This is a genomic window from Phyllobacterium sp. CCNWLW109 (assembly GCF_037203905.1).
In the GTDB taxonomy this organism is placed as follows: domain Bacteria; phylum Pseudomonadota; class Alphaproteobacteria; order Rhizobiales; family Rhizobiaceae; genus Phyllobacterium; species Phyllobacterium ifriqiyense.
This window is the reverse complement of record NZ_JBBCBK010000003.1, coordinates 173,015-229,216: the sequence shown is the minus strand read 5'-3', so window position 1 is coordinate 229,216 and position 56,202 is coordinate 173,015. Positions and strand designations below refer to the sequence as shown.

At 53.2% G+C, this 56,202-nt stretch carries 59 protein-coding genes and 1 tRNA gene (2 of these 60 only partly in view); 45 read left to right on the top strand and 15 right to left on the bottom strand.

Features of this window, described 5'->3' with window-relative positions; translation table 11 throughout:
• The 12 genes from V9K92_RS11665 to V9K92_RS11610 form a co-directional block, all read left to right on the top strand.
• A protein-coding gene (locus tag V9K92_RS11665; protein ID WP_337354056.1) for a LacI family DNA-binding transcriptional regulator crosses the window boundary here: on the top strand, positions 1-894 show its 3' portion. Its footprint begins 144 nt before the window's first position; 894 of the gene's 1,038 nt are visible here — the last part of the coding sequence; its start codon lies beyond the left edge, outside the window; its stop codon occupies positions 892-894.
• On the top strand, positions 891-1,892 hold the full coding sequence (locus V9K92_RS11660) for a Gfo/Idh/MocA family protein (protein ID WP_337354055.1): 1,002 nt from the start codon (positions 891-893) through the stop codon (positions 1,890-1,892). Before V9K92_RS11665 ends, V9K92_RS11660 begins: the two co-directional genes overlap by 4 nt.
• 18 nt (positions 1,893-1,910) lie before the next feature.
• On the top strand, positions 1,911-3,512 hold the full coding sequence (locus V9K92_RS11655) for an acyl CoA:acetate/3-ketoacid CoA transferase (protein WP_115054669.1): 1,602 nt from the start codon (positions 1,911-1,913) through the stop codon (positions 3,510-3,512).
• Positions 3,505-4,284 carry an enoyl-CoA hydratase/isomerase family protein gene (locus V9K92_RS11650; protein WP_115054670.1) on the top strand — a complete coding sequence of 260 codons (780 nt, stop codon included), beginning with the start codon at positions 3,505-3,507 and terminating at the stop codon, positions 4,282-4,284. The genes V9K92_RS11655 and V9K92_RS11650 overlap by 8 nt, the downstream gene beginning before the upstream one ends.
• Positions 4,284-5,792, top strand: coding sequence for an aldehyde dehydrogenase family protein (locus tag V9K92_RS11645; RefSeq protein WP_337354054.1), 1,509 nt, complete (start codon positions 4,284-4,286; stop codon positions 5,790-5,792). The genes V9K92_RS11650 and V9K92_RS11645 overlap by 1 nt, the downstream gene beginning before the upstream one ends.
• 105 nt (positions 5,793-5,897) lie before the next feature.
• Positions 5,898-7,145 carry an ABC transporter substrate-binding protein gene (locus tag V9K92_RS11640; protein WP_337354053.1) on the top strand — a complete coding sequence of 416 codons (1,248 nt, stop codon included), beginning with the start codon at positions 5,898-5,900 and terminating at the stop codon, positions 7,143-7,145.
• 91 nt (positions 7,146-7,236) lie between these two features.
• Positions 7,237-8,115: an ABC transporter permease subunit gene (locus V9K92_RS11635; protein WP_115054673.1), complete on the top strand. Its 879-nt coding sequence runs from the start codon at positions 7,237-7,239 to the stop codon at positions 8,113-8,115.
• The gene (locus tag V9K92_RS11630; RefSeq protein ID WP_337354052.1) at positions 8,112-8,993 is read left to right on the top strand and encodes a carbohydrate ABC transporter permease; all 882 of its coding nucleotides are present in this window, start codon (positions 8,112-8,114) and stop codon (positions 8,991-8,993) included. Before V9K92_RS11635 ends, V9K92_RS11630 begins: the two co-directional genes overlap by 4 nt.
• 4 nt (positions 8,994-8,997) lie before the next feature.
• Positions 8,998-10,116 (top strand): ABC transporter ATP-binding protein, encoded by a 1,119-nt coding sequence (locus V9K92_RS11625; protein WP_337354051.1) that lies wholly within the window; start codon positions 8,998-9,000, stop codon positions 10,114-10,116.
• 25 nt (positions 10,117-10,141) lie between these two features.
• Positions 10,142-11,665, top strand: a complete 1,524-nt coding sequence (locus V9K92_RS11620; RefSeq protein WP_443094460.1) for a GMC oxidoreductase — start codon at positions 10,142-10,144, stop codon at positions 11,663-11,665.
• Positions 11,665-12,432: a 3-ketoacyl-ACP reductase gene (locus V9K92_RS11615; protein WP_337354049.1), complete on the top strand. Its 768-nt coding sequence runs from the start codon at positions 11,665-11,667 to the stop codon at positions 12,430-12,432. Before V9K92_RS11620 ends, V9K92_RS11615 begins: the two co-directional genes overlap by 1 nt.
• A gap of 1 nt (position 12,433) precedes the next feature.
• A complete protein-coding gene (locus V9K92_RS11610; protein ID WP_307281947.1) occupies positions 12,434-14,092 on the top strand; it encodes a GMC family oxidoreductase in 1,659 nt (552 codons plus the stop codon).
• A 49-nt stretch (positions 14,093-14,141) separates the two neighbouring features.
• Here the strand turns inward: V9K92_RS11610 and V9K92_RS11605 are convergent, their stop codons facing one another.
• Positions 14,142-14,399, bottom strand: coding sequence for a DUF982 domain-containing protein (locus V9K92_RS11605; RefSeq protein ID WP_115054679.1), 258 nt, complete (start codon positions 14,397-14,399; stop codon positions 14,142-14,144).
• 107 nt (positions 14,400-14,506) lie between these two features.
• Positions 14,507-15,415: a LysR substrate-binding domain-containing protein gene (locus V9K92_RS11600; RefSeq protein WP_307281952.1), complete on the bottom strand. Its 909-nt coding sequence runs from the start codon at positions 15,413-15,415 to the stop codon at positions 14,507-14,509.
• Between the two features lie 127 nt (positions 15,416-15,542).
• On the opposite strand from V9K92_RS11600, the gene argH reads away from it, so the two are divergent.
• The 5 genes from argH to V9K92_RS11575 all read left to right on the top strand — a co-directional run bounded on the left by argH (position 15,543) and on the right by V9K92_RS11575 (position 20,052).
• A complete protein-coding gene (gene argH, locus V9K92_RS11595) occupies positions 15,543-16,976 on the top strand; it encodes an argininosuccinate lyase (protein WP_337354048.1) in 1,434 nt (477 codons plus the stop codon).
• A 5-nt stretch (positions 16,977-16,981) separates the two neighbouring features.
• Entirely contained in the window at positions 16,982-17,881 is a 900-nt protein-coding gene (locus V9K92_RS11590) for an amino acid ABC transporter permease (protein WP_337354047.1), read from the top strand.
• 2 nt (positions 17,882-17,883) lie between these two features.
• Complete coding sequence (locus V9K92_RS11585; RefSeq protein ID WP_337354046.1) at positions 17,884-18,648, top strand: amino acid ABC transporter ATP-binding protein; 765 nt, start codon at positions 17,884-17,886, stop codon at positions 18,646-18,648.
• A gap of 32 nt (positions 18,649-18,680) precedes the next feature.
• Positions 18,681-19,511 (top strand): ABC transporter substrate-binding protein, encoded by an 831-nt coding sequence (locus tag V9K92_RS11580; protein WP_337354045.1) that lies wholly within the window; start codon positions 18,681-18,683, stop codon positions 19,509-19,511.
• A 79-nt stretch (positions 19,512-19,590) separates the two neighbouring features.
• Entirely contained in the window at positions 19,591-20,052 is a 462-nt protein-coding gene (locus tag V9K92_RS11575) for a GNAT family N-acetyltransferase (protein ID WP_370878849.1), read from the top strand.
• A gap of 8 nt (positions 20,053-20,060) precedes the next feature.
• Here V9K92_RS11575 and V9K92_RS11570 read toward each other — a convergent pair whose 3' ends face one another.
• The gene (locus V9K92_RS11570; RefSeq protein ID WP_307286319.1) at positions 20,061-21,275 is read right to left on the bottom strand and encodes an MFS transporter; all 1,215 of its coding nucleotides are present in this window, start codon (positions 21,273-21,275) and stop codon (positions 20,061-20,063) included.
• A gap of 221 nt (positions 21,276-21,496) precedes the next feature.
• On the opposite strand from V9K92_RS11570, the gene V9K92_RS11565 reads away from it, so the two are divergent.
• The 3 genes from V9K92_RS11565 (at position 21,497) to V9K92_RS11555 (ending at position 25,957) form a co-directional block, all read left to right on the top strand.
• The gene (locus V9K92_RS11565; RefSeq protein ID WP_337354044.1) at positions 21,497-22,561 is read left to right on the top strand and encodes a histone deacetylase family protein; all 1,065 of its coding nucleotides are present in this window, start codon (positions 21,497-21,499) and stop codon (positions 22,559-22,561) included.
• Between the two features lie 37 nt (positions 22,562-22,598).
• A complete protein-coding gene (locus V9K92_RS11560) occupies positions 22,599-23,942 on the top strand; it encodes an MFS transporter (protein ID WP_115054686.1) in 1,344 nt (447 codons plus the stop codon).
• Between the two features lie 62 nt (positions 23,943-24,004).
• Entirely contained in the window at positions 24,005-25,957 is a 1,953-nt protein-coding gene (locus V9K92_RS11555) for a DUF4139 domain-containing protein (protein ID WP_337354043.1), read from the top strand.
• 6 nt (positions 25,958-25,963) lie between these two features.
• Here V9K92_RS11555 and V9K92_RS11550 read toward each other — a convergent pair whose 3' ends face one another.
• Entirely contained in the window at positions 25,964-26,953 is a 990-nt protein-coding gene (locus tag V9K92_RS11550; protein ID WP_337354042.1) for a zinc-dependent alcohol dehydrogenase family protein, read from the bottom strand.
• A 103-nt stretch (positions 26,954-27,056) separates the two neighbouring features.
• On the opposite strand from V9K92_RS11550, the gene V9K92_RS11545 reads away from it, so the two are divergent.
• Positions 27,057-27,941, top strand: a complete 885-nt coding sequence (locus V9K92_RS11545; RefSeq protein ID WP_337354041.1) for a LysR family transcriptional regulator — start codon at positions 27,057-27,059, stop codon at positions 27,939-27,941.
• 70 nt (positions 27,942-28,011) lie between these two features.
• Here the strand turns inward: V9K92_RS11545 and V9K92_RS11540 are convergent, their stop codons facing one another.
• Positions 28,012-28,317, bottom strand: a complete 306-nt coding sequence (locus tag V9K92_RS11540; protein WP_115054819.1) for a hypothetical protein — start codon at positions 28,315-28,317, stop codon at positions 28,012-28,014.
• Positions 28,318-28,653: 336 nt separating this feature from the next.
• Between V9K92_RS11540 and V9K92_RS11535 the strand changes: the two genes are divergently transcribed.
• The 9 genes from V9K92_RS11535 to V9K92_RS11495 all read left to right on the top strand — a co-directional run bounded on the left by V9K92_RS11535 (position 28,654) and on the right by V9K92_RS11495 (position 36,874).
• Entirely contained in the window at positions 28,654-29,676 is a 1,023-nt protein-coding gene (locus tag V9K92_RS11535; RefSeq protein WP_115054690.1) for a substrate-binding domain-containing protein, read from the top strand.
• A gap of 38 nt (positions 29,677-29,714) precedes the next feature.
• Complete coding sequence (locus V9K92_RS11530; RefSeq protein ID WP_115054691.1) at positions 29,715-30,665, top strand: ABC transporter substrate-binding protein; 951 nt, start codon at positions 29,715-29,717, stop codon at positions 30,663-30,665.
• The gene (locus tag V9K92_RS11525) at positions 30,662-31,483 is read left to right on the top strand and encodes an ATP-binding cassette domain-containing protein (protein WP_337354040.1); all 822 of its coding nucleotides are present in this window, start codon (positions 30,662-30,664) and stop codon (positions 31,481-31,483) included. Before V9K92_RS11530 ends, V9K92_RS11525 begins: the two co-directional genes overlap by 4 nt.
• The gene (locus V9K92_RS11520; protein WP_337354039.1) at positions 31,480-32,478 is read left to right on the top strand and encodes an ABC transporter permease; all 999 of its coding nucleotides are present in this window, start codon (positions 31,480-31,482) and stop codon (positions 32,476-32,478) included. The genes V9K92_RS11525 and V9K92_RS11520 overlap by 4 nt, the downstream gene beginning before the upstream one ends.
• Before the next feature lie 5 nt (positions 32,479-32,483).
• Positions 32,484-33,551 (top strand): phosphotriesterase family protein, encoded by a 1,068-nt coding sequence (locus tag V9K92_RS11515; RefSeq protein WP_336440471.1) that lies wholly within the window; start codon positions 32,484-32,486, stop codon positions 33,549-33,551.
• Positions 33,552-33,614: 63 nt separating this feature from the next.
• On the top strand, positions 33,615-34,382 hold the full coding sequence (locus V9K92_RS11510) for a glutamine amidotransferase (protein ID WP_336440470.1): 768 nt from the start codon (positions 33,615-33,617) through the stop codon (positions 34,380-34,382).
• Positions 34,383-34,440: 58 nt separating this feature from the next.
• Entirely contained in the window at positions 34,441-35,283 is an 843-nt protein-coding gene (locus V9K92_RS11505) for a BtpA/SgcQ family protein (protein ID WP_337354038.1), read from the top strand.
• 4 nt (positions 35,284-35,287) lie between these two features.
• A complete protein-coding gene (locus V9K92_RS11500) occupies positions 35,288-35,938 on the top strand; it encodes a TenA family protein (RefSeq protein ID WP_337354037.1) in 651 nt (216 codons plus the stop codon).
• Between the two features lie 18 nt (positions 35,939-35,956).
• Positions 35,957-36,874 carry a ribokinase gene (locus V9K92_RS11495; RefSeq protein ID WP_337354036.1) on the top strand — a complete coding sequence of 306 codons (918 nt, stop codon included), beginning with the start codon at positions 35,957-35,959 and terminating at the stop codon, positions 36,872-36,874.
• 28 nt (positions 36,875-36,902) lie between these two features.
• On the opposite strand, the gene V9K92_RS11490 is transcribed toward V9K92_RS11495, so the two are convergent.
• A tRNA-Ser gene (locus tag V9K92_RS11490) sits at positions 36,903-36,993 on the bottom strand.
• 428 nt (positions 36,994-37,421) lie between these two features.
• Between V9K92_RS11490 and V9K92_RS11485 the strand changes: the two genes are divergently transcribed.
• The 3 genes from V9K92_RS11485 (at position 37,422) to V9K92_RS11475 (ending at position 39,629) form a co-directional block, all read left to right on the top strand.
• Entirely contained in the window at positions 37,422-37,745 is a 324-nt protein-coding gene (locus V9K92_RS11485; RefSeq protein WP_115054718.1) for a hypothetical protein, read from the top strand.
• A 35-nt stretch (positions 37,746-37,780) separates the two neighbouring features.
• Positions 37,781-38,446 (top strand): peptide-methionine (S)-S-oxide reductase MsrA, encoded by a 666-nt coding sequence (gene msrA / locus V9K92_RS11480; RefSeq protein ID WP_115054719.1) that lies wholly within the window; start codon positions 37,781-37,783, stop codon positions 38,444-38,446.
• Positions 38,447-38,621: 175 nt separating this feature from the next.
• Positions 38,622-39,629, top strand: coding sequence for a BMP family lipoprotein (locus tag V9K92_RS11475; protein WP_115054720.1), 1,008 nt, complete (start codon positions 38,622-38,624; stop codon positions 39,627-39,629).
• A gap of 32 nt (positions 39,630-39,661) precedes the next feature.
• On the opposite strand, the gene V9K92_RS11470 is transcribed toward V9K92_RS11475, so the two are convergent.
• A complete protein-coding gene (locus V9K92_RS11470; RefSeq protein ID WP_115054721.1) occupies positions 39,662-40,138 on the bottom strand; it encodes a GNAT family N-acetyltransferase in 477 nt (158 codons plus the stop codon).
• The gene (locus tag V9K92_RS11465; protein WP_115054722.1) at positions 40,139-40,351 is read right to left on the bottom strand and encodes a SlyX family protein; all 213 of its coding nucleotides are present in this window, start codon (positions 40,349-40,351) and stop codon (positions 40,139-40,141) included.
• Between the two features lie 190 nt (positions 40,352-40,541).
• On the opposite strand from V9K92_RS11465, the gene V9K92_RS11460 reads away from it, so the two are divergent.
• The 7 genes from V9K92_RS11460 to deoA are packed head-to-tail and all read left to right on the top strand — an operon-like array spanning position 40,542 to position 47,256.
• Positions 40,542-42,074: an ATP-binding cassette domain-containing protein gene (locus V9K92_RS11460; protein WP_115054723.1), complete on the top strand. Its 1,533-nt coding sequence runs from the start codon at positions 40,542-40,544 to the stop codon at positions 42,072-42,074.
• Entirely contained in the window at positions 42,071-42,622 is a 552-nt protein-coding gene (locus tag V9K92_RS11455; protein ID WP_115054724.1) for a cysteine hydrolase family protein, read from the top strand. Before V9K92_RS11460 ends, V9K92_RS11455 begins: the two co-directional genes overlap by 4 nt.
• The gene (locus tag V9K92_RS11450) at positions 42,619-43,761 is read left to right on the top strand and encodes an ABC transporter permease subunit (RefSeq protein WP_115054725.1); all 1,143 of its coding nucleotides are present in this window, start codon (positions 42,619-42,621) and stop codon (positions 43,759-43,761) included. Before V9K92_RS11455 ends, V9K92_RS11450 begins: the two co-directional genes overlap by 4 nt.
• Complete coding sequence (locus V9K92_RS11445) at positions 43,761-44,732, top strand: ABC transporter permease (RefSeq protein WP_115054726.1); 972 nt, start codon at positions 43,761-43,763, stop codon at positions 44,730-44,732. The genes V9K92_RS11450 and V9K92_RS11445 overlap by 1 nt, the downstream gene beginning before the upstream one ends.
• A gap of 2 nt (positions 44,733-44,734) precedes the next feature.
• Positions 44,735-45,139, top strand: a complete 405-nt coding sequence (locus tag V9K92_RS11440; protein ID WP_115054727.1) for a cytidine deaminase — start codon at positions 44,735-44,737, stop codon at positions 45,137-45,139.
• A complete protein-coding gene (locus tag V9K92_RS11435) occupies positions 45,136-45,936 on the top strand; it encodes a purine-nucleoside phosphorylase (protein WP_337354035.1) in 801 nt (266 codons plus the stop codon). Before V9K92_RS11440 ends, V9K92_RS11435 begins: the two co-directional genes overlap by 4 nt.
• A 3-nt stretch (positions 45,937-45,939) precedes the next feature.
• Positions 45,940-47,256 carry a thymidine phosphorylase gene (gene deoA / locus V9K92_RS11430; RefSeq protein WP_337354034.1) on the top strand — a complete coding sequence of 439 codons (1,317 nt, stop codon included), beginning with the start codon at positions 45,940-45,942 and terminating at the stop codon, positions 47,254-47,256.
• On the opposite strand, the gene upp is transcribed toward deoA, so the two are convergent.
• The gene (gene upp / locus V9K92_RS11425) at positions 47,257-47,883 is read right to left on the bottom strand and encodes a uracil phosphoribosyltransferase (protein WP_115054730.1); all 627 of its coding nucleotides are present in this window, start codon (positions 47,881-47,883) and stop codon (positions 47,257-47,259) included.
• A 159-nt stretch (positions 47,884-48,042) separates the two neighbouring features.
• Between upp and ubiE the strand changes: the two genes are divergently transcribed.
• The 5 genes from ubiE to V9K92_RS11400 all read left to right on the top strand — a co-directional run bounded on the left by ubiE (position 48,043) and on the right by V9K92_RS11400 (position 52,922).
• Positions 48,043-48,819, top strand: coding sequence for a bifunctional demethylmenaquinone methyltransferase/2-methoxy-6-polyprenyl-1,4-benzoquinol methylase UbiE (ubiE, locus tag V9K92_RS11420; protein ID WP_115054731.1), 777 nt, complete (start codon positions 48,043-48,045; stop codon positions 48,817-48,819).
• A gap of 7 nt (positions 48,820-48,826) precedes the next feature.
• A complete protein-coding gene (ubiB, locus tag V9K92_RS11415; RefSeq protein WP_307282035.1) occupies positions 48,827-50,404 on the top strand; it encodes a 2-polyprenylphenol 6-hydroxylase in 1,578 nt (525 codons plus the stop codon).
• A 68-nt stretch (positions 50,405-50,472) separates the two neighbouring features.
• Positions 50,473-51,861 carry a bifunctional phosphopantothenoylcysteine decarboxylase/phosphopantothenate--cysteine ligase CoaBC gene (gene coaBC, locus V9K92_RS11410; RefSeq protein ID WP_337354033.1) on the top strand — a complete coding sequence of 463 codons (1,389 nt, stop codon included), beginning with the start codon at positions 50,473-50,475 and terminating at the stop codon, positions 51,859-51,861.
• Positions 51,858-52,370: a GNAT family N-acetyltransferase gene (locus V9K92_RS11405; protein ID WP_307282040.1), complete on the top strand. Its 513-nt coding sequence runs from the start codon at positions 51,858-51,860 to the stop codon at positions 52,368-52,370. Before coaBC ends, V9K92_RS11405 begins: the two co-directional genes overlap by 4 nt.
• Before the next feature lie 15 nt (positions 52,371-52,385).
• Positions 52,386-52,922, top strand: coding sequence for a GNAT family N-acetyltransferase (locus tag V9K92_RS11400; RefSeq protein ID WP_115054735.1), 537 nt, complete (start codon positions 52,386-52,388; stop codon positions 52,920-52,922).
• 17 nt (positions 52,923-52,939) lie between these two features.
• On the opposite strand, the gene V9K92_RS11395 is transcribed toward V9K92_RS11400, so the two are convergent.
• The 6 genes in view from V9K92_RS11395 to V9K92_RS11370 are tightly spaced (at most 59 nt apart) and all read right to left on the bottom strand, a layout consistent with a single transcriptional unit that may run on beyond the window.
• Complete coding sequence (locus V9K92_RS11395) at positions 52,940-53,305, bottom strand: hypothetical protein (protein WP_115054736.1); 366 nt, start codon at positions 53,303-53,305, stop codon at positions 52,940-52,942.
• A gap of 26 nt (positions 53,306-53,331) precedes the next feature.
• Entirely contained in the window at positions 53,332-53,877 is a 546-nt protein-coding gene (locus tag V9K92_RS11390) for an SRPBCC domain-containing protein (RefSeq protein WP_115054737.1), read from the bottom strand.
• 1 nt (position 53,878) lies between these two features.
• On the bottom strand, positions 53,879-54,247 hold the full coding sequence (locus tag V9K92_RS11385; protein ID WP_115054738.1) for an ArsR/SmtB family transcription factor: 369 nt from the start codon (positions 54,245-54,247) through the stop codon (positions 53,879-53,881).
• 59 nt (positions 54,248-54,306) lie between these two features.
• On the bottom strand, positions 54,307-55,311 hold the full coding sequence (locus V9K92_RS11380) for a proline racemase family protein (RefSeq protein WP_337354032.1): 1,005 nt from the start codon (positions 55,309-55,311) through the stop codon (positions 54,307-54,309).
• A complete protein-coding gene (locus V9K92_RS11375) occupies positions 55,311-55,964 on the bottom strand; it encodes an HAD family hydrolase (protein ID WP_337354031.1) in 654 nt (217 codons plus the stop codon). Before V9K92_RS11375 ends, V9K92_RS11380 begins: the two co-directional genes overlap by 1 nt.
• A gap of 3 nt (positions 55,965-55,967) precedes the next feature.
• A protein-coding gene (locus tag V9K92_RS11370; RefSeq protein ID WP_115054741.1) for an isocitrate lyase/phosphoenolpyruvate mutase family protein crosses the window boundary here: on the bottom strand, positions 55,968-56,202 show its 3' portion. Its footprint extends 584 nt past the window's final position; 235 of the gene's 819 nt are visible here — the last part of the coding sequence; its start codon lies beyond the right edge, outside the window — the gene reads right to left on this strand; it ends in the stop codon at positions 55,968-55,970.

Sequence of the window (56,202 nt, the reverse complement as noted above, 5' to 3'; positions counted from 1 at the left end):
TATATTTATAATCGCGGCGCCGCCAATCTTCGTCAGTCCAAATCGAAAATCGTCGGCATTGTCGTCAATGATTTGACCAATAGTTTCTTCGCCGAACTGGCCGTCGGGATGGATATGGTGGTTCAATCGGCTGGTTATGTTCAGTTCCTTGCCCATAGCGGCGAGAGCGTCGACCGCCAACGCGAGGTCATCGCTTCCATGCGGGAGAACGGTATTGCAGGGTTGATCCTGTCACCGGCGCGGGGAACAGAAGCTAGTGATATCAAAGCATTAGTGGGCGGCGACATTCCGGTTGTGGTCGTTGTGCGTAATCTGCCCGGCGCAAAAGTATCGACACTTCTGTCCGATAATTATGCCGGTGCAAAAGCGGCTGTGCGCCATTTGATCTCGCTGGGACATTCCCGGGTCGCCTTCATGGGCGGCTTCCAGGATACAGCCGTGTTTGGCGAACGGCTTCGCGGATATCGCGATGCGTTGCAGGATGCGGGCATCGCCGCGGAAGAAAAATACACCATTCATTCGGCGCCTTCACGCGCTGGCGGAGTCGTCGCATTGGAGCGTCTAATGACTATTCCAGAGCGCCCAACAGCAGCACTATGCTTGAATGATGCTGTGGCTTTTGGTGTTTGCGATGGACTGCGAGCCCATGGCCTTGAGCCTGGAAAATCCTTTGCAATCATAGGCTTCGATGATGTGATCGAGGCAAAGACTGCGGTGCCGGCACTGACAACTGTATCTGTTGATCCTCAGGGAATGGGCCAGCGAGCAGCCCAGCTGCTGCTCAAGCAAATCAATTCGGGGCAACGGGATCAGGAGGCGATCACGACTTCGGTACGGCTCGTCGTTCGCCAGAGCTGCGGTGCACCTGTAAAGCAATTGGAGGAAATGGCGTGATACGTTGGGGATTGATCGGGGCCAGCACGATTGCGCATGAATGGGTGATCGATGCAATCCGCGCCAATGGCGGCGAGATCGTTTCAGTCATGAGCGCCAATGCCGAGCGCGGTGCAAAATATGCCGCCGATCATGGCATTGCTCATTCGGTTACGGCGCTGGACGAATTACTGAGCGGACAATCCATTGATGCCGTTTATATTTCCACTACCAACGAGCTGCACAAAGATCAGGTTCTGGCTTCGGCAAAGGCCGGAAAACATGTGCTTTGCGAGAAGCCTTTGGCGACCAGTCTGGACGATGCGAAGGCGATGGTGGCCGCGTGCAAAGCTGCGAATGTTGTCTTCGCCACCAACCATCATCTGCGCAATGCCGCGACCCATACAGCCATGCGTGATGCGATTGCCGCCGGCAAGATCGGCAAGCCACTGGCAGCGAGGGTATTTCACGCTGTTTACTTGCCGCCGCATTTGCAGGGCTGGCGACTTGATCGCCCGGATGCGGGTGGTGGAGTCATCCTCGACATCACCGTACACGATACGGATACGTTGCGTTATGTTTTGGGCGATGATCCGGTAGAAGTCATTGCTTCCACTCAACAAAGCGGTTTGGCTAAGGCTGATCTTGCTGATGCCGTGATGGGCGTCATGCGCTTCAAATCCGGCTTGATCGCCATGCTTCATGACGGGTTCACAACCAAATACGCCGATACCGGATTCGAGGTGCATGGCACTGAAGGATCTCTCGTTGGCCGTAATGTGATGTCGCAAAAGCCCGTCGGCATCGTGACATTGCGTAATGCCGATGGCGAATTCGAATTAAAACTCGATCACCAAAACCTTTACGAAACTGGCATCGCCAAATTTCACGCAGCAATAGCCGGAAACGGCAAACCGGCAGCAGACGGCGAAGATGGACTTTGGTCGCTGGCTGCGGGTCTGGCTGTAGCGGAAGCGGCGAAAACCGGGGTGACCCAACCAATTGATCCTGGTCTTTGAGAAGAACGAAAAAGAAGTATGAACAAGCACATAACGCCAGAACAGGCTGCAGAACTCATCCCTGATGGAGCCGTTGTCTCGGTATCTTCATCAAGTGGTCTCGGCTGTCCAGATCTGATGCTAAAGGCAATTGGTGCCCGTTTCGATGCAACGGGGCATCCGCGCGACCTCACCACGCTGCACCCAATCGCAGCCGGTGATATGAGTGGCATTAAGGGCGTCGATTACATTGCGAAGAAGGGGCTGCTGAAAAAGATTATCGGTGGTTCCTATCCGTCGGGGCCTTCATCTTCTGAACCGCCCTTGATCTGGCAAATGATCGGTAATGATGAGGTTGCGGCCTATAATGTTCCGTCCGGCATTCTGTTTGATATGCATCGCGAAGCCGCCGCCAAACGTCCGGGCGTATTGACCAAGATTGGTTTGGATACATTTGTCGATCCGGACCGGCAGGGCTGCGCTATGAATGCCTCAGCCGCGAAAGAAGCACTCGTCCGGAAGGTTAATTTCGAGGGTGAGGAATGGTTGTTCTTTAAGCCTGTTATTCCGCAGGTTGCTATCATTCGTGCCACGACTGCCGATGAGCGCGGCAATCTGACTTACGAACATGAGGGCGCCTATCTTGGTGGTTTTGATCAAGCATTGGCCGCGCGCAACAACGGCGGAATTATTATTGCGCAGGTAAAGCGAATTACCAAAAGCGGGTCCTTGAAGCCGCATGATGTGCGCGTGCCCGGCATTCTGGTCGATTATATTATTGTAGATCCAGATCAGAAACAAACCACGCAAACCATTTACGATCCGGCAATTTCCGGAGAAATTTCTCATCCGCTTGAGGATTTTGCCCTCGCTGATTTCGGCATTCAAAAAGTGATTGCACGCCGGGTTGCCTGCGAATTGGAGGCAGGCAGCGCCGTTAATCTCGGTTTCGGTATTTCAGCAAATGTGCCTCGCATTCTGCTTGAAGAAGGCCTGCATGGCACTGTCACTTGGGTGATCGAGCAAGGGCCGGTCGGTGGCATCCCGCTGCTGGACTTCGCATTCGGTTGTGCATCCAATGCCGAAGCTTTTGTTCCTTCACCGCACCAATTTACCTATTTCCAAGGCGCGGGCTTCGATGCATCGCTTCTTTCTTTTCTGGAAATCGACAAGTCCGGGTCGGTCAATGTTTCAAAGCTCAGTTTCCGTCCTCACGTTACGGCGGGTGCCGGAGGCTTTGTCGATATCACGGCAAGGGCAAAGAAGATTGTCTTCTCGGGCATGTTTAATGCCGGTGCGAAAGTCCATATCGAAAACGGCAAACTTGTTATCGAGAAGGAAGGCAAGCTTAAAAAGCTTGTCAACGAAGTCGAACATGTCACCTTCTCCGGCCGCCGGGCGATAGAACAGGGTCAGGACATCACTTACGTGACAGAACGCTGCGTTATGGTTCTACGGCCAGAAGGCCTGGTTTTGACGGAAATCGCGCCGGGGATCGATCTGCAAGCGCATATTCTCGATCAATCCGATTTCCCGCTGGTTGTTGCGCGCGATCTGAAACTAATGGACGCCCATCTGTTTGCCTCGGAGCCATTTGGTCTGAAACTGCCACAGAAAAAGCCGAGGACACTCCATGACTGAGGCTCGTATCCACGTTTCAATTGACGGTCATGTCGCAATCATAACCATTGCGCGGCCCGAAAAACTGAACGCTCTGGACATCGACATGTTGAAGGAGTTGAGCGCGGCTTGTGACACAGTTGAAGCTGATGGCCGGGTACGTGTCGCAGTCCTGACAGGAGAGGGAAAAGCGTTTTCCGCTGGCGGTGATATCAAGGCTTGGGCAGCAATGACGCCAAATGAATTCGGACATGCCTGGGTCCGTTTTGGTCATCGCGTTTTCGAGCGCCTTGCGACTTTGCGGATGCCGCTGATTGCAGCGCTTAACGGGCATGCACTGGGTGGCGGGCTCGAGCTTGCTGCGGTTGCGGATATCCGTATTGCAGAAACGCATATCAAGCTTGGTCTACCGGAAACTGGCTTGGGAATGATCCCCGGCTGGTCGGGCACGCAGCGCCTCACATTGCGGTTTGGCGCGCAGGCTGTGCGGCGGATGGCTTTGGGTGGCGAGGTTTTCAGTGCTGACGAAGGACACGCCCTAGGGCTTGTCGATCATGTGGTTGAAACAGGCACTGCGCTCGATACCGCCAGGGCTTATGCAGAACGCATTGCCAAACGCGGACCATCCGCCATCGAAGTGGCAAAACTCATGATCGCTTCTGCCAATGGCGAAGACAATGGAACAGCGGTCGAAGCCCTAGGCTCGATCCTCGTAGCAAAGACAGCGGACCTGAAGGAAGGTGTTTCGGCATTTACCGAAAAGCGTGAGCCCGCGTTCAAAGGAGAATGGTAATGACAGTTCTGGTACGTCCACAAGCACTTGAAAATTTCAAAGTGCGTGAATTCCAGATGCTGATTGATGGCAGATGGACCAATGGCGCTGCGGGCGATGTTATTGAGCGCAAAAGTCCGGGACATGGCGTTGTGGTCTCACGGTATCAGGCGGGTACGAAAGTTGACGCAGAGCGCGCAATCGCTGCCGCGCGCTCTGCGTTTGATACTGGCCCATGGCCGTATATGACGGGCGCAGAACGCTCTAATATATTGCTTAAAGCAGCCGATCTCATCGCTGCCCGTGCCGACGAGCTTGCTTATCTTGACTGCATTGAGTCAGGAAAACCGATAAGTCAGGCAAATGCCGAGCTTGGCGGTGCAGTGGATATCTGGCGTTATGCTGCTGCACTTGGTCGTGATCTTCATGGCGAAAGCTACAACACACTTGGTGACGGAACATTGGGCGTTGTCCTGCGCGAGGCTATTGGCGTTGTCTCCATCATTACGCCTTGGAACTTTCCATTCCTGATCGTCAGTCAAAAACTGCCATTTGCGCTTGCTGCGGGCTGCACCGCAGTGGTCAAGCCATCGGAACTCACATCGGGTTCAACTTTGCTGCTTGGCGAAATATTGATGGAAGCAGGCGTTCCTTCGGGTGTTGTCAATATAATTGTCGGAACAGGTCCTGAAGTTGGCGCGCCGATGACGACGCACCCCCATGTCGACATGGTTTCCTTCACCGGCTCGACCGGGGTTGGCAGGCTAACGATGGCGAATGCTGCACAGACTTTGAAAAAAGTATCGCTGGAGCTGGGCGGCAAGAATCCCCAGATCGTATTCCCCGATGCAAATCTGGATGACTTTATCGATGCGGCTGTCTTTGGGGCTTATTTCAACGCAGGTGAGTGTTGCAATGCCGGGTCGCGCCTGATTGTCCATCGGGACATCGCGGATGACGTTGTGGCCCGCGTCGCGGCTTTGTCCGCTCGCGTGAAAGTCGGCGATCCGCTTGATCCTAACACTAAGGTTGGGGCCATTATCACGCCTGAACACCTGACGAAAATCAATGATTATGTTCGCAATGCCGCCTCGTCAGGAGCAGATATCAGCCACGGCGGCGAGCCGCTAAACCTGGGTATGGGGCAATTCATGTCGCCGACAATTCTCTCTGCGGTGAAGCCCGAAATGGCAGTTGCGCGCGAGGAGGTTTTCGGGCCCGTTTTATCAGTTCTGACATTCGATACTTTGGACGACGCGGTTCGTATAGCCAATTCCATTGACTATGGGCTGTCCGCAGGCGTCTGGAGTCGAGACTTCGACACCTGCCTGAGCGTGGGACGCCGGGTGCGGGCGGGTACGGTATGGATGAACACCTTCATGGATGGCGCATCGGAGCTGCCATTTGGGGGATACAAGCAATCCGGCCTTGGCCGGGAACTCGGGCGGCATGCCGTCGAGGACTACACGGAAACCAAGACATTGAACATGCATATAGGTAGTAGGAAAGTAGTATGGTCGACCAATTAAATCGATTGTAAGAGCCATTCTGCATGCTGTATGAATGTTCCGGACTTGGGGGAACTTCAGTCGGTTTGTTGGATTTTTATCTCTTTTTTCTCACGGGAGGACTAAATGAAAAAGTTGATGAATACTGTTGCCGCAGCAGCCATGCTGATGGGTGTTACAACAGCAGCTCGCGCTGCTGAAAACGTTGAGGTTCTGCACTGGTGGACATCCGGTGGTGAAGCGACAGCACTGGAAGTGCTGAAGAAGGATTTGGAAGGCAAGGGTATCAGCTGGTCTGATATGCCTGTCTCTGGCGGTGGCGGTACAGAAGCCATGACAGTTCTTCGTGCTCGCGTCACAGCGGGAAATGCTCCCACAGCGGTGCAGATGCTGGGTTTTGACATTCTCGATTGGGCAAAGCAAGGCGCGCTGGGCAATCTCGATGAAGTTGCAGCGAAAGAAAAATGGGACGATGTAATCCCGACAGCTCTGCAGAAGTTCTCGAAATATGACGGCCATTGGATTGCAGCCCCGGTAAATGTGCATTCGACCAACTGGATCTGGATCAATAAGGCAGCGCTGGACAAGGCCGGTGGCAAGGAACCTGCAAACTGGGACGAGTTGATTGCTCTTCTCGACAAATTCAAGGAGCAGGGCATTACACCAGTCGCTCATGGTGGTCAGCCTTGGCAGGACGCGACGATTTTCGATGCTGTCGTTCTGTCGCTCGGCAATGACTTCTACAAGGCCGCATTCATCGATCTTGATCCGGCTGCTCTCGGCGGCGAGAAAATGAAGGAAGCTTTCGACCGCATGACCAAGCTGCGCAGCTACGTGGACGATAATTTCTCCGGTCGCGACTGGAATCTTGCGTCCGCCATGATCATCGAGAACAAGGCCGGCCTTCAGTTCATGGGTGACTGGGCAAAGGGTGAATTTGTCAAAGCCAAGAAGGAGCCAGGCAAGGACTTTGTTTGCATGCGCTTCCCCGGCACCCAAGGGTCTGTGACATTCAACTCTGACCAGTTTGCAATGTTTAAGGTCAGTGAAGAAAAGGCCAAGCCCCAGCTCGTTATGGCTTCGGCAATCGAAAACCCTGTCTTCCAGTCAGCGTTCAACGTGGTCAAGGGTTCTGCTCCTGCCCGTACCGATGTTCCGGACACAGACTTTGATGCTTGCGGCAAGAAGGCGATCAAGGATCTTGCCGAAGCCAACAAGGCGGGCACGCTCTATGGTTCGATGGCTCACGGCCATGCCAACCCGGCTGCCGTGAAGAATGCGATTTATGACGTGGTAACACGCCAGTTCAACGGCGATCTGTCGTCTGAAGATGCTGTCAAGGAACTTGTTGCAGCCGTTGACGCTGCCAAGTGAGCATACATCTCTGTTCGGGGCGATTTCGCCCCGAACAGTTTTCCGCAATTGCGCGGCAGCGATAATAATACTTAATTGAAGGGGTGAGGCTATGGATACCCGCAGCCGCATACAGGACCTTATACCGAAGCTGGTATTAGGACCGAGCTTCCTGATCATATTGATTTTCGTCTATGGGTTCATTGCCTATACGGGCGTCTTGTCCTTTACGGACAGCAAAATGCTGCCCACTTATGGATTCGTCGGTTTGGAAAATTACCGCAAATTGTGGGCCCTGCCGCATTGGTGGCGCGCCATCACCAATCTCGGCATTTTCGCCTCCTTGTACATTATTATTTGCACGGTTATCGGGCTTGGTTTGGCTATTCTGCTGGATCAGAAAATCCGCATTGAAGGTTTCCTGCGCCCGATTTATCTCTATCCCATGGCGCTATCCTTCATTGTGACCGGCGTTGCATGGAAATGGTTCCTCGATCCGGGCATCGGGCTTGAAAACACCATGCATCAATGGGGCTGGGCGAGTTTTTCCTTCAACTGGATCAAGGATTCAAAGATGGCGATCTATACGGTTGTCATTGCAGCTGTGTGGCAATCGTCAGGCTTTGTCATGGCCATGTTCCTTGCAGGGCTACGCGGTGTTGATAATGAAATCATCAAGGCGGCACAGATCGATGGCGCATCGACCAGCATGATTTACCGCCGTATCATCATTCCGCTGATGCGCCCCGTGTTTCTTTCCGCTTTCGTCGTGCTCGCCCATCTTGCAATCAAGGCTTACGATCTGGTCATAGCATTGACAGGCGGCGGACCGGGGCAGGCCACCGAATTGCCTGCAACCTTCATGTATTCCTATACATTCACTCGTAACTCGATGGGCATAGGGGCGTCGTCGGCAATCATCATGCTGATTATGATCTTTTCGATCATTGTTCCCTATCTTTACTCGGAAATCCGGGGAGGCAACAAATGAGTGCTCCCAGCCCCGATAATGCGATCTCTAGCGGCAAGATTACGCGTATTCTCATTTATGCGGCATTGTTGTTGTTCGCGTTTTACTACCTCCTGCCGCTATATGTGATGGTGGTAAATTCGCTCAAGACGCTTGATGAAATCCGGCAGGGTGGGATGTTGTCTCCGCCGCGCGAATGGACAATCGAGCCTTGGCTGTCCGCCTGGTCAACCGCCCAGATCGGCGTGCAGCCAACGGGCCTTCGGCCTTACTTTATCAATTCGATTATCATGGTTGTTCCCGCCGTTGCGATTTCGACAATCCTCGGCGCATTGAATGGCTACGTTCTGACAAAGTGGAAGTTTCGCGGCTCGAATGTAATGTTCGGCATGCTGCTCCTCGGTTGCTTCATACCATTTCAAATCGTGCTCATTCCGATGGCGCGTGTCCTCGGCATATTAAACATGGCGGGCACTATTCAGGGATTGATTCTTGTTCACGTCATTTATGGGCTGGGATTCACGACGCTGTATTTCCGCAATTATTATGAAGCATTTCCAACAGAACTTGTGCGTGCTGCACAGATAGATGGCGCGAGCTTTTTCCAGATATTCCGGCGCATTCTGCTGCCTTCCTCTGGCCCGATCATTGTTGTGTCGGTGATCTGGCAATTCACCAATATCTGGAATGACTTTCTTTTTGGTGCGTCGTTTTCCGGATTCAGCAGCACGCCCATGACGGTTGCCCTGAACAATCTTGTCAACTCATCCACGGGTGTGAAGGAATATAACGTGCATTTCGCTGGCGCCATTCTCGCTGCGCTGCCAACTCTCATCGTCTACATCGTCTCCGGACGCTATTTCGTCCGCGGCCTCATGTCCGGCGCCGTGAAGGGATAATTCAATGTCATTTCTCCAAATCAAAGACCTGCATAAATCATACGGCAATGTGCCGATCCTGAAGGATATCAACATCGAGATTGATGAGGGTGGCTTTCTCGTTCTCGTCGGTCCATCCGGTTGCGGCAAGTCCACGCTTCTCAATACCATCGCTGGCCTTGAACCGATCACGTCGGGCGACATATCCATTAAGGGAAAGTCGATCAGCGGGCTGCATCCCTCCAAGCGCGATATTGCCATGGTTTTTCAGTCTTATGCGCTTTATCCCAACATGACAGTTGGTGGTAATATTGCCTTCGGTATGGAAATTCGCGGTGTTCCGAAGCCCGAGCGCGAAAAGGCAATCAAACAGGTTGCCGACATGTTGCAGATTGGCCATTTGCTCGATCGCAAGCCAAGCCAGCTTTCCGGTGGTCAACGTCAGCGCGTTGCCATGGGGCGGGCGCTTGTGCGTAACCCCCAAGTGTTTCTCTTCGACGAGCCGCTATCGAACCTGGATGCCAAGCTGCGTGTTGATATGCGCACGGAAATCAAACGCCTGCATCAGCGTATGAAAACCACGATTGTTTATGTCACCCACGACCAGATCGAAGCCATGACGCTCGCTACCAAAATCGCCGTTCTGAAGGACGGAATTTTGCAGCAGTTCGGAACGCCAGCGGAAATCTACAATAATCCGACCAATCTTTTTGTAGCGGATTTCATGGGTTCACCCGCCATGAATTTGCTTCATGCGAAGATTGATGGAGGAGCATCAGACCTTCATGTGTCCCTAGAGCGTCCGGATGCAGCCCCATTAAGGCTCCCAATCAAAAAGGCCAATGCGGCGCTCGCAACTTATGATGGCAAGGAGGTTGTATTCGGCATCCGCCCTGAAGCACTCACCGACCCGGACGGTGCAGACAGGAACGCAGCATCTTTGGTCGAAGGCGAATGCCTGATCGAAGTGGTGGAACCTGCAGGATCCGATACTTTTGCTGTGACCAAGCTCGGCGGTAAGGAAGTGGTGGCGCGTCTACGTGCCGATGCGCGTATTCTGCCGGGGCAAAAGACACAGCTATCGTTTAATTTGGATAAAGCCGTTTTCTTTGACCCAACATCACAACTCCGTATCGGTGCCTGATTGAGGCGCTGATGGGTCAGGGCTCATGTCAATGGATATGCAACCGCGGACAACTGCTGATATCGTTATCATAGGCTCTGGCGTGGGCGGCGCCACCTTGGCGGCGGGACTTGCCGCGTCAGGTGCTGACATACTTATTCTGGAAGCGGGCGATCATCTTCCCGAACGCCCCGAAAACCGTGACCCACGAGCCATTTTTCAACAAGGCGTCTTCCGACCGAATGAGACTTGGTATGACGAGCAGGGGAAAGCCTTCAATCCCGGCAACTACTACAATGTAGGTGGCAACTCGAAATTTTATGGTGCGGTGCTTACACGGTATCGTGCTGAGGATTTCAAGGAAATGCAGCATATGGAGGGCGTTTCTCCGGCCTGGCCGTTCTCCTATGAGGAGCTTGAGCCTTGGTACGGCAAAGCCGAGGCGTTATTTCAGGTGCGGGGCGCACTTGGTGAAGACCCGACTGAGCCGGAACATTCGAGACCATATGATTTCAGTCCAGTGCCGGATGAAGCGCCTATCGGCTTGCTTCGCCAGCGGCTCAAAGGTGTTGGCGTTCATCCGTTCTCGTTGCCGCTCGGTGTCGATATCGACACATGGCTTTCACACGGGAAGACCCCTTGGGATGCCCATCCTAATAGCTTCAATGGAAAAATGGACGCTGAAACCACTGCTTTGGCCGCTGCGTTGAAGCATGCAAACGTTCAGCTTCAGACGAACTCCCGCGTCATCCGGCTTGAAACAGCCGCTGATGGTAAAATGATTACTGCTGTCCACTATGAACGCAACGGTCAACGCTTTTCGATCAAGCCGAAGCTTGTGATTCTGTCCGCAGGTGCGGTGCAATCTGCGGTTCTTCTTTTGCGTTCTGCCAATGATGCCAATCCAACAGGGTTGGCTAATCGCTCCGATCAGGTCGGGCGTAATTTCATGAATCATAATCTGTCCGCCGTGATTGGTTTTGATCCAAGATTCAGAAATGATTCCGTCTATCAAAAGACGTTGGGCTTTAACGATTTCTATCTTTCGGATGTAAAGGGTGGAGCACCGTTAGGTAATGTCCAACTCCTTGGCCGCATTAGTGCACCCGTTCTGAAATCAGATTTGAAACTTGTTCCGGAGTGGCTGCTGCAAAGGTTCTGCGCTCATACGGTGGATTTTCTAGCCATGAGCGAGGACGTACCAAAGCCGGAAAGCCGCGTCCGAATTGATGGTGACAAAATCATTCTGCAGTGGATAAGGAGCAACTGGCCAGCACATCTCAAACTGGTTGCCGAGATCAAGACCGTGCTTCGTGCGGCTGGTTTTCCATTGGTTGTCTCCAAAGCCTTTGATCGAAAAACTCCCTCGCATCAGTGTGGGACGGTGCGCATGGGCAATGATCCTTCGACTGCACCTCTAGATATATATTGCCGGGCTTATCAGCATCCGAACCTCTTTGTGGTTGATGCCGCGTTCTTGCCAACCTCTGCTGCGGTCAATCCTGCGCTGACGATTGCCGCACAAGCATTGCGCGTGGCAGATTACATTATTGCAAAGGAGCTGAACTGATGCGGCGACCGGTTGCACTTGTCACAGGGGCTCGCCGGGGTATCGGCCTTGGAATTGCCAAGGCGCTGGCTTCCAAGGGGTTCGATCTGGCGATTACCGATATTGCAGTCGACAATGCCAGTGAATCGGCAGTCGAAACATTGCAGAATCTCGGTGCAAAAACCCTCTTTATCCCAGCTGACATTGCCGATCTTTCCTCGCATGAGGAAACAGTACAAACAATCACCGGTGCATTTGGAAAGATCGATTGTCTGGTCAATAATGCTGGAATTGGTTCCAAGGTTCGCGGGGATTTCCTTGATCTGGACCCGGTAAACTATGATGCGATTTTTAACGTCAACCTACGTGGAACCGTATTCTTCACGCAGGCCGTCCTTCGAGCAATGCTTCAGGAAAAATCTGCCAAAACACCACGCTCGATCATCAATATTTCATCCGTATCAGCAACAATGACCTCACCCGACCGTCTTGACTATTGCATGACAAAGGCCGGACTTGCCGCATTCACACAAGGGCTTGCGCTGAGATTGGCCGAGCACGGCATCAGCGTTTTCGATATACGTCCCGGAATTATCCGTTCTGACATGACCGCCGTCGTCACTGAAAAATACGACAAGCTGATTTCGGGCGGATTGGTGCCGATGAAACGTTGGGGCGAGCCCGATGATCTTGGTCGCATTGCCGCTGGACTGGCCAGCGGTGACTTCAGTTTTGCCACAGGCTCCGTCATCCATGCGGATGGGGCACTTTCCATAAGCAGGCTCTGAAATGAAAAGCTATGACTATATCATCACCGGGGCCGGACCAGCAGGTTGTGTCCTGGCCAACCGGTTGAGCGAAGATAGAGATGTGTCGGTTCTGCTGCTTGAGGCCGGTGGGGGTGATTGGAACCCGCTATTTCATATGCCGGCAGGCTTTGCCAAAATGACAAAGGGTGTCGCCAGCTGGGGCTGGGAAACCGTGCCCCAAAAGCACATGAAAAATCGCGTTCTGCGCTATACACAAGCCAAGGTCATCGGCGGCGGTTCCAGTATCAATGCGCAGCTTTACGCACGCGGCAATGCAACAGATTACGACTTGTGGGCGAAGGAGGATGGTTGCACGGGCTGGAGCTATCGGGACATTCTACCTTATTTCAAGAGAGCTGAAGACAATCAGCGCTTTGCCGATGATTACCACTCCTATGGCGGCCCGCTCGGTGTTTCGATGCCCGCTGCCACATTGCCAATCTGCGATGCCTATATTCGGGCGGGGCAGGAACTCGGTATTCCCTACAATCATGACTTCAACGGAAAACAACAGGCGGGCGTTGGTTTTTACCAATTGACCCAGCGCAATCGGCGGCGTTCTTCCGCTTCGATGGCCTATCTCGCCCCCATAAAGAACCGGAAGAATTTGACGGTACGTATGGGCGCACAAGTGGCGAAGATTGTCATTGAGGGTATGCGGGCTGTTGGTGTGGAGGTCATAACAGGAAACAGGCGCGAGGTGATCCGTGCAGATCGCGAGGTTGTGGTCAGTTCCGGTGCAATAGGATCGCCCAAGCTTTTGCTGCAATCAGGTATCGGCCCTGCTAATCACCTAACAAGTGCAGGCGTCTCAGTGGTGCACGATCTGCCGGGGGTTGGTGAAAACCTGCAAGACCACCTTGATCTTTTTGTTATCAGCGAGTGCACTGGCGATCATACCTATGACGGCGTCGCCAAGCTCCACCGTACATTGTGGGCAGGACTTCAATATGTGATGTTCCGCTCTGGCCCGGTTGCCTCAAGCCTCTTCGAAACAGGTGGTTTCTGGTATGCAGACGCGGATGCGCGTTCGCCAGATATTCAGTTTCACCTGGGACTCGGCTCAGGTATTGAGGCTGGAGTAGAGCGTTTGAAGAATGCAGGCGTTACCCTTAACTCAGCCTATTTACATCCGCGTTCGCGTGGAACAGTGCGCTTGCGTTCCGGCGACCCGACTGCTGCACCACTAATCGATCCGAATTATTGGAGCGATCCTCATGACCGCCAGATGTCGATTGAAGGGCTGAAGCTCGCGCGTGAAATCATGCAGCAAGCGGCACTCAAGCCTTATGTTCTCGCCGAGCGTTTGCCGGGGCCGAAATACAACTCCGACGCAGAGCTTTTCGAATATGGCTGCGCCAACGCCAAGACGGATCATCATCCGGTCGGCACGTGCAAGATGGGAACAGACAGCATGGCTGTCGTTGATCTGGAGTTGAAAGTATATGGAATGGAAGGACTGCGCGTCTGTGACAGTTCAATCATGCCGCGTGTTCCGTCGGCAAATACCAATGCGCCAACGATCATGATTGGTGAAAAGGGTGCCGATATCATCCGCAATATGGTGCCTTTGCCTCCCACCATATTTTCCAACGAACTCAACGCAAAACGCCCGCGGTCGCGGGCGCACATAAGCTGACTGATTTATATAAGAAAGACTTTAAGGCGGCGGAGGTGCCGCCCAGCCACTATTGATGCAGCCTTGTATCGAGAAAAACGCCCGCTTCGCGAGCGGCGCGGATAAAGGCGTGCCGGGCCTTATGAGCAGGTTTCCAGCCATCGAGAGCGTCCATACATGCCTGCAAGGCGCGACGATAACCCGGCCCGTTTTTTACGGGCCAAAGACTGCGAAGGCATTCGATCGCTTCCCAAACGCTGGATACCGCCCGTTGTCCGGTTTCTCCAAGAGTAATCATAACAGGGATGGGAAAACGCTTGTCGTTCATCACTTCCTCCATATGTAGAATCGTCAGGCGGGATGATCATCCGCCAGACTGACACTTCAATGTGTCTGAAGTTCATTGGGTTCCATGACAATTCGATGATTTTTTTGTTATCGCATTTCCGGGGGCATCGAGCCGACTTCCTCCAGGAGCCATTTCAGGAAAAGCTGCATGGCAGGACGTTGGGGGCGGTCATCAGGACAGGTCAGCCAATAGCCATAATTGCTTTTAAAACCAAAGCCTTGCGGGTTGGCAAGCTTGCCCGATTCGAGTTCGTCGGCAATCAGGCCGCGTGGCACCAAGGCAAGACCTTGCCCTGCTATTGCAGCACGAATGACGAGAGCATAATAGCCAAAGTGGGTAATGCGTTCCGGAGTGAAATTTGTGATCTTGTGAGCAGAAGCGAATTCGCTCCAGCGAAGGGGCGTATGTTTGTGGTCGAGAAGGGGAAATGAGCGAATATCTGCGGCTTTTTGAATGCCGCCATTTTTGGCAAGAAAGTGTGGCGCTCCCACGAGCGCGACCTGACGCCCAAACAAATAATAGCTGTTCTGTCCGGGCCAATCGCCCTCTCCAAACCGAAATGCTGCGTCTGCCTGGTTGATCAAGTCAGTTGTGGCAAAGGTTGATAGTTCAACGTCTATTTCGGGGTGCTCATCAGCAAACCCGGCGAAGCGGGGAATTACCCAGCGGTCTCCCATGATCGGCAGAATATGCAGCTTGATCGCATTTGGTGATGAACCCAAAGCAGCAATACGCAAGGTGGCGTTTTCCAGAGCGCCCAAGGCCACGCGTGCCTCAGCGACATAAATCCGGCCTGCTTCCGTAGCGGATAGCCCATAGGGAGTTCGCGTGAAAAGCGCAGTTCCTGCCATTTGTTCGAGCGTCTGAAGTTGCTTGCTCACAGCACTCTGGGTCATGTTCAGAGCTCTTGCACAGGCCGTAGTGCTTCCCTGCTCTGCAATCGTGACGATCACTTGCAATGCGCGCGTAGATGGATAGTTGCGGCCGGTAACCATTTCGACTGCCTGTTAGTTATTGGTGGCAGGGTATTCCATTTTGGAATGGTTACGCGAAATAATTTCGTTTGTCGCGCTTAAAGCACAACCATAAGCTTCAAAATAACAAGAATAAGGGAACGATATTATGGCTGAGCAATCCGCGCGTCTATGGGGCGCCCGCTTCAGAGCGAGCCCATCTGCAGAGCTTACAGCACTATCAAGATCAGAAAGCAGCTATTTCCGGCTCGTCCCCTACGATCTTGCATCCTCGGCTGCTCATGCCCGTGAGCTTGTTCGTGCCAACATCCTGACCGCTTCGGAAGCCGAACAAGTATGTTCCGCCTTGCAGACAATTGGAGAAGAGCATCGATCAGGCGCTGTCATTCCTTCTCCAGCCGATGAGGACATACATACATTTCTCGAACGAGTATTGGGAGAACGCGTTGGCATATTGGGGGGGAAGCTGCGCGCAGGACGGTCACGCAATGATCAGGCCGCCAATGATCTGAAATTATATCTGCGTGATGTGGCCCACAGGATCGGTTTGGATATATTGAATCTCCAATCAGCATTGATTGGGCAGGCAAATCAGCATGTCGAGACAGTGACGACTGGCTTCACACATTTGCAACCGGCGCAACCCGTCAGCTTTGCGCATCAATTGCTTGCGCATGCTCAAACCTTTGCCCGTGACTTTGAGCGGTTACAGGACTGGGATCGCCGTGCAGCGCGCTCGCCCCTGGGTGCAGCGGCACTGGCAGGCTCCGCCATTGCAATGCATCCGGAAATCTCCGCGCAGGAACTTGGGTATGACGCTCCAAGCGAGAATTCCATCGATGCGGTCGGCAGCCGTGACCACGTCGCCGAATTCCTTTTTGTCATGGCAATGTTCGGTGTCCATTTGTCGCGTCTCGCCGAGGAATTATTCCTGTGGTCGTCGCGGCAATTCCGCTGGATCGAAATGGATGATGCCTATGCAACGGGTTCATCGATCATGCCGCAAAAGAAAAACTGCGATATTGCGGAGCTGACACGCGGTCGTGCATCGCGTTTGATCGGTAGTTTGACGACGATGCTGGTCGCATTGAAGGGTTTGCCCTTCGCCTATAATCGTGACCTGGCCGAGGACAAACATGCAGCGTTTGATACGATCGATGCGCTGGAACTGGTCGTTCCTGCGATGACCGGACTTATCCGCACAATGCGAGTGAATGTCGACCGGATGCAGCAGCACGCGGTCGAAGGCTTTACACTCGCCACCGAAGTTGCTGACTGGTTGGCAAAAAATGGTGTGCCATTCTCGGAAGCACACGAAATTACAGGGGCCTTGGTGCGGTATTGCGAGGACCGGTCGATCGGTCTGGAGGATTTGAGTGAGGACGATCTAGCCACTGTTGATGCGCGGCTGCATCCTTCCATCAAGTCAGCATTAAGCGCGAAAGCGGCGATTGAAGCCCGCAAAGCTTATGGCGGAACGGCACCTGACAGGGTTAAAGAACAAATCGGGCGGCTGCGTGATCTGTTGAACAAGCAACAGGAGTGGCTGAAACTTTATTCCGGTCCCCGATTTGAAAGGTAAGAGATATGGCAAACGTCGATAGCACCATCTCCATTCCTCCGGCAAAATATTCGATTGCTCATCTTCATCATCAGCCCCGGCGACACTACGGACGTTGGTTGGCTGCCAGCCTTATCATTCTGGCACTGGCTTTAATTGTCAAAGCATTCGCTCAGGGGCAGATCGCATGGCCGGTAGTCGCCCAGTTTTTTACAGCTCCTGCCATTCTGTCGGGGCTCTGGAACACAATTTTGATGACGATTTGTGCTATGGCGCTGGGGCTTTTTCTCGGCGTGGTTTTTGCCATCATGATTATGTCACCGAACCCGGTGCTCAAATATGTCGCCGTATTCTACATATGGTTTTTCCGGGGGACACCGCTACTTCTGCAATTGCTCCTCTGGTTCAACCTCGCACTGATTTTTCCGACATTGGGGATTCCCGGTCTGTTTGAAATGCGCACCGTCGATTTCATGACCCCATTCATGGCGACCCTGCTCGGACTGGGCATCAATCAAGGGGCTTATACTGCAGAAGTGGTACGCGGCGGGATTCTCTCTGTCGACAACGGTCAAATCGAGGCGGCGAAAGTTATTGGCATGACCCGCCTTACCATGCTGCGCCGGATCATCCTTCCCCAGGCGATGCGGGTTATCATTCCGCCAGTCGGCAACGAAGTCATCAGCATGGTCAAGCTCACATCAGTCGCCAGCGTGATCGGTTATGCAGAAATCTTGCGCAATGCGCAGTCTGTCTACTATGCAAATAACCGGGTGATGGAATTGCTGATCGTTTCCGCCATTTGGTACCTGGTTGTGGTGACCATACTTTCTATCGGACAGTATCTGCTTGAGAAGCATTATGCGAAAAGCCAGGGCCGCCGTGACGTCAAGCGCGTGACACCCATGGAAGCGGAGGGAGTGTAACGATGTCTTCGATGGTGGTTGCAGTCGATCTCAACAAATTTTTCGGTGATTTTCAGGCATTGGATAAGGTTTCGCTGGAAATCGAACATGGTGAAGTATTGTGCATTATTGGTCCGTCGGGATCAGGAAAAAGCACATTGCTGCGCTGTATAAATCAGCTTGAGCGAATTGATTCCGGTGCAATATGGATTGACGATGAACTCATCGGCTTCAGGAAAGAAGGCGATAAGCTTTATCAACTCAATGACACGGAAATTGCGCGGCAGCGGCTTTCAAGTGGCATGGTGTTTCAACGCTTCAATCTGTTTGCACACATGACAGTTCTTGAGAATATAATTGAAGGCCCTGTCATTGTGCAACGGCGCACCAAAAGCTCGGTCATTCCGGAAGCGATGGCTTTGCTCGAAAAAGTGGGGCTAACGGACAAGAAAAACGCCTATCCCAGCGAGCTTTCGGGCGGCCAGCAGCAGCGCATCGCCATTGCCCGGGCATTGGCGATGAAGCCAAAGCTCATCCTGTTTGACGAACCCACATCAGCGCTTGATCCAGAACTCGTCAGCGACGTTCTCAATGTTATGCGTGATCTGGCGACCAGCGGAATGACCATGGTTGTGGTCACCCATGAACTCGGCTTTGCGCGCGAAGTCGCCAACCGCGTTGTTTTCATGGATCGAGGTAAGATCATTGAAAGCGGAACACCACAAGAGATTCTCAGTAACCCGAAAGAAAAGCGTACGCAGGATTTTATCGCGGCCGTATTGGCTTGAAGTATCATAAACATAAAAGAGGAACACAGAATATGAACAATTATGCAAAGCTCGCTCTATTGGGTGCAGCCGTTATTTTCAGTCTGCCGACGGTTGCCCAGGAACTTCCTCCCCGCATCAAAGAGGCAGGAAAAATCGTCATCGCGACAATGCCAAACTATCCGCCGATCACCTATAAGGACCCGGCTACAAATGAGCTTCAGGGCTTCGATATTGATCTGGGTGAAGCAATAGGCAAAGAGCTTGGCGTAAAGGTCGAGTGGCAGGAAATCGCTTTCGCTCAAATGCTACCCTCCTTGCAGACAGGCCGCGTTGATCTGGCAATGGCCGGAATGAGCGACAAGAAGGCCCGCCAGGAAACTGCCGACTTTGTTGATTACATGAAGTCGGGTGCTCAGTTCTATACGTCCAAGGCTATGGCGGCAGAAATCAAGACAGTAGATGATCTCTGCGGAAAGTCCGTCGGTGCCAGCCGCTCAACCGACTGGCCAGCGCAAATTACCGCCTGGAGCGAGAAAAATTGCGTTGCAAAGGGCAAGCCTGCAATCAACGTGACGGGTACGGAAGGGTCTGCTGATGCCCGAACTCAAATCAAAAGCCAGCGTTTGCAGGCAGCCGCTCAGGGAAATGAAACTCTACCTTATAATCAAAAGCTCGAACCTGACACATATGTTACAATTGGCGATGCGTTCAGCCAATCATTGGCTGGTATTCCGGTTTTAAAATCCGAACCACAATTGCGCGATGCCGTGAAAGTGGCGCTTGAAAAGCTGCAGACGAACGGAACCTATGACGCTCTTCTCGACAAATACGGTCTCAAAGCCAACAAGCTGTCGCCAATCACGGTCAACATGGGCGAATAGATTTCGGTTATGAAATTATACAAGAATGGCAATGTGAAGTTGCCATTCTTGTAACCTGGAGTTCGTTGAATTGTTGGAAGTGAGACTATCAAGCGCATCGGACCACGCTGCCCTGGCTGCTCTATTCGAGGAAATGCAAGCGCACTACGATGTACCATGCCCGCCGCGCGAGAAAATACTCGAAGGCTTGGCCTCGATGCCAACAGGTACAGAAATTCTTGTTGCCACCCAGCGAGAGATTGTGGGCTTTGCTGCGATCACGCCAGTCTATCCGGGACCAGGTCTTGGGTCTGGCCTGTTTCTCAAAGAGCTTTTTGTTTCAAAGCAACACCGCGGATCCGGCGTGGGAAAAAGCCTGATCCAGGGGCTGGCAAAATTGGCGCTTGAGCGGGGCCATGCACGCATCGACTGGACAGCCGATCGCGACAACCCGCGCTTGCGTGCCTTCTATGAAGGGTTAGGCGGCGTCCCGAAGCCGGAAAAGTTGTTCTATCGTTTCGAGGGATCGGCCTTGCATGAAGCAGCAAAGCAGGGTGGTTAGCTGCCTCGTTAGGGCTTGGGCCGGATGATCCATCCATAAAGCGCACTGCCGGCAAGTAATATGCTTGTGCCAAGAAAAACCGCTCGCATGCCGAAATGCCCACCGACAAATCCTCCCATGAGCGGACCGATGACTTGGCCTGCATATTGCGAGGATGTCGCATACCCAAGAATGTTGCCCGCAACTCTATCTGGAACATTGTGGCGGATAACACTGGTTATGCAGGGAAGGAGCCCTCCAAGAGATAGTCCCATCAGAAAGCGCAAAATGACCAGCTGCCAGCCCTCGGTCACAAAAGCCTGAGGGATCAGCAGCAGGGCAGATATGCCGAGAGCTGCAACGATAACATTCCAGTGCCCGATACGATCCGCCAGTCTGCCCAGTCTGGATGCAGACAAAACGCTGCCTAGCGCTGCCGCAGACATCACGATACCTGCAACCATGGTTACATGGGCCGGGTTGTCTACGAGTTGTGCCACATAGACTGTGATGATGGGTTCAATGGACATAGTAGCGAGCATCAAAAGCATTCCCGCCAGTAGCATGACAATTACCGGGCGCTTGTCCGGGATTGCCTTCCATCCGCTGTTCTGCTTTTGCGTCTGGCTTTTGGGCGGCCGCTTTTCTTCCTTGATAAAGAGGCTTGTTGCGAGAAATGTGACAAATATGACCCCACCTATCAGCCAGAATGTTGCGCGGATGCCGATCAACGGAGGCAGTCCGCCACCAATCAGAGGCCCGATAAGGTTTCCTGCCATGATGCCCGAGGCAAGCGTACCCAGAGCCCAGCCAGTTCTCGCTTTGGGCGTTTGTGTGGCTACAAGGACAGTCGATCCGGATGCGTAACCACCAAGCAGGCCGGTGAGCAGCCGAAGGACAATGAGATGCCAGACCTCTGTGGCCATGCCCATCAAAGACATCGCAATGGCCATGCCAAGGCTGGCGCGGATCAGCATCAGCTTGCGTCCATAGATATCTGCAAGACGGCCCCACAATGGAGCGACCAGAGCGGCGGTGAAGAAGGTTGCGCCATAGGCGATGCCAGACCATTGGACGATCGCGGCATGACCTGTCTCCCCCAACTGTTCTATGTAGAGCGGTAAAAAAGGCAGTATCAAAGTCATCGCAACAATTGTTGTGAACGACCCGAGAAGGCAGACCAATAGATTCTGCTTCCAGTAAATTGATTCCCCTGAACTCGAGTCTGTGTCCGTGTCAGTCAATTCATCCAACTATATTTGCCGTGGGCAGCTCATTCTGAACGGGAAATCTTCCGTAGCTCCTAGACATTGCAGTTATGGTTCGGGAGAGCAATCATGGATCAACATTGGAGCAAGCAATCGCAGGTTAATGAGAGCGCGTTGATCATTATTGCAAGTCCAAACTTGCATTGTTCGCCCCAGCGAATAGGCTCTGAGCCGACTCACGGCAAATAGCATCGAAAATGAGCATCATGAAACTTTTCTTTTCCAGCCAGCAAATGGCTCATCAGCCTAAACAATATATGGTAAATGGCCGAATTACCGACCCGCTGGAAAATCCGGCACGTGCCCAAACCCTGATAAAAGCGCTGACTGATCTTGGACTTTCGCAAGAAGCGACCGGTGACGCGGGACTTAATCCCATACTTGCCGTTCACGCGGACCACTATGTCGAGTTTTTACAGACGGCATATGACCGGTTCATGCAACTGCCAAATCATGGCCCTGAAGTTCTGCCGAATGTGAGTGCGTATCAAGGCGCAGATCAAAACTACGCTACCCGTCCAAGACCAAGACCTGTTGGTGTGCTTGGACAGGCTGGCTGGTACATTAACGGGCTTTCCTGCGCCATGATGGAAAGCACTTATGTTTCGGCTTATGCCTCTGCCCAAACGGCGATCTCTGCTGCCAATGCTTTGTTGAATGGCGAGAAGGCGGCCTTTGCTCTTTGCCGCCCTCCGGGCCATCATGCCTATGTCGATCGCGCCGCAGGATTTTGTTACTTCAACAATGCGGCAATCATTGCGCAACATTTGCGTCAGCAGCACGAGCGTGTGGCAATCATTGATTTTGATACACATCACGGCGACGGAACACAGGCCATATTCTACAGCCGTGATGATGTTTTCGTTGGTTCAACCCATACCGATCCTTCCAACTACTATCCCCACTATAGTGGTTATGCGGATGAAACCGGCGCCGGTAGCGGCCTTGGTGCGAACCTCAATTTACCGCTGGCGGAAGGCAGCGGTGATAATGCCTTCATTGATGCCAATCGCAGGCTTGCGGCCGCAGTGGCCGATCATGGTGCTACGGCACTTGTTATCTCAGCTGGATGGGATGCGCACCACGAAGACCCACTTTCCCGGCTTACCGTGACGACAGCGGCCTATGCCGAAATAGGAGCAATCTGGGGAGCCGCTGGCTTGCCTACCGCAATCGTGCAGGAAGGTGGTTATTCGCTCAGCGCTGTATCGGAAGCTGCGCCACGTTTCATGGCCGCCTATCAGGCTAATAGAACAATATGAGTGACTGCGGTCACTATAGCGCCATCGGGGAAAGTAGATGAATCAGATCGCAGCAAAACGCCAGCCAATTCGTGCCGCAATAGGTGCCTTTGTCGGCACCATGATTGAGTGGTACGATTTTTATATTTACGGCACTGCTGCTGCTTTGGTTTTCGGGGATGTCTTCTTTGCCTCGCAAGATCCTGTGATGGGGGTGCTTGCGTCCCTGGGCACGTTCGCTATTGGATTTGTGGCAAGACCTGTCGGCGCGCTTCTTTTCGGCCATTTTGGCGACAAGGTCGGACGCAAGAATTCTTTGATCATAACTCTTCTGCTGATGGGCGCCGCAACAGTGCTGATCGGTGTTTTGCCCAGCTATCACTCCATCGGTATGTCGGCGGCAGTTATGCTTGTGCTGCTGCGCCTCGTACAGGGCGTGGCAGTCGGGGGCGAGTGGGGTGGTGCTGTGCTGATTGCCGCCGAACATGCTCCACCTCGCTGGCGGACTTTTCTCGCCTCAGCACCGCAATATGGAAGCCCGATTGGGCTTATTCTTGCAACGCTGGCCTTCCGTACAGTGTCTGATCTGCCGCAAGAAGACTTTTTGAGTTGGGGCTGGCGAATCCCCTTCCTGCTTAGCGGCATATTGATCATCTTTGCTTTCATCATTCGCGCGGGCATCAATGAGAGTCCTGAGCTTGAAGAGCGATTGAAAGAGAAGACGGTACAAAACGTCATCCCGGCCAAGGAAATTTTTCTAACGAAAAAGAAGTCGCTGGTGCTTGGCATGGGACTTTGTCTGCTCGGTGTCGCAGGCTTCTATTTCATCACCACATTGATGATGACATTCACAACAACATCGCTTGGAATCAACCGCTCTGACATGCTGGAGCTTGTTTCATGGGTCGGCGTTATTGAGCTCTTTGCATTTCCTGCCGGTTCATACATTGCTACGCGGTTTGGCGAGCGCTTTCTCCTGATTGCCATGTCCGGAGCGGCATTGCTTTTTGCGGTACCAATGATGATGCTCATCATTACCGGTAATCTAACCAATATTTACATTGCTATTCTGGTCGCAACCGTGTTTCTCGCCGCCCATTACGCAGTTATGGCACCGTTTCTGACCCGGGCGTTTCCAGTCCATCTGCGTTATACAGGCATCTCGCTATGCTCTTCACTTAGCGGTGCAATATTCAGTGGTCTTACGCCGGTTATCGGTGTCTGGCTCGTTCACACCTATGGAGTCCAGTGGGCACCGCTGGCGGGTCTGTTCATTTTCATCGCTGGAATAAGCTTCCTTTGCAGCATTTTCCTTCCCGTAGAAGATAGCGGATCGGAATCTTTTGCTGCGCGAGCAGCCGAGAGAATGCAGAAGATTGAGACTGAGCCTGCCAAATCTTAAATTCTTCACCTTTCCCGGATAGGGGCGTGATTGTCACTTCGACACATTGGGGAGAACTGTCCATGGCATTGAAACGTCAGCTTTTGCCGGTTTTGCTTTTTCCGTTGATCTGCACGACTGCATTGGCCGCCGTGAACGGACCCGTAAAATCCGTGACGCTATCATCGGGCGGCCTGTCGGAAATTGTTCGCTCCGCCAATGTTGGCGATAATAGCGAGATTACGATCAATGTTCCGCTGGATCAGGTAGATGACATCCTGAAAAGTCTCATCATCAGAGATGCCAATGGCAAGGTTAAAAATCTCTCATTGGCGGGTCCTAATCCGCTGGAAGAAACGTTTCGTACACTGCCCTTTAGCGTTGATGATCTGAACTCGCTTCCCCGATTGCTGAATGCCGTAAAGGGCACGGGCATCCGCATATCGGGAGCGCGCGAGCTCGAAGGCAGCATACTTGGTGTCGAATATCAAACCGGCGCAAACGGTGCACAAAATGCGGTTCTCTCCATACTTACCGTCAAGGGAGACATCACGACGGTCCCGCTCGACAGTTCAGTATCCGTTGAAATTTTGGACAAGACTCTGAACGCTAAAATAGCCGACGCAACTCTTGTCGCAGGCAAGGGCGCCGTGGATGGCTCCCGCACAATTAAAATCGAGCTGGATGGGCAGGGTACCCGCACCGTAGACATTTCATATGTTGTCTCGGCCCCGATCTGGAAAACCAGTTACCGCATGGTGACGGGTGAAAATGGCACGGCGCGGCTACAGGCCTGGGCCATATTCGAGAACGCTTCCGGCGAAGATTGGAACGACGTTTCTGTCGTGCTTTCATCGGGGAAACCCGTCACGCTGAAGCAGGCACTTCACAGGCGCTACTGGAAAGACCGGGCTGAACTTGTCGTCGATACATCCGCGCAAAATCCTGCAATCGCAAGTCTGGGCACCTCTCGCAGACAAAAGCTGGCACAAGAGCAGGATGCGGCAGCCGGCTATGCAGCCCCGGCTCCAGAGATGCAGATGGCACAAAGGCCAATCGAAATGGCTCCAGCTGCACAGCAAACCGCCATTGAGGAGCAGGAGGTTACGTCCAACTTCTCCCTTCCAGGTCAGTTTGATCTGAAGAACGGCGAAACAATTTCCGTGCCTTTGCTGGACAAGGACGTGAAGGTTGAAATGGTTTCGGTCTATCAGGTCGGTCGCAGTGGTGAGCACCCGACAGCTTCTGTCATGCTTGAAAATGATAGTGGTTCCAGTTTTCCGCAAGGCATATTGACCGTCTATAATGGCAAGTCCGGCTATGTGGGAGATGCTCAGATAGCTGGAATGCCATCTGGCGAAAAGCGGGCTGCCAGTTTTGCGCTTGATCAAAAGGTTTCAGTGGGTGCCGACACGAAACCTCAAAGGATGATCACTTCGATAAAGGTCGTTGATGGAATCATTCATGCAAAGACGCTGTTACGGGAAGTAACGATATTTACAGTGAATGGTGCAGCTGATGGTGATCGCACTGTGCTCATTGAGCAGGAGAAACGCCCGGGCTGGACATTCAGGGCCGAAAATACCGCCGATTCGACGCTGACCCATGACCGCGTTCGTATTGCCTTGAAGGCGGGTGAAACGCGCAATGTAGAAACGGTCAGTGAGCAAACTCAGGCTGAAGAATTTGCATTGTCGGATGCCGCTCCTCAGATGATAACAAGTTGGGCTGATGCCGCGGAAGATCCGGAAGTAAAAACCAAGCTGAAAGAATTGGCGGAAGCCCGAATGAAGCAGGTCGACGCCCAAGAGGCGCTTGACCGCGTTCAACGAGAGTATGATCAGGTAGCTGAATCTCAGGATCGTACCCGCGAGAACTTGCGAGCTGTACCCAATGGCGATCTTCAAAGCAGATATCTGGCGCAAATGGGTGAAGAAGAAGACCGTCTGGGAGAGCTGCGCAAGGAGCGGGATGCCGCGCAGGAAATCATCGGGAAGTTCAACGAGGATGTTACGCGGATTATCCGTACATTCTAGGCATACTCAAAGCGTCACGACGATTTTGCCGAATTGCTGGTTTGACTGGAGAAAGTGGTGCGCTTCGATAATATCATTGAATGCAAATGTTCTTGCGATGACCGGCTGCAAACCGCCAGATGCCAACCCGGCCAGAATGAATGACTTCGCAGTATCCAGTCTGTCTTGATCATTGATAACTTCGTGAACAAGATAACCGCGTAACGTTAGTCGTTTGCTTAGGACATTGAACAATGGAAAGGGGGTGGGTTCGTTGCTTAACCCGCCATATTCGATAAGAATGCCGCCCTCGCACATTGCAGCGGTCAGTGGTTCAAATATGGGGCCGCCAATAGCGTCCAGCACCACCCTTACGCCCTTGGTCTGCGTAATCTCCTCCAAGCGCCTCTCTAGATTCTCCTCTTGCGAGGCAATGACGTAGCCCGCCCCATGGTCAAGCAATGCACGCGCTTTGCTAGATGTTCGAGTAACCGCAATTGGAGTGGCGCCTACCATGTTTGCAATCTGGATTGCAGCGAGTCCAACGCTGCTGGATGCTGCGGTGATGACCACAAAATCATTCTTATGCAAGCTGGCGATATCGATCAAAGCACCATAGGCGGTAAGATATTGCATCCAGAGAGCGGCAGCCTCTACCAAGCCAAGCGATGGCGGATGCTTGACGAGCAGCCTTGCTGGAAAAGTTGCGACTTCGCCGTAAGCAGGCCAACGAACCATTGAGACGGGCGGAATAACGCTGACAATGTCACCCGGTGCAAAATCATCTACGCCTTCGCCGACCGTTTCGACAAAACCCGCAGCTTCCAATCCCAACCCTGAAGGCAATAATGGGGTTTCAATGTAGCGTCCCATGCGTAGCAGGGTTTCAGCGCGATTGAGACCCAGCGCTTTAACGCGAAGACGTACTTCGCCACGGCCAAGTGCTGGTAGATCAACGTTTTCGATACGTAGAACTTCCGGTCCACCAAATTCATGAAAGCGAACGACGCGAGCCATAAGTCAAAACTCCAAATTATTTGAATTGAATAGGGTATGACAGGAGTTGGATTGGCGATAAATACGCTTAAAAGCAATGCAGTAGAAACTGAGAGTTTCGAATATGGATCGTCTTCTGAGTATGGCTGTATTTGTTAAAGCCGTAGATCTGGGCTCGTTTGCGGCAGCCGCTGAAGAACTCGGCCTGTCGGGACCAATGGTTGGAAAGCACATCCGCTTTCTCGAAGAGCGACTTGGTTTGCGTCTCCTTAACCGGACGACACGCCGCCAAAGTCTGACGGATTTTGGACATGTCTATTATGAGAGTTGCCGCATTATTCTTGCCGAAGTGGATGCAACCGATGCACAGGCGGCTGATCAGCTTTTGGAGCCTCGGGGAAAATTGCGTGTGACGATGCCGGTGCATTTCGGGCGCCGTTGCGTAACGCCCGTCTTGCTGGAACTGGCGCGGAAATATCCCGCGTTGGAGCTGGATTTATCCTATAATGATGACTTTTACGATCTTGCGGAAAACGGTTTCGATCTGGCGGTTAGAACGGGTGTCCCTGAAGACAGGGCCGGTGTCATCGCGCGCCGTATCGCACGTCAAGAAATGATCGTATGCGGGTCGCCGTCCTATCTCGAAAAGCATGGCAAACCTGAACAGATTATTGATCTCAATCAACACCAGGCCGTCATGTACCGCCGTTCTGGCCGGATACCCTCATGGAGTTTTCCGGGAGGCGAGACGCTGGTGCCGATCAATCGAATACGTCTCGACGACCTCGATGCTATTGCCGACGCTGCCAGCAGCGGGATGGGACTGGCCTGGCTGCCAAGCTGGCTGGTGCGGGGCCGTCTGCAAGAGGGGACGCTTGTCCAACTCTTATCCGATCAGCCCGGACTGCCTTACGATTGCTATGCGATGTGGCTGCAGACGCCTCATTTATCGTTAAAGGTACGCATTGCTGTGGATGCGTTGGCAATTGCGCTGCCGAAGATGATGTAGCCATTCAATGACCAGTCGGGATGGGAAAAGCAGCCCTTCGCATGTCGGTTTTTCGAATCGACGCGAGTGCTTAAATTCCTGAACCGTCAAGCTGCTTGGCGTCGTCGCCTTCCCAAGGTAGGGGCATGGATGTACGATTCAAATTAGCTGAGGGCATCGGCATCCAGCACTTCAGTTCCGGTTCGGCATATTCGACGATGCGGCCAGGTGAGGAATCGGAGGCGCGCCAACCTTCAGCACCGAACTGATCACCATTAGACCAGTAAGCGAGATCAACTTCCGCCTGTCCCTGTTCGGATGGACGGATTGTTACAAGGATGCGACTGCCGTCTTTCGGTGCGCTCGCCATGTGACGCCAGCGGTTTGGCTCATCCATCGTTTTCTCTTGTCCTGCCATGGTTGCAAGTGTCGCCTCACTGTTGAAAGCCGTCAAGACAAACTTTTTAGAGGGACCGGGGTGAGTTCAATCACCGTGCATCGCGTCGTGGCCAAAGGTGGCTAGGAAAAAAGTGTACCTGGTTGGAGACAGTTCATCAGTCGGTGGTGCTGGTTTGCTTGAGAGCTGAGTCAGCGACAGGGTACTGGCGACGATGAACGTCGCGGTGTGCGGAATAATTTAAAAGGTGCAAAAAAACGTAATTGACAACCAACGGAAAGTAATATCATTCTTGTAAATCGGTTTACTAAACCGCTTTACAATGGGGTTTTGCTCTTGGTTAAGCGAACGATGCCAAGTTTGAAAGATGTAGCCGCCGCTGCGGGTGTGTCAGTGACGACGATCTCGCGCTTCGTAAATGGCAGCCTTGATCTGCCCCACAACACCAAGAAACGCATCGAAGATGCGATCACCACGCTCAAATACGTTCCAAACCCACATGCGCGGCGGTTGAGCATGGGGCGCTCCGATACGATTGGTCTGGTAGTGCCGGAAATCGCCAATCCATTCTTCTCTACATTCGTGGCAGCGGTGGAGCAGGCGGCGGACGAGAAAAAGTTGGCTGTTTCGCTGCATGCAACGCTTAACCGACCGGGCCGGGAAATAGAATATCTCCAGCTCATCGAGCGGAATCATGTCGATGGCTTGATCTTTGTCACAAACCATCCTGACGACGGCGCGCTTGCCAATCTGATCAATCGTTCCAGCAAAGTCATTGTGGTCGACGAAGATATCCCTGGCTCCAAAGCGCCAAAGCTTTTCTGTGACAATGATCATGGCGGATATCTTGCTGGACTGCATCTGGCTGGCCATGGGCACAGGCATGTCCTGTTTATCGGTGGAGATGAGCGCATGATTAGTGCGCGTCGCCGTTTCGATGGCGTGATGAGAGCTCTTCGCGAGCACCATGCAGGTCTGGCCCGGGTGGACCGCTACGCCGGTGAATATACCATCAATTACGGCCGTCAGGCTGCGTTGCGTTTCCTTGAAGAACGCCATGAGGCCACCGCGATTTTTGCCAGCTCGGATGAAATCGCCATTGGCATGCTGGAAGTGTTCAAAGATAGGGGCGTCTCAGTTCCGGGCGACGTATCGATGATCGGTTTCGATGATGTCGGGCCCCTGCATCTCTTCGCGCCTCCGCTGACGGTGATCCGCCAGCCAGTCCGGCAGCTTGGCAGCCGGGCATTGGAACTGCTTCTGGAAACAAACTGGCAAGAGTGGAAACCCTCCGCTTCGGAAGAGCTTTTGCCTGTCGAAATCGTGGTGCGGAACTCCGTTGCTCCGCCAGCGAAATAACAAAAAAGCGACGGCTAAAAACAACAGAGGATGAGAACATGACTTTGAATCTAACAAGAAGAATGATGATCGCGCTGGCAGGGTTTACCATATTAAGCTGTGCCGTTTCGGCCTCCGTGGCTCAGGAGAAAAAGACGATCGCGCTGGTTCAGATCAACCAGCAGGCGCTTTTCTTCAACCAGATGAACGAAGGCGCACAGAAAGCGGCCGATGCAGCTGGTGTGAAGCTGGTGATTTTCAACTCCAATAATGAACCAACGGCACAGAACAGCGCTATCGAAACCTATATTCAGGAAAAGGTTTCTGGCCTTGCTGTAGTCGCTATCGACGTCAACGGACTGATGCCTGCAGTCAAGCAGGCAGCGGATGCGGGTATTCCCGTTGTCGCTATCGATGCCATCTTGCCGGCGGGCCCGCAAAAAGCGCAGATCGGCGTGGACAACGCGACGGCAGGTGCCGACATGGGCAAGTTCTTCCTTGACTACGTCAAGACAAACATGGCCGGCAAAGCAAAGATCGGCGTCGTTGGAGCGTTGAACTCCTACATTCAGAATGTCCGTCAGGAAGGTTTTGAAAAGACGATCAAGGGCACTGATGGTATCGAGATTGCCGGAGTCGTTGATGGACAGAATGTTCAGGACAATGCGCTTTCGGCGGCAGAAAACCTTATCACTGCCAATCCTGACCTGACTGCGATCTACGCGACAGGCGAACCGGCGCTTATGGGAGCCATTGCTGCTGTTCAAAGCCAGGGCAAGCAGGATACGATCAAGGTCTTCGGTTGGGATTTGACGGCGGAAGCCATTGCGGGCATTGATGCCGGATTCGTTGCAGCTGTCATCCAGCAGGACCCGTCGGCAATGGGAGCAGCGGCTGTGGATGCCTTGCAGAAGGTGGCTGCTGGCCAGGCTGTTGATCAGAACATTTCCGTGCCGATTACCATCGTGACAAAAGCCAATGTCGATCCATACAGGGCTGTCTTCAAATGAACCAGAACGGCCGGCAGGTAGCGACCGCCGTTCACTCCGGAGGGGGCGTTCCCTCCGGAGGTGGAACAAGCGGCGAGACTGATTCCAATCCCCGCGTCTCGTTGCGCGGTATCCGTAAATCCTTTGGTTCGCACCAAGCCTTGCGCGGTGTCGATCTAGATATCTTTCCTGGCGAATGCCTTGGATTGGTCGGCGACAATGCGGCAGGGAAATCCACCTTAACTAAGATCATCTCAGGAACCTATATTCCCGATGGCGGCACGATGGCGATCGAAGGCGAGGAAGTTCGTCTGTCCGGACCCGCCGATGCGCGCAATCGGCACATCGAAATGGTATTTCAGGATCTCAGCCTCTGTGACCAGATCGACGTTGTCGGCAATCTCTTTCTGGGCCGTGAACTCAGCAAGGGCATGTTTCTCGACAGCAAGAAAATGCTGACTGAAGCGCGCGCGATGCTGGACGCTTTGGAAATCAGAATTCCAAAGCTGACGGGTAAGGTCGCGCAACTCTCAGGCGGGCAGCGTCAGGCCATTGCCATTGCCCGCGCCGCATCGTTCAAGCCCAAGGTCTTGATCATGGACGAGCCTACATCGGCACTTGCAGTTGCCGAGGTTGAAGCGGTGCTGGCACTGATCAACCGGGTCAAGGCGCAGGGCGTCTCGGTCATTCTCATTACACATCGTCTTCAAGACCTCTTTCGGGTCTGTGACCGGATTGCCGTCATGTACGAGGGCACGAAGGTTGCCGAGCGGCAGATCGGCGGCACTAATCTTGAAGACCTCGTGAAGCTGATTGTCGGTGAGGGAGCCAGACAATGACCGTTTATACAGAGCGTGGCCAGGGGTCGCGCATTGCAGATTTCTTCGGCGAGCATGCGCAGGTTCTTTCGATTGCTGTGTTTTTTGCCGCCTGCATGATATTCTTTTCAGTTGGCAGCGAGACTTTTCTAACCTCCGGAAACATTCTCAATATCATCCGGCAGGCTGCTCCGATCTTGATTGTCGCCATCGCCATGACCTTCGTCATCATCACCGGAGGCATTGATCTTTCCGTTGGTTCTCAGGTTGCGCTGATCAATGCAGTCGCTGCTGTTGTGATGGCGATGGGCTTTCCGTGGCCGGTTGTGGTGGTTGCAATGATCGTACTGGGCGGTGGATTAGGATTTGCACAGGGCTGGTTCATTGCCTATCAGGGCATCCCGGCATTTATCGTCACGCTGGCAGGACTCTCGATTCTGCGTGGCTTTGCCCTTTATCTCACCCAAGGTTATTCTATCCCAATTCAGGATGCGCCGGGGTTCTTTGCTTTGGGACGGGGTATCGTCGCCGGGTTTCCGGTACCCGCGATCATTGCCGTCGTTATTTCTTTTCTAGGTTATGTGGCGATCCGGTCGACAAAATACGGACGTCAGGTTGTGGCCGTCGGCTCCAACATGGAAGCTGCCCGCCGTGTCGGCATGCCTGCCAGATGGATCACCGCATCAGTGTACATCATATCCGGCGTGGCATGTGCGATCGCGGGTCTGCTGATTGCAGCCCGGCTGGGGTCAGGCTCGTCCAACGCTGCTGTGGGTTTTGAACTACAAGTGATTGCCGCTGTCGTTCTCGGGGGAACTTCCTTGATGGGCGGCCGGGGGACAATCATAGGCACGGTGCTTGGAACGTTCACCATTGCGGTCATCGGCAATGGCTTGATCCTGATGCATATCTCGCCCTTCTTCACACAGATCGTCACAGGCGCAATTATCCTTGTCGCCATCTGGTTGAATACCCGGATATTCACCGCGAATTTCCGGTTCGGCAGAAAAGGCTGACTTCCATGAGCAAAGATCTCTCGGAAGCCCATATCCATTCCGGCAAGGTGATGACCGTCAACGGCCCGATAGCCTCGGAGAAGCTTGGCATTACCTTGATGCATGAGCATATTCTGAACGACTGCCGGTGCTGGTGGCATGCGCCGAAGACCCCGGAGCGCCAATATCTTGCAGGCGGTTTTGTCTGCATCGAAATACTGGGCGAGTTGAAGCAGGATCCTTTCGTCAACAAGCATAATATTACGCTTGATGATGAACCGCTGGCGGTAACGGAGCTGAAGGCCTTTGTCGCTGAGGGTGGGCAGACAGTTGTAGAGCCAACCTGCCGGGGTATCGGCCGGAACCCGCTTGCCTTGAGGCGTATTGCCAAGGCGTCCGGCCTCAATGTGGTGATGGGAGCCGGATATTATCTTGGCTCCTCGCACCCCCCTGAGGTTGCGGCAATGACCGTTGAAAATATAGCGACGGAGATTGTCCGCGAGGCGGTGGAGGGAGTGGACGGGACCGATGTCAGGATTGGATTGATCGGCGAAATCGGCGTCTCGTCGGACTTCACCGCTGATGAAGAGAAGTCATTGCGTGGCGCTGCTCAGGCGCAGGTGCGAACCGGCCTGCCGCTTATGGTGCATCTGCCTGGCTGGTTCAGGTTGGGCCACCGCGTCCTCGATATCGTTGCGGAAGAGGGTGCGAACCTGCGGCATACGGTCCTCTGCCATATGAACCCTTCCCATGACGATTTTGCTTATCAGAGCGAACTCGCCGCCCGCGGCGCTTTCCTCGAATATGATATGATCGGCATGGACTTCTTCTATGCTGATCAGCAGGTCCAGTGTCCAAGTGATGAAGAGGCAGCACGGGCCATTGTCCGCCTCGCAGACGTCGGTCATCTCGACCGGGTGCTGCTGTCGCACGACGTTTTCCTCAAGATGATGCTGACCCGATACGGTGGCAATGGCTATGCCTATGTCTTGCGTCATTTTCTGCCGCGGCTGCAACGCCACGGTTTGGATAAAGCGGCTCTCGATCAAATGATGCGAGCCAACCCCCGCTCAGTTTTTCACGCAGGTATTTAACGCGAGTTGCCTGCCCGGATTCTTGGGAAAGACCCGGAAATTTTAAGAAAGAATGGTAAGACGATGACAAAGAAAGTACTGCTCGTTGGCGAGAGCTGGGTTAGTTCTGCAACACATTACAAAGGTTTCGATCAGTTCGGCAGCGTTACCTTTCATCTTGGTGCCGAACCATTGGTCAAGGCGCTCGCGGGTAGCGATTTCGAACTGACTTACATGCCCGCGCACGAAGCGGTTGAGAAATTTCCCTTCGAAATGGCCGGTCTGGACGTGTATGACGTCATCATCCTTTCCGACATAGGTGCAAACTCGCTGCTGTTGCCACCCGATGTCTGGCTGCATTCCCGCACAGTCCCTAACCGCCTCAAGCTGATCAAGGCCTGGGTCGAAAAGGGCGGCTCGCTCTTGATGGTTGGCGGATACTTCTCCTTTCAAGGCATTGATGGGAAGGCCCGCTGGCGGCGCACTGCGGTGGAAGACGTTCTTCCTGTTACCTGCCTTCCTTACGACGATCGTGTCGAGATACCGGAAGGAACGACGCCGAAGATCGAACTACCGGATCACCCAGTTATGGCCGGGCTCGATGGCGAATGGCCGTTGCTTCTCGGTGTCAACGAGGTCGAGCTTCGAGAACGGGAAGATGTGGAGGTAATCGCGCGCCTGCCTGACGATCAGGGCGGGCATCCGCTTCTGGTTCTCGGACGTTTCGGCAAAGGTAAGACCGCGGCATGGACATCGGATATTGGCCCGCATTGGCTATCGCCTGCATTCTGCGAGTGGGAAGGTTATGGCAGGCTTTGGAAAAACATTCTCGGTTGGCTAACGCGCGACTGAAGACAGGCGTCTGGGACAACCAGCAGACAGATATGAAGTCTCCATGAAAGGGAAAAACATGCAAGCAATATCGGATCGCGAATCCAATGCTGTGCAGGAAATATTCGGCAGCAATAAGGTGCTCATCGGGATGATCCATTGCCCGGCATTTCCCGGTTCTCCACGATATAGGGGCGCCGATATGAATGTGATCTATGACGCGTGCATGCGCGATGCCGAAGCTTGCATTGAAGGCGGCTTGCATGGTCTGGTCATCGAAAACCACGGCGACATTCCATTTTCGAAGCCGGACGATATCGGTCCTGAAACAACGGGTTTCATGTCCGTGGTGACGGACCGTATCGCAAGCGCCATTGGCGTTCCACTTGGGATCAATGTCCTTGCCAATGCACCAATTCCGGCATTCGCCATTGCCATGGCAGGCGGAGCAAAATTCATCCGCGTCAACCAGTGGGCCAATGCCTATGTGGCGAATGAAGGGTTCATGGAAGGACGCGCCGCCGAAGCCATGCGTTACCGTTCCATGCTGCGGGCAGAGCATATCAAGGTATTTGCCGACAGCCACGTCAAACATGGCAGCCATGCTATTGTTGCCGACCGTTCAATCGAGGAACTGACCCGCGATCTGGCATTCTTTGATGCAGATGGCATCATTGCTACAGGCCAGCGGACGGGCAACAGTGCAACGATGGAAGAGATCGACGAAATCGGCTCTGCTACGCACCTTCCACTGCTCGTTGGATCCGGCGTAACCAAGGACAATATCGTAGATATTCTTGGTCGCACCAATGGCGTTATTGTTGCCTCATCACTCAAGTATGATGGCGTGTGGTGGAATGCGGTGGATATTGATCGTGTAAAGGCATTCCGCAAGGCGGCGGAGCCAGGTTTGGAGGCCTGAACCGATGGCAACCGAAACCCTCTCCGAACGTATTCTTCGCGAAAACGCGGGCGTTCTTGAAGAGATGATCAATCATCGCTTTGTCGTGGACATCAAGAACGATGTATTGAGCAATACTGTATTCGAGCGCTACCTCGTTTATGAGGGGGCTTTTGTTGATACGGCAATTTCCATCTTCGCTTTCTCGGTGGCAAAAGCGCAGACCATCGAGCAAAAGCGCTGGCTTGCAGCAGTCGTTATCGCTCTTGCAAATGACCAGATTGCTTATTTCGAGCGGACCTTTGCCAGCCGTCGCATCGATCCCTCATCGTTCGATACCAGTATACCGGCCGTCAAAAACTTTTGTTCGGGCATGCTGGCCATCGCCAAGGATGGTGAGTTTCTCGATATTATCGCAGCAATGTTTGCGGCAGAATGGATGTACTGGACTTGGTCAAAGGAGGCGTCTGCCTGCAACATCAGTGATCCGCTTTTAAAGGAATGGGTTGCAATGCATGTGGATCAGGCATTTGCGGATCAGGCCACGTGGCTCAAGGATCAGCTCGATATGGCAGGTCAGCAGGGGCTCCCTGAAGGCTTGTGCGTCCGGCTAAGCAGTATTTTTGGCTACGCGATGCAGCTTGAAATTGATTTTCACGACGCGCCATATCTCTGACTTCAAGGAAGTGACCGCATGCGTGCCTATGTAATCGGCAATATTGCCATGGATGAAACGATCATTGTCGATGAGCTTCCTATCTCCGGCGCTTCGATCCTTGGGCATGTGGGCGCGCACGATCTCGGAGGAAAGGGGACAAACCAGGCTGTCGTAATGGCGCGCTGCGGCATTCCCACGGTACTTGTGGCTCCGGTGGGGCAGGACTCGAGAGCTGCTACGATCCGCAAACATCTTCAGGGGGAGCCCTTGACCAGCGAACTCATCAGCATCGAGGGGATATCGAGCGACATTTCTCTTATTTTCCGCCTGCCAGACGGAGAAAATGCGATCGTTACGACAACGGACTCTGCTCAAAGGCTTTGCGCTTCACACGTTGCGCCCGCTCTGGCGGAAGCCAAACCAGGCAATCTTGCGGTTCTGCAGGGAAATCTTTCCCACGAGGCGACGGTAGGAATTCTTCAATTCGCTAAATCGCTTGGCATGATCACCGCCTTCAATCCGTCGCCACAGCGCTCATTTTTCTCGGATATTTGGGCGTTGGTGGATATAGTGTTTCTCAATCGCGGGGAAGCGCAGGCTTTAACAGGTGCTGAAGGTGAAGCTGCCGCCAAATATCTCCTGCAAAAAGGAATTCAAGAGGTGGTTCTAACTTTGGGGAGTGAAGGTGCCTTGCTGGTGAACAGGCGGGAAACTATCGTAGTGGCTGCATCACCTGGTATGGTTGTCGATACGACCGGAGCTGGCGATACGTTCATGTCCGTCGCTTTGGCATCATCTTTAAAACGCGGCTGCCAGCTCGATAGAAAAGCGCTCGAACATGCGTCTCATGCAGCGGTAATCACTATATCGAAAGTTGGTACACGCTCCGCTTTCCCCACAACTTCAGAACTCGATCAAATTCTGAGTGACGGCCAGCTGGATGCCGTCAACTAACGAATAGTTCTGCATAAAATTGGAATAATGGCGGAGAGAGCGGGATTCGAACCCGCGTTACGCTATTAACGTAAACACACTTTCCAGGCGTGCGCCTTCAACCACTCGGCCACCTCTCCGCAATACGCCCAGCACATAGCTGATCGGGCTAATTATGTGCAACCGAAAAGACCGGCTGCAAGAGCACCGTCAACCATCGGCCACTCATTCTTCGATACAGACACAGCGCTATACGATGGTTAGTCGGCAGCTACCCTGTGCGGCGCGCACTATAGCCAGAACAAGCACTTGTTCAACTCCTAATTCAATATATTTTTGATTCGCGGCAAAATCATCGTTTTATCATTTAATTACAATGGGTTATAGGTATAGATATGGCTGACGGCTCCTCGGAGGCACACGGCGCGCAATTCTGTTCACGTCGCAACGGATCGCAATCATGTCCAGAAAAGCGATTCCGGTTTCCGGGGTTTTGCGTTAGAGGATAGAAGATCAAGCGATCCAACATCCTTTCAGGTGAAGGACGTTTCGCCCTTGGAGAAGAATATTGCTACGTCTTATTTTCAGGCTTTTAGCCTATATCTGCCTTAGCCTGGCTATTATTGCCGCTGTGCTGGATGCCGCCAGATCAGTTGGCGCATCCAACCTGGTCATCACGTCGCTGAGAGATAGCTGGCAATCGGTTTCAGCCAACTCTTTTGCACTTGTCGAAACAAGCATCAGAACCCATTTATACAGCATATTCTGGGACCCGTTGATGCTTTGGGTACTGGACGCGCCTACAGTTCTCGTCTTCGCTCTTCTCGCGCTGTTGTTATACGCGATAGGTTACAGACGCGCCGACAAAACAGGCAGGTTCGCTGCCCGCTGAAGCATCGTCGAAGCCCATCCACCGGAGGTAACGCAATGTCTATATTCAGCATGCTGAGCAAGAAATCCGAAATGCCGACGGCAGAGCAGGCCTTGCCTGGCCGTTCATCGCCAATTGCAACCGCAGAAACGCATTTTGTTAATGGGCGCCCATTAAAAGGCCCTTGGCCTGACAATCTGCAAACCGCCATGTTCGGAATGGGTTGTTTTTGGGGCGTTGAACGTCTGTTCTGGCAAGTGCCTGGCGTCTATCTGACTGCCGCGGGCTATACTGGCGGAATTACACCAAATCCAACCTATCAGGAAACATGTACCGGTCTGACCGGCCACAACGAGGTGGTACTGGTGGTATTCGATCCGGCGATCGTTTCGTATGAAGAGCTGTTGACGATATTTTGGGAAGAGCACGACCCAACCCAAGGCATGCGGCAGGGCAATGATGTCGGTACAACATACCGTTCCGGAATCTATACTTTCACACCAGAGCAACAGGCTGTGGCTGAGGCAAGCCGCGCTGATTACCAAAGCGCACTAACGGCCAAAGGTCGCGGAACTATCACCACCGAGATTCTCGAAGCACCGATATTTTACTATGCCGAGGACTATCATCAGCAATATCTGGCCAAGAATCCCGACGGTTATTGCGGGCTGCGTGGAACAGGAGTCTCTTGCCCGATACCGAGTGCCAGAGCAGTGAATTAACCTGGGTAAAACGGGTTTCGATCTGAATTTTGATCACTTGGCAAAATTCCGCGTGAATTTTGCTTAATGGCATGCAAGATTGACGTAGGTGCGGCGGGTTGAATGCCTCGCCGCAATGGTCTAGGGCACAGTGGAAAGTTGTGTCCTCAAACAAAATCCAGAGGGTTGCTATAAAATGAAGCGTATTGTTCTTGGTCTCCTGGCTGCTACGGCATTGCCCCTGATATCACTTGGAGCAGCGAACGCTGCGGACGACAAACCCGCTTTGATTTATGATCTGGGCGGCAAATTCGATAAATCATTCAATGAAGCTGCATTCAATGGCGCTGAAAAATATGCAGCTGATTCCGGCGTGAAATATCGCGAATTCGAAATCCAGAACGAAGCTCAGCGCGAACAAGCGCTGCGCAAATTCGCATCGGATGGCAATTCGCCGATCGTCATTGCAGGCTTTTCCGCTGCTGCCGCGATTGAAAAGGTTTCCACGGAATTCCCCGATACTAAATTTGTTATTATCGATGCTGAAGTTAAACAGCCCAATGTTCGTTCGGTCATATTCAACGACAATGAAGGTTCCTATCTCGTCGGCGTCATAGCTGCCAAAGCTTCCAAGACTGGTACTGTCAGCTTTATTGGCGGAATGGACGTTCCGTTGATCCGTAATTTTGCCTGTGGCTATGTAGGCGGCGTTAAAGCGACGAATGCGGATGCCAAGGTCATCCAGAACATGACCGGTGATACGCCGGCTGCCTGGAATGATCCGTCAAAAGGTGGCGAGATCGCCAAATCACAGATGGATCAGGGTTCTGATGTCATTTTCGCTGCAGCGGGTGGCACTGGTATTGGCGTTCTTCAGGCGGCAGCCGATGCCGACAAGCTAAGCATTGGTGTTGATTCCAACCAGAACGGGTTGCATCCGGGCAAGGTTCTGACCTCGATGCTCAAGCGTGTTGATGTCGCCACCTATAACGCCTTCAAGGATGGTGCCGACGGCAAATTTACTGCCGGTGTGAGCTATCTCGGCGTCAAAGAAGGCGGTGTTGACTATGCTGCCGACGAGAACAATGCCAAGCTTCTGACGGATGATATCAAGGCAGCTGTCGAAGCCGCCAAGGCCGATATCATCTCCGGCAAGGTGAAGGTGCACAGCTATTTTTCAGATAATGCTTGCCCGTACAAATAAAACGACGCATCAAAGTTGAAAAAAGCCGCCGGTCAGATCATCGGCGGCTTTTTTAATGGCTTTTTCATTATCCACATTCCGGCATTCTCACCGTCTAGCTCTTCTATTTTTTGCCAGCCTATACGTTCATAGTAGCCGGTCTCAGACGTATAGAGATAAAGCTGCTGATGGCCTTGCTGTTGTGCAATCTTTTCCGTTGCTTCTACCATGGCCTTGCCAACGCCGATCAAGCGCATTTCCGGCGTAACATACAGGCTTGCGAGCCAAGGCTGCAGATGAGGATGCGTTTCAAGATCGTTGTCGATCAGCAATGACAGGCCCACAGGCAAGCCGGACACAAAGCCGACAAGTGCTTTCTGGCGACTTTCAGAATTAAGAAAACCAAGGAAGCTATCAATGATTTCTTCCCGGCTGCGGCCGCCGTCACGGCCCCAGGTTATATAATTCCAGCGCGCACATAATGGCACGAGTTCGGGGTGGTTTTCGAGCAACTCTACTTTTGTCATCATTTAATAATGAGGGGGTTTGGTTACGGGCGTATCTTCGGAGGTCTGCTCTTCCAAGACAAGAAAACGATCTGTCAGGGCGTCCAGCTTGCGCCGCATTGCCTCAATAGTTTTCCATTGTTCGGTTAGCTGACCAGAGAGTTCGTCAATCGTATGTTCTTGCTCGGTCACCAGGATTTCAAGCCGCGTAAGGCGGTCATTACTTTCGGCTGTCATTCCCGTCTCCGTTGCTTCTTTTTCTGTCCCGCGTTTTGATATTTGAACAAGTTGATAGCCATTGCGTCAAGGTATGAAGAGATGATAGCGGCTGTTGAATGTTGCTTTTCTTGACTGGAAAGAAAAAATTCCCGTGTTAGGGTCGTAAGCTTCGAAAAACAACAAGAGCTGATCAACAGCGGATGGGGATATGAGCGTAGCTGCAATCGAACTTATTGGCGTGGACAAACGTTTCGGCTCCGTCCACGCAAATCGCGATATTCATCTGACAATTGAGAAAGGGACGATTCACGGCATCATCGGTGAAAACGGTGCCGGAAAATCGACCCTGATGTCCATTCTTTATGGATTTTATCAGGCGGACAGTGGCGAAATTCGCATCAATGGAAAAACGACCAAGATCACCGATCCGAATGCTGCAATCGGAATGGGCATTGGTATGGTGCATCAGCATTTCATGCTTGTTGAAAATTTCACCGTCCTTGAAAATGTGATGCTCGGTGTGGAGGGCGCACCGCTTCTGAAGAACGGTATTGCCAAAGCCCGTGCTGAATTGAAGCGTCTCGAGCAGGAATATGAACTCGATGTGGATCCCGATGCCCTGATTGAAGAGTTGCCTGTTGGGCTGCAGCAACGCGTAGAGATTCTCAAGGCACTCTATCGCGGTGCCGAAATTCTCGTTCTTGATGAACCGACCGGCGTTCTCACGCCGCCCGAAGCAGACCATCTTTTCCGGATTCTCGAGCAATTGAGGGATCAGGGCAAGACCATTATCCTGATCACGCATAAATTACGCGAAATCATGGCCGCAACGGACAACGTATCCGTCATGCGCCAAGGTGCAGTAGTAGCGACAAGAAAAACCAGCGAAACTTCGGTGGAAGAACTGGCTGAACTCATGGTGGGACGGCGTGTTTTGTTGCGTGTCCAGAAGGGCGAGGCACAGCCTGGCGAAGTGAAACTATCGGTGGAAAATCTGACCGTGCGCGATAGTCGTGGCGTGGTCATGGTCGACAATGCCTCGTTCACTGTGCGGGCGGGTGAGATCGTCGGCATCGCTGGGGTGGCTGGCAATGGACAATCACAGTTGATTGAAACAATTGCCGGAATTCGCGCTGCAGTATCAGGCCGCGTTCTCCTTGACGGACAGCTTATCGATATTACAGGTGCTGCCGATCCGGGTGAGTTGCGCGATCGCGGATTAGCGCATGTGCCAGAGGACCGCCACCATATGGGGCTCGTCCTCGCATTCGAGGAATATGAAAATTCGATCCTGGGATATCACGATGATCCGCTTTATCTCAAAGGACCGTTCCTTGATATTGATGCGATCAAAGCAGATGCGCGCAAGAAAATAGAGAAATACGACATTCGTCCGGGTGACCCCAATCTCAAGACCGCAAATTTCTCCGGGGGCAATCAGCAGAAAATTGTCCTTGCGCGAGAGATCGAACGCGACCCCGGCGTCCTTATTATCGGCCAGCCGACACGCGGCGTGGATGTTGGTGCAATCGAGTTCATTCACAAGCGGATTATTCAAATGCGTGATGCGGGCAAGGCGGTCCTGCTTGTTTCCGTGGAACTCGATGAAATCCGTTCTTTGTCGGATCGTATCCTCGTTATGTTCGCCGGCCGCATCGTTGGAGAGCGGGATGCTGAAGCTGACGAAGGCGAGCTCGGCTGCCTCATGGCCGGCGTAGAGCAGCTGGAGGCCGCTGAATGACAACGCAGGCGCTCATTATTATAGATGTCCAGAATGCTATTGATGATCCCAAATGGGGGCGTCGAGGCCAGCCTGAAGCAGAGGCGCGTATAGGTGAATTACTCGGCGCTTGGCGTGAACGCCGTCTGCCCGTCATCCACATCCGTCATGATTCAACCGATCCTGCATCGCCGTACCGCCCCGGCACCCATGGCAATGAATTTAAAGATGAGGTTGCCCCGCAGATGGGCGAGCCGGTCATCGACAAACGCACAAACAATGCGTTCATTGGTACTGATTTGATGGATGTTCTCGATGAATTGCAAGCGCGCAGCCTGGTGGTCACGGGCGTGCTTCTGGAAAATTCCGTTGATGCGACGGTTCGAATGGCTGCCAATCTCGGTTTCGAGGTGATTGTTCCGGAAGATGCTGTCGCGAGCATTGATCGCAAAGACTACCGGGGCAAAAAATGGGTCGCCGAAGACGTGCATGCCTTAGCGCTCTCTGTGCTTGAAGGCGAATATGCCCGTATCACGACATCGACCGAAATTATCGGAAACCTGCCATGAGCCAGCCTTTTGCAAAACTACCCGCTTGGGCAGATTATGGACTTCTGCCGCTGATCAATCTCATCGTCGCCTTCTTCGTGGCAGGTCTTGTCGTCTTGCTCGTTGGTGAAAGCCCGATCGAAGCTGCGGTTCTTATGGTTAAGGGTGCTTTTGGCACAGGCGACGGCGTTGGATATACGCTCTACTACGCAACCAATTTCATCTTTACCGGGCTTTGCGTTGCAGTTGCCTTCCACTGCGGCCTCTTCAATATTGGCGGCGAGGGCCAAGCCTATATTGGTGGTCTCGGCGTTGCTTTCGTCGGTCTTGGCCTCGGCGATACCCTGCCATGGTGGATCGTCTTTCCATTGGCAATTGTGGCTTCCGGCATAGCCGGTGCCTTGTGGGCGCTCATCCCCGCGTGGCTACAAGCGCGCCGTGGTTCTCATGTTGTTATTACCACCATCATGTTCAACTTCATTGCCGCTAGCATCATGGTCTATATCGTGGTGCAAATTCTCAAGCCAATGAACATCCAATCGCCGGAAACCCGCGTTTTTGGAGAGGGTGGGCAATTGCCAAGCCTTGGATGGTTGTTGAACGCTGTGGGTCTCAACATGCGCTCCGCCCCTCTCAATCTCAGTTTTCTCGTATCCCTCATTGCAGCGTTTCTGGTGTGGGTACTGATCTGGCGGACAAAGCTTGGATATGAAATCCGCACAATGGGCTTTAGCCCGAAGGCGGCTCGATATGCCGGCATAAGCGAGATGCGTATCATCATCATCGCCATGATGATTTCAGGCGCCTTGGCCGGTATGATGGCACTCAATCCGATCATGGGAGCGCAGCACCGCCTGCAGCTTGACTTTGTTGCGGGGGCTGGTTTCGTAGGCATTGCCGTTGCGCTCATGGGTCGTTCCCATCCGGTCGGTATTGTGCTGGCGGCAATCCTTTTCGGTATGCTCTATCAGGGCGGCGCTGAAATCGCTTTCGATATGCCAAATATTTCACGCGACATGATCGTGATTATTCAAGGTCTGGTCATTCTTTTCGCTGGGGCACTCGAACACATGTTCCGGCCAACCTTGCAGCGCATTTTCCATGGCTTTTCACTTAAAAAAGACCAGACAGCGCCCGTTATTGCTGGAGGTGGCCAGTAATGGAAAGCTTCATCACCATCCTGCAATTGTTCGATTCGACGATCCGCCTGTCGGCTCCCTTGCTGCTCGCCTGTCTGGCAGGACTCTATTCCGAACGTGCTGGCATCTTCGACATCGGCCTTGAAGGCAAAATGCTTGCCGGTGCTTTTGCAGCGGGCGCTGTTGCAACATGGTACGGTTCTGCTGGTCTTGGCCTTTTAGCTGCCATTGCCGTGTCGGTGGCTTTAGGCCTTGTGCACGGCTTTGCCTCCATCACCCACAGGGGAAATCAGATCGTCTCGGGCGTTGCAATAAACTTCATTGCAGCGGGAACGACAGTTATTCTTGGACAGGCATGGTTTCATCAGGGGGGACGGACTCCGTCTTTGCCGAACACTGCGCGGTTCAATGCGATCAATCTGCCCGGCGCCGAAACTTTGCGTGAGATTCCGATCATCGGACCGATCTATTTTGAACTCATATCCGGCCATTCCATCCTCGTTTATCTTGCTTTCCTGCTGGTGCCTTTGACATGGTGGGTGCTTTATCGCACACGTTTTGGCCTGCGTTTGCGCGCTGTGGGTGAAAATCCGGCGGCCGTTGACACAGCGGGTATTTCAGTTCCGTGGCTGCGCTATCGCGCGGTCATTTGCTGCGGAATTCTGTGTGGTGTTGCCGGTGCCTATCTCGCCACAGCGCAAGGCGCTGGCTTCGTGAAGGATATGACCGCAGGCAAAGGCTATATTGCCCTTGCCGCTTTGATTTTTGCAAAATGGCGTCCAGTCCAGGCAATGTATGCCTGCCTCCTATTCGGGTTCCTCGACGCTTTGGGCATCCGTCTTCAGGGCCAGACTCTGCCGTTGATCGGTGAGGTGCCGGTGCAACTCATGCAGGCGCTGCCCTATATTCTTACGATAATTCTGCTTGCCGGATTCATCGGCAAGGCAATTCCGCCAAAAGCTGGCGGTGTTGCCTATGTCAAGGAAAGATAGCTATGAGTACGGACTTGTTTGATGCGGCATTCGCCGCCATGCAGAAAACCCATTCGCCTTATTCGCAATTTCCGGTGGGCGCCGCACTGCGTACCAGTGACGGGCGTATCTATTCGGGGTGCAATATTGAAGTGGTTTCCTATCCGGAAGGCTGGTGCGCCGAAACAACTGCGCTTTCGCATTTTGTGATGGGTGGTGGCGGCACGATTACCGAGATCGCTGTCGTGGCCGAAAAAAAGGCAAAATGCACACCCTGTGGAGGTTGCCGCCAACGGTTGGCCGAGTTTGCTGGCCCCGATACGCTGCTCCATCTTTGCGACAATGACGGGATCATTCAAACCCTGACAATGAAAGAAATATTCCCTTTCGGTTTTGAAGCGGAAGTGCTCGGTAAAGGTGCTGCATGATTTCGCCAGCCACGACCACGCTCATCCAAAAACTGAACGGTCTTGCCCCTCGTATTGCTTTGGTGCTCGGCTCCGGCCTCGGCTCGCTGGTTGAAGCGGTCGAAGATGCAATCCACATACCTTATTCGGATCTGCCAGGCTTTCCTCATAGTGGCGTTTCAGGCCATGCGGGCGAGGTGGTTGCCGGTTATCTTTCGGGCAAGCCGATCCTGATGCTCGCAGGGCGGGCGCATTATTACGAAAAGGGTGATGCCTCTGTTATGCGCCCGGTAATTGCGGCGCTTGCTGAAATAGGCATTGAGAGCATTATTCTAACCAATGCGGCGGGCTCGATACGTCATGATTTGGCACCGGGCAGTGTGATGCTTATAGACGACCATATTAATTATTCAGGGCTGAATCCGCTGATAGGTGAGCCGTCTGACAAACGTTTTGTCGGCATGACAACAGCCTATGATCAGCAATTGAAAGATGCCCTGATCATTGCTGCCAGTGAAGTTGGCGAGAAATTGGCGCAAGGTGTTTATATGTGGTTCTCGGGGCCATCATTCGAAACGCCTGCAGAGATTCGTATGGCAAGGACTCTTGGTGCAGATGCTGTGGGCATGTCGACAGTGCCGGAGGTCATTCTCGCGCGGTTTTATGGATTGCGCGTGGCGGCCTGTTCAGTCATCACAAATTTCGGTGCTGGAATGACCGGGGCGGAACTGTCGCATGAAGAGACCAAGGATGTTGCTCCGCAGGGTGGTGCGCGTTTGCAGAAGATCATCCGCTCTCTTATTCAGGAAATAGGTTAGCCAATGGAGCTGCCGCAAGAAATTATCCGCCGCAAGCGCGACGGCGAGACACTGAGTGCAGCCAATATCACCGCCTTCGTCAATGCCATGAGCGCAGGTTCCATTACCGATGGTCAGGTTGCGGCCTTCGCCATGGCTGTTTTTTTCAACGGCATGAAACGCGAGGAAGCAGTGGCACTCACCCTCGCCATGCGCGATTCAGGGGATGTGCTGGATTGGTCGGATTTACCCGGCCCCGTTGTTGACAAGCATTCAACCGGCGGCGTTGGGGACAATGTGTCCTTGATGTTGGCACCACTCGCAGTTGCCTGCGGCGCCTATGTTCCGATGATATCAGGCAGAGGTCTCGGTCATACAGGCGGGACGTTGGACAAGATGGATTCGATCCCCGGTTACATCAGCCAGCCGGATAACACTCTGTTCCGGAAAGTTGTGCGGGAAGTGGGGTGCGCCATTATTGGCCAGACCGCCAATCTTGCACCGGCAGACAAGCGGTTTTATTCCATCCGGGACGTTACAGCGACGGTGGAATCCATTCCGCTGATAACGGCTTCGATACTATCGAAGAAACTTTCTGCAGGGTTGAATGCGCTCGTCCTTGACGTGAAATCCGGCAATGGTGCTTTTATGGCCCGAAACCGCGACGCGGTGGCCTTGGCAACCAGTATAGTCGAGGTGGCAAACGGCGCAGGCCTGCCAACGACAGCGCTTTTGACTGACATGAATGAGCCGCTTGCTTTGGCCGCTGGCAATGCGGTTGAAGTCAAAAATGCTGTTGATTTCCTGACGGGTGATCGTCGCGATACCCGATTGGAAAGTGTCACACTGGCACTCGTTGGAGAAATGCTCTTATCTGCACGGCTTGCGCCAAATCTGAAGGCCGCAATAGACAAGACGCGGGAAGCACTCAACAGCGGCAAGGCTGCAGAAGTGTTCGGACGCATGGTTGCTGGTCTAGGCGGGCCGAGCGACTTTATCGAAAAGCTCGATCATTATCTGCCGAGAGCGCCCATCACAGTCGAAGTAAGTGCGCCTGTTGCGAGTTATGTTGCATCCATTGATACCCGTGCCATTGGCGTCACAGTCGTGGCGCTGGGTGGTGGCCGTATCAGACCGCAAGACCCCGTTGACCACGCTGTCGGGATCACAGCGCTACAACCCATCGGTGCTAAAATGGAGAAGGGTGAGCCAATTGCGCGGGTCCATGCCCGCACGCAGGATGATGCGAAGACTGCGGCGCTTGCTATCGAAAAAGCTTATGGTTTTACGGATCGCAAGCCCCGAACAGTCAACCCGGTCCTGCGCCGCATTGGCGCGTAGTTACTTCGTGCCGTACATGCGGTCGCCAGCATCGCCGAGCCCCGGAACGATATAGCCTTTTTCATTGAGGTGGCTGTCTATGGCAGCCGTAAAAACCGGCACATCCGGATGGGCTTCGGTAAAGCGCTTGATTCCTTCTGGCGCCGCTAACAGGCAAAGGAAGCGGATATTGCTGGCGCCGCGATCTTTCAATTTCTGAATTGCGACAATTGCTGAATTGGCCGTTGCAAGCATGGGGTCAACGACAATGATGAGGCGGTTGACGATATCTTCCGGTGCCTTGAAATAATATTCAACTGGCTGCAACGTATCGTGATCGCGGTATAGTCCGATATGTGCAACGCGTGCCGCAGGCACAAGGTCCAGCATGCCCTCAAGCAAACCATTTCCTGCCCGCAGGATCGATGCAAAGACCAGCTTCTTGCCTTCTATGACCGGCGACTCCATTTCCACCAGCGGGGTCTGTATCGTGATATTTGTCAGTTGCAGATCGCGGGTCACTTCGTAGCAGAGCAGCAGGGATATTTCCTTCAGCAACCGTCGAAATCCGGCGGTGGAGGTGTCCTTGTCGCGCATGATAGTTAGCTTGTGCTGAACAAGCGGGTGGGAAACGATGGTCACGCCCATGGGGATTCCTTTAAACTGAACTTGCCCGACCTTATCTGTTGATGAGCCTGATCGCAAAGCGTGTGTGCTGGAGACGCACAGTTTTGTCGCGCAACAGGCGATGGTCTTCTGCGTCTCAATATTCTATGGTTCCGGCGAATTATACAGGCAGGTAAGAAAATGAACCAGCAACGCACCGGTGCACAGGGTGGCATGGAAACATCCTTCGGCTTTCAGGATGTGAGCGACGGCGAAAAACAGACCCGGGTCAATGACGTCTTTCATAGGGTAGCCAAGCGCTACGATGTCATGAACGACCTTATGTCAGGCGGTCTTCATCGGGTCTGGAAAGACTCGATGATTGCATGGCTGTCCCCGTCGAAAACCGCAAATTGGAAGGTGCTGGACGTCGCTGGTGGCACGGGAGATGTTGCGTTCAAGATTGTGGAGGCATCCGGGCGCAATGCGCATGCGACGGTATTGGATATTAACGGCTCCATGCTTGGGGTTGGTCAAGACCGAGCTGCCAAAAAAGGCCTCGCCGAAAATACCGAATTCGTTGAAGCCAATGCGGAAGAGCTTCCGTTTGAAAGCAACAGGTTCGATGCCTATACAATCGCATTCGGCATTCGAAATGTCCCGCATATAGATCGCGCCCTGTCTGAAGCATATCGCGTGTTAAAACCAGGCGGGCGCTTCCTTTGCCTTGAGTTTTCCGAAGTTGAACTGCCTGTTCTGGACAAGCTTTATGATGCCTGGTCCTTCAATGCCATTCCAAAGATCGGCAAGGCCGTAACAGGTGATGCCGACAGCTATCAGTATTTGGTGGAGTCCATTCGCAAGTTTCCGCGACAGTCGGATTTTGCTGACATGATCCGCAAAGCCGGGTTTGAGCGAGTGAGCTGGCGCAATTTCACCGGCGGCATTGCGGCGCTGCATTCCGGCTGGAAGTTGTGATTTCTGAATGAGTAGTTTTGCAGCAACATTTCGCTTGATGCGAGCCGGGTGGATATTGACCCGTGAGGGCGTAATAGCCGCACTTCCCGCTGATGGTTTGAGCGGTATTCCCGCGTTTGGGCACAAGATTGCAGGCCTTCTCGCTCGCCGCCGTGCGCTGACGGCGCGCCGCTCGGAGCGCATGTCCCGGGCCATCAACAAGCTTGGGCCATCCTACGTAAAATTGGGCCAGTTCCTGGCAACCCGCCCCGATGTCGTCGGGACTGAGGTCGCCGATGATCTGGCACTGTTGCAGGACCAGCTCGACTACTTTCCGATGGAGGCCTCGATCAAAGCGATTGAGGGATCGTTGGGCCGCTCGGTCGACGATCTCTTTGTCAATGTTGAGCCACCCATTGCTGCGGCGTCTATTGCCCAAGTGCATCCCGCTTATGTGAAAACCAGTGAAGGAAGCAAAAAGGTTGCCGTCAAGGTTGTGCGTCCAGGTGTTCGGCAACGTTTTAACAATGATCTTGAGAGCTTCTTTCTGGTTGCCCGCTGGCAGGAACGTTACGTTCCGGCAAGCCGCCGTTTGCGGCCCATCGAAGTAACGCGCACCTTGGCGCAGACCACACGTATTGAAATGGATCTGCGCCTTGAGGCCGCGGCTCTTTCAGAAATTGGTGAAAACACGAAAGATGATCCGGGCTTCCGGGTGCCAGCCGTCGATTGGGAGCGTACAGGGCGCGACGTGCTGACGCTTGAGTGGATCGACGGTGTCAAAATGTCGGACATTGAAGGGTTGCGCGCCGCTGGCCACAATCTCATCAAGCTCGCCGAAACTCTGATCCAGTCATTCCTGCGTCATACACTGCGCGATGGGTTCTTTCATGCGGACATGCATCCGGGTAATCTGTTTGTCGATGCTGACGGCAATATTGTTGCAGTGGATTTTGGTATTACCGGCCGACTCGGGAAGAAGGAGCGCCGGTTTCTTGCCGAGATACTCTATGGCTTTATTACCCGTGATTATGTGCGTGTAGCCGAGGTGCATTTCGAGGCTGGCTACGTGCCACATCATCATGATGTTGCAAGCTTTGCCCAAGCGATCCGTGCGATAGGCGAGCCCATTCATGGCCAGCCTGCCGAAACCATTTCAATGGCCAAGCTCCTTACTTTGCTGTTTGAGGTAACGGAACTTTTCGACATGGAAACGCGCCCTGAACTGGTTATGCTCCAGAAGACCATGGTTGTTGTCGAGGGTGTGTCACGTACGCTCGATCCGCATTTCAACATGTGGAAAGCGTCCGAGCCTGTCGTTGGCGACTGGATCAAACGCAATCTGGGTCCGCAAGGTATTCTTGTTGACGCGCGCGAGGGTGCGTTGTCCCTGTTGCATCTGGCGCGTCAAGCGCCTGATCTGGTAGCACGTGCTGACAGGTTGTCGCTTGAACTGGATCGCATGGCCGAAAAGGGTTTGCGGTTTGATGATCAGACGGCCCATGCCATCGGCAAGGCCGAAGCGCGGCACACACGATCAGGCCGAATTGCCCTCTGGGTGATTGCAATTTGCTTCGTCATTATAACCTACGAGCTTTTATCTTAACAGAATTTGCGCTAAGTTGATTGCAATGATTGCACATTTGCAATCGTTCTCTTGTGGAGTGCAATCAAATGGCCAGCATAACGATCCGAAATCTGGATGACGCCACCAAGGAAAGATTGCGACTTCGCGCGGCCTTGAATGGGCGCTCAATGGAAGAAGAAGTCCGGCTTGTTCTTGGTGAACTTGACAATGAGCCGTCAACTCCAGCGACTTTGCCACATGCTCTTTCAACCGCTTCAGGATCGCTTGCGGGGCGGCGTATTCTTCTGATCATAGGCGGCGGCATAGCGGCTTATAAGTGTCTTGATCTTATCAGGCGCCTGCGGGAACGCGGCGCTAAAATTCGCCCCATATTGACCAAGGCTGCCGAAGAATTCGTAACGCCTCTGGCCGTGGGTGCGCTGGCGGCGGATAAAGTATTCACCGAGCTTTTCTCCAGGGAAGACGAGCACGATGTCGGCCATATCCGCCTGTCACGCGAAGCCGATTTGATTGTTGTGGCTCCGGCAACGGCTGATCTTATGGGGAAGATGGCAAATGGTCTGGCGAATGATCTTGCCAGTGCCGTCTTATTGGCGACGGACAAGCCCGTGCTGATTGCCCCGGCAATGAACCCGAAGATGTGGAATCACGCCGCGACCAGGCGCAATCGCGCCACATTGGAAAAGGATGGCATCCGTTTCATCGGCCCCAACAGGGGCGAAATGGCAGAAAGCGGCGAGAGTGGCGCAGGGCGAATGGCGGAACCGATGGAAATCGTGGGTGCTATCGAAAAACTACTCGGCAACACGCCAAAGCCACTGTCCGGGAAGACTATCATAATGACGTCCGGCCCGACGCATGAGCCAATTGATCCGGTGCGCTATATCGCCAACCGTTCGTCGGGCAAGCAAGGGCATGCAATTGCCGCAGCTCTTGCACGTCTTGGTGCTACAGTGCGGCTGGTATCCGGCCCGGTCACTATTCCGGATCCCGAAGGTGTCTCAGTGATTCATGTGGAATCCGCCCGTGAGATGCGTGATGCGGTCGAGCAGCTTCTGCCTGCGGATGCTGCCGTGATGGTGGCTGCAGTCGCAGACTGGCGATATGCGAATGAAGCGAATGAAAAGATAAAGAAACACCCGGGCGAAAAAGCACCCGCCCTGCAGATGGTGGAAAATCCGGATATTCTGGCAGGAGTAGGGCATAGTAAACTGCGCCCGCGGCTGGTTGTCGGCTTTGCAGCGGAAACGCAGGATTTGCTGATTAATGCGCAAAAAAAACTCGACAAGAAAGGCGCCGATTGGATCGTTGCCAATGATGTAAGTCACACCAAGGGCGTTATGGGAGGCGACCGGAATGCCGTGCGCATCGTGACCCATACAGGCGTTGAAGAATGGCCGGACATGAGCAAGGAGGAAGTTGCGGAGCGTCTTGCTCAGAAGATCGCCACGGCTCTGCAGCAGCTTGAAGCATGAAGATTGTCATTCGCGAAGCTTTGCATTCCGATGCGCAAAATCTCGCCGCGCTCTCCATTCAAGTATGGCTGCACACATATGCCAAGGCGGGTATCCGGGACGTTTTCTCGCGCTATGTCTTTGCAGAGTTTACTGCTGAACGTTTTGCCGGAGAAATAGAAAGCCGAATAAAACAGCTCTACGTGGCAGAGGTGGAAAATCACCTCGTTGGATATGTCCGGCTCAATCTTGAAGCGGAATGTCCAATTCGTCATATCGGCCAGCCGGAAATAGAGACGCTTTATGTACAGGAACATTTCGCTGGTTGCGGCATTGGAAGCGCCCTGCTCAATCACGCCGTTGAAGCATGTCAATCGCATGACCATCGCCAGGCATGGCTCACGGTGAATCAGCAGAATTTGCCGGCTTACAGGTTTTACCAACGTAAGTTGTTTCAAAAGATCGGCACGGTGGATTTTGTGCTTGAAAGTGAACGTCATGCCAACGATGTTCTGGTAAAAGTTTTCTAGTTATTGGAATTGAGCATGACCAAAATTTCCGTCCCAGTTCTTGAAACCGAACGGTTGATCCTGCGTGGTCATCGCGAGGATGATTTCGAAGCGCTGCATGAAGTTTGGACCCAGCCCGCAGTCTATCAATATATCTCGGGGCAGCCGTCCACGCGCGAGCGCTCATGGGGACGTCTGCTGCAATATATCGGCATGTGGCATGCGATTGGCTATGGTTTCTGGGCCTTGGAAGAGAAGGCGACCGGTCGTTATATTGGCGATGTCGGCTTTGCCAATTTCAACAGAGAAATCGAGCCACCCTTCGGTGACACGCCGGAGATGGGATGGGTATTATCGCAAGAGATTCACGGCAAGGGTTATGGCAATGAAGCGCTGGAAAAGATGCTTCATTGGGGAACGGGTTTCTTCAAGGCCACAAGCACACGCTGCATCATCTCGCCGGACAATATCGCTTCGCGCCGGATTGCCGAGAAAAATGGCTTCCGCAAAATCGCGGAAACCACTTATACAGGTGAGCCCGTCTGGCTGCATGAAAGGCTGTTTGAACGCTAGAGAAAATTTTGCTCTAGCTACCAGCCTTCGCCCTTTTGCGACACATGATGAATGATCTGGCAAGGGCTGGTGATCCAGAAATCCTTGTGCCCTTCCGGCAATTCTTCGATTTCGTCGCAACGCATGATACCTGCCTCAGAAAGATGTCCGGCGGCAGCGCCGACATTGTCAGCTGCGATTTCCAGCCAAAGCTCGGACTGGCTGAGACCGGGTGCCTTGTCGATCCAAAGCTGATTTGATCCGAAATGAAAGCCCACATGGGGCAGATGGTTCGTCAGTGGCTCCAAACCGATGATGTCCCTGTAGAATGCGACTGTTGCCTCATACTGATGAGGGGGAACCTTCATCGCAATATTGTGGCTTCCCTCATAAGAAGGTCTCATGATTTTCTCTCCCATAAGATGCTTGTTCAATTGCCAATGAGCTGCTGGTATTCCGGCTCAATACGACTGTGGTTTTCCCAGAAATCCTTGACCTGCCGCCCTTCCATATGGGCAATCAGCACCGCGAGATGGACGTGCCAGCCAGCCGCTACGCTGACCATGGAATTTCTGCTTGCAAGGCGTGTATGTGTAATCGTCAGTTGCGTATCATTCCCCAGGGCGGCAAGTTCGAATGTCACCTCCGAAGGTTCGTTTGGCCCATCAGGCCATGTGTAACTGAGGATATGCGGAGGATCATAGCGTGTCACTTTCCCCTTATTCGTATGACCCTCATATTTCTTGTATTCCTCGGGTACGGGATCTTGCGATAGTTCTGAATGGTGAAAGGTCAGTTCCACATCGCCTCCGACGAAGCTGGAGATGGGCCCTCTCGCCAGCCATTTACGCCTCTTGTCCGATTCAGTCAGATAAGCCCACACCCGCTCGACGGGACCCGGCAGCACCCGTTTGATACAAACGGTTCCCGGTGCAGTGACGACGCCGAGGGTATTATTTCCAAGGTGCTCGTTCATTTCATTCTCCTCCTTTCCCGGTTGCAGACTTTGATGCTGCTGCATCTTCCTGGCGTAGGATAGCTTCAAGATCATCAAGCCTTGCGGTCCAGAATTTCTCATAAGTGCTCAACCATTGTTGCGCCTGCGCGAGCTTGGCAGCTTCAAGTTGGCAGATATGGGTTCTGCCTTCGATGCGCCGTCGAACGAGGCCGGCACTCTCCAGAACCTTGATATGTTTCGATGCCCCTGCCAGGGACATCTGAAAGGGCGTTGCCAGATCGCTGACAGAATGTTCGCCCGCTGTAAGTCGCTGCAATATCGCCCGCCGTGTCGGGTCGGAAAGCGCATGAAATACGGCGTCGAGATGTGATGTATGAAATTCAACCATGTGGTTTAGTATCACGGCAACAAAAGATAGTCAACCATATGGTTTACTATTTAGAATCTTCAGGAAATAAGGAATCCAGTTCCGAGCGGGTCGCCATCTTCAACGATGAATTCGGCCATACCGCTGTAATAAGCATGCCCGGAAACACGCGCGGTTATTGCATCAAACTGCCCCGCCTTCGTCGTGGTCTCAACAAAACCCGCAAAGCGCGAGCCGACAATGCTTTCGAATATCCGGGCTGTGCCCTTAACAATCTGCCCCTTGGCGTGCATTGCCGCAAGCCTGGCCGTAACACCCGAACCTGTCGGGGAACGGTCCAGCTGTGCGTCAGCGAAGATGCAGACGTTTTTCGTCGGCGCTTCATTCCACTCGTCGGCACCATCGGTTAAAATCGAACCGTAAAGGAATGCCAAATCCTTGTGATCGGGATGATCAAGCGGGACTGCTTCTTTCACGGCCTTGGTCAGCACTGTGGCAGCATGTTTAAATGCAGAGGCGGCGTCGCGTCCGAATTCGAGGCCGAATTGATGGCAATCGGCGAGAGCATAAAAAGCGCCGCCATAGGCCACATCAAAACTGATCTTGCCGAAATCCGGAACGTCGACGATCTGGTCGCTTGCAAAAAGGAAGGCCGGAACGCTTTCGAACGAGACGCTGCCAGACTTTCCGTCACGAACTTCCACGGAAGCGACGACCATACCGCAAGGGCATTCGATGCGAACGGTGGTTACTGGCTCCACCTTGGCCACGAGACCATAGTCAACGGCATAACGGCCAAGCGCAATAATGGCGTGGCCACACATGGTAGAATAACCCTCATTGTGCATGAACAGCACAGCGAGGTCGGCATCGGGAAGATCGGTATCAACCAGCAACGCGCCATACATATCGAAATGACCGCGTGGTTCGAACATCAATATCTTCCGCAGATGATCGAGCCGATCTCGAACATAGGCCCGCTTGCTTAGAATGGTTCCCTTTGGCAGCTTGGGATAGCCATCAATAATGATACGCAGAGGTTCGCCACCCGTGTGCATATCAATCACTTTCAGGGGACTATTCATCAGCTGATTTCCAGCAAGGCAGGAAGTTTTCGCATGTCGTCAAAGAGTATGCCGCCTGCTGCAGCCAGGCCTTCATGATCGGCATGCTCATCGCCGCAATAGGAAAATACGCGCATGCCCGCTGCTATCCCGGCCACCGTTCCTGCCACACTGTCTTCAATCACGACAGCCTGGCTTGGATCATACCCCATCTTGGCAGCAGCATGGAGAAACAAGTCAGGGAAGGGCTTTCCGCGCGCAACCATTGATGCGCTGTAAAGAACATTTTCGAAATGATCAATCAGCCCGGTTTTGCCGAGTGTGATGTGCATTTTCTCCACATTGGCGGAGGATGCAACGCAATAGGGAAGCCCCGCGTCCTTAACAGCAGCAATAACACTCTCGATATGGGGGATGGCCTCTACATTCTCGAAAATAACGGGAATAGCTCGATACCAACGTTCGACAAAATCATCGCCTAATGAATAGCCCAAGGCCTCGACCTTCTCCTGAACCGCCCGCATCGGCATGCCGGTATAGGTTTTGCGGAGTTCGGAAAAGCTGGTTTTAAAACCGGCTTCCCCAAGCATCTTGACCAGATGATGATTGCCGACGGTTTCGGTATCGACAAGCACGCCGTCACAATCGAAAATCACCAGGTCTGGACGGGCCATACTTCAGACTTCCTTGGTTGCACCCTGTGAGAAGAGCTGTTGTAAATTGCCAAATGTTACGCCTGTTGTGCCGAATTCAAATGTACCCTTGTCGAGCACCTGTCGGGCAGCGTCGTGGATAGCACTGAACGCAGCTGTCGTGAGCCTTGGTCCAAGCGAAATCCGCTTCACGCCGGCTGCCGCCAGCTCGCTAACTGTCAGCGAAGGAGGAGCCAAAACGCTCAACGGCTTGGAGACT

What these genes read in the sequence shown, in the direction of transcription:
- V9K92_RS11655 (WP_115054669.1), top strand. Translation starts at nt 1,911, where the DNA reads ATGAACAAGCACATAACGCCAGAACAGGCTGCAGAACTCATCCCTGAT.
- V9K92_RS11650 (WP_115054670.1), top strand. Translation starts at nt 3,505, where the DNA reads ATGACTGAGGCTCGTATCCACGTTTCAATTGACGGTCATGTCGCAATC.
- V9K92_RS11645 (WP_337354054.1), top strand. Translation starts at nt 4,284, where the DNA reads ATGACAGTTCTGGTACGTCCACAAGCACTTGAAAATTTCAAAGTGCGT.
- V9K92_RS11640 (WP_337354053.1), top strand. Translation starts at nt 5,898, where the DNA reads ATGAAAAAGTTGATGAATACTGTTGCCGCAGCAGCCATGCTGATGGGT.
- V9K92_RS11635 (WP_115054673.1), top strand. Translation starts at nt 7,237, where the DNA reads ATGGATACCCGCAGCCGCATACAGGACCTTATACCGAAGCTGGTATTA.
- V9K92_RS11630 (WP_337354052.1), top strand. Translation starts at nt 8,112, where the DNA reads ATGAGTGCTCCCAGCCCCGATAATGCGATCTCTAGCGGCAAGATTACG.
- V9K92_RS11625 (WP_337354051.1), top strand. Translation starts at nt 8,998, where the DNA reads ATGTCATTTCTCCAAATCAAAGACCTGCATAAATCATACGGCAATGTG.
- V9K92_RS11620 (WP_443094460.1), top strand. Translation starts at nt 10,142, where the DNA reads ATGTCAATGGATATGCAACCGCGGACAACTGCTGATATCGTTATCATA.
- V9K92_RS11615 (WP_337354049.1), top strand. Translation starts at nt 11,665, where the DNA reads ATGCGGCGACCGGTTGCACTTGTCACAGGGGCTCGCCGGGGTATCGGC.
- V9K92_RS11610 (WP_307281947.1), top strand. Translation starts at nt 12,434, where the DNA reads ATGAAAAGCTATGACTATATCATCACCGGGGCCGGACCAGCAGGTTGT.
- V9K92_RS11605 (WP_115054679.1), bottom strand. Translation starts at nt 14,399, where the DNA reads ATGAACGACAAGCGTTTTCCCATCCCTGTTATGATTACTCTTGGAGAA.
- V9K92_RS11600 (WP_307281952.1), bottom strand. Translation starts at nt 15,415, where the DNA reads ATGGTTACCGGCCGCAACTATCCATCTACGCGCGCATTGCAAGTGATC.
- argH (WP_337354048.1), top strand. Translation starts at nt 15,543, where the DNA reads ATGGCTGAGCAATCCGCGCGTCTATGGGGCGCCCGCTTCAGAGCGAGC.
- V9K92_RS11590 (WP_337354047.1), top strand. Translation starts at nt 16,982, where the DNA reads ATGGCAAACGTCGATAGCACCATCTCCATTCCTCCGGCAAAATATTCG.
- V9K92_RS11585 (WP_337354046.1), top strand. Translation starts at nt 17,884, where the DNA reads ATGTCTTCGATGGTGGTTGCAGTCGATCTCAACAAATTTTTCGGTGAT.
- V9K92_RS11580 (WP_337354045.1), top strand. Translation starts at nt 18,681, where the DNA reads ATGAACAATTATGCAAAGCTCGCTCTATTGGGTGCAGCCGTTATTTTC.
- V9K92_RS11565 (WP_337354044.1), top strand. Translation starts at nt 21,497, where the DNA reads ATGAGCATCATGAAACTTTTCTTTTCCAGCCAGCAAATGGCTCATCAG.
- V9K92_RS11560 (WP_115054686.1), top strand. Translation starts at nt 22,599, where the DNA reads ATGAATCAGATCGCAGCAAAACGCCAGCCAATTCGTGCCGCAATAGGT.
- V9K92_RS11555 (WP_337354043.1), top strand. Translation starts at nt 24,005, where the DNA reads ATGGCATTGAAACGTCAGCTTTTGCCGGTTTTGCTTTTTCCGTTGATC.
- V9K92_RS11550 (WP_337354042.1), bottom strand. Translation starts at nt 26,953, where the DNA reads ATGGCTCGCGTCGTTCGCTTTCATGAATTTGGTGGACCGGAAGTTCTA.
- V9K92_RS11545 (WP_337354041.1), top strand. Translation starts at nt 27,057, where the DNA reads ATGGATCGTCTTCTGAGTATGGCTGTATTTGTTAAAGCCGTAGATCTG.
- V9K92_RS11540 (WP_115054819.1), bottom strand. Translation starts at nt 28,317, where the DNA reads ATGGATGAGCCAAACCGCTGGCGTCACATGGCGAGCGCACCGAAAGAC.
- V9K92_RS11530 (WP_115054691.1), top strand. Translation starts at nt 29,715, where the DNA reads ATGACTTTGAATCTAACAAGAAGAATGATGATCGCGCTGGCAGGGTTT.
- V9K92_RS11525 (WP_337354040.1), top strand. Translation starts at nt 30,662, where the DNA reads ATGAACCAGAACGGCCGGCAGGTAGCGACCGCCGTTCACTCCGGAGGG.
- V9K92_RS11520 (WP_337354039.1), top strand. Translation starts at nt 31,480, where the DNA reads ATGACCGTTTATACAGAGCGTGGCCAGGGGTCGCGCATTGCAGATTTC.
- V9K92_RS11515 (WP_336440471.1), top strand. Translation starts at nt 32,484, where the DNA reads ATGAGCAAAGATCTCTCGGAAGCCCATATCCATTCCGGCAAGGTGATG.
- V9K92_RS11510 (WP_336440470.1), top strand. Translation starts at nt 33,615, where the DNA reads ATGACAAAGAAAGTACTGCTCGTTGGCGAGAGCTGGGTTAGTTCTGCA.
- V9K92_RS11505 (WP_337354038.1), top strand. Translation starts at nt 34,441, where the DNA reads ATGCAAGCAATATCGGATCGCGAATCCAATGCTGTGCAGGAAATATTC.
- V9K92_RS11500 (WP_337354037.1), top strand. Translation starts at nt 35,288, where the DNA reads ATGGCAACCGAAACCCTCTCCGAACGTATTCTTCGCGAAAACGCGGGC.
- V9K92_RS11495 (WP_337354036.1), top strand. Translation starts at nt 35,957, where the DNA reads ATGCGTGCCTATGTAATCGGCAATATTGCCATGGATGAAACGATCATT.
- msrA (WP_115054719.1), top strand. Translation starts at nt 37,781, where the DNA reads ATGTCTATATTCAGCATGCTGAGCAAGAAATCCGAAATGCCGACGGCA.
- V9K92_RS11475 (WP_115054720.1), top strand. Translation starts at nt 38,622, where the DNA reads ATGAAGCGTATTGTTCTTGGTCTCCTGGCTGCTACGGCATTGCCCCTG.
- V9K92_RS11470 (WP_115054721.1), bottom strand. Translation starts at nt 40,138, where the DNA reads ATGATGACAAAAGTAGAGTTGCTCGAAAACCACCCCGAACTCGTGCCA.
- V9K92_RS11465 (WP_115054722.1), bottom strand. Translation starts at nt 40,351, where the DNA reads ATGACAGCCGAAAGTAATGACCGCCTTACGCGGCTTGAAATCCTGGTG.
- V9K92_RS11460 (WP_115054723.1), top strand. Translation starts at nt 40,542, where the DNA reads ATGAGCGTAGCTGCAATCGAACTTATTGGCGTGGACAAACGTTTCGGC.
- V9K92_RS11455 (WP_115054724.1), top strand. Translation starts at nt 42,071, where the DNA reads ATGACAACGCAGGCGCTCATTATTATAGATGTCCAGAATGCTATTGAT.
- V9K92_RS11450 (WP_115054725.1), top strand. Translation starts at nt 42,619, where the DNA reads ATGAGCCAGCCTTTTGCAAAACTACCCGCTTGGGCAGATTATGGACTT.
- V9K92_RS11445 (WP_115054726.1), top strand. Translation starts at nt 43,761, where the DNA reads ATGGAAAGCTTCATCACCATCCTGCAATTGTTCGATTCGACGATCCGC.
- V9K92_RS11440 (WP_115054727.1), top strand. Translation starts at nt 44,735, where the DNA reads ATGAGTACGGACTTGTTTGATGCGGCATTCGCCGCCATGCAGAAAACC.
- V9K92_RS11435 (WP_337354035.1), top strand. Translation starts at nt 45,136, where the DNA reads ATGATTTCGCCAGCCACGACCACGCTCATCCAAAAACTGAACGGTCTT.
- deoA (WP_337354034.1), top strand. Translation starts at nt 45,940, where the DNA reads ATGGAGCTGCCGCAAGAAATTATCCGCCGCAAGCGCGACGGCGAGACA.
- upp (WP_115054730.1), bottom strand. Translation starts at nt 47,883, where the DNA reads ATGGGCGTGACCATCGTTTCCCACCCGCTTGTTCAGCACAAGCTAACT.
- ubiE (WP_115054731.1), top strand. Translation starts at nt 48,043, where the DNA reads ATGAACCAGCAACGCACCGGTGCACAGGGTGGCATGGAAACATCCTTC.
- ubiB (WP_307282035.1), top strand. Translation starts at nt 48,827, where the DNA reads ATGAGTAGTTTTGCAGCAACATTTCGCTTGATGCGAGCCGGGTGGATA.
- coaBC (WP_337354033.1), top strand. Translation starts at nt 50,473, where the DNA reads ATGGCCAGCATAACGATCCGAAATCTGGATGACGCCACCAAGGAAAGA.
- V9K92_RS11405 (WP_307282040.1), top strand. Translation starts at nt 51,858, where the DNA reads ATGAAGATTGTCATTCGCGAAGCTTTGCATTCCGATGCGCAAAATCTC.
- V9K92_RS11400 (WP_115054735.1), top strand. Translation starts at nt 52,386, where the DNA reads ATGACCAAAATTTCCGTCCCAGTTCTTGAAACCGAACGGTTGATCCTG.
- V9K92_RS11395 (WP_115054736.1), bottom strand. Translation starts at nt 53,305, where the DNA reads ATGAGACCTTCTTATGAGGGAAGCCACAATATTGCGATGAAGGTTCCC.
- V9K92_RS11390 (WP_115054737.1), bottom strand. Translation starts at nt 53,877, where the DNA reads ATGAACGAGCACCTTGGAAATAATACCCTCGGCGTCGTCACTGCACCG.
- V9K92_RS11385 (WP_115054738.1), bottom strand. Translation starts at nt 54,247, where the DNA reads ATGGTTGAATTTCATACATCACATCTCGACGCCGTATTTCATGCGCTT.
- V9K92_RS11380 (WP_337354032.1), bottom strand. Translation starts at nt 55,311, where the DNA reads ATGAATAGTCCCCTGAAAGTGATTGATATGCACACGGGTGGCGAACCT.
- V9K92_RS11375 (WP_337354031.1), bottom strand. Translation starts at nt 55,964, where the DNA reads ATGGCCCGTCCAGACCTGGTGATTTTCGATTGTGACGGCGTGCTTGTC.